The sequence below is a fragment of the Sphingobacterium kyonggiense genome (genome assembly GCF_039536825.1).
In the GTDB taxonomy this organism is placed as follows: Bacteria; Bacteroidota; Bacteroidia; order Sphingobacteriales; family Sphingobacteriaceae; genus Sphingobacterium; species Sphingobacterium kyonggiense.
The window spans coordinates 403701-461371 of the sequence record NZ_BAAAZI010000006.1; the positions used below are offsets into that span (position 1 = coordinate 403701).

Annotated in this window: 51 protein-coding genes, 1 other RNA gene and 1 riboswitch (2 of these 53 cut by a window edge); of the genes, 27 read left to right on the forward strand and 25 right to left on the reverse strand. The window is 37.2% G+C overall.

What is annotated here, in order from left to right; translation table 11 throughout:
- On the forward strand, positions 1 to 1107 hold the 3' portion of the coding sequence (locus ABD676_RS06630; protein ID WP_344673811.1) for an NAD(P)H-hydrate dehydratase. The gene continues 396 nt to the left of window position 1, outside the view; the window shows 1107 of its 1503 coding nt (coding positions 397-1503); the start codon falls outside the window, past its left edge; it ends in the stop codon at positions 1105 to 1107.
- Here ABD676_RS06630 and ABD676_RS06635 read toward each other — a convergent pair.
- From ABD676_RS06635 to lon, 3 genes are all read right to left on the reverse strand, one after another.
- Complete coding sequence (locus ABD676_RS06635) at positions 1104 to 1610, reverse strand: ribonuclease H family protein (RefSeq protein WP_344673812.1); 507 nt, start codon at positions 1608 to 1610, stop codon at positions 1104 to 1106. The genes ABD676_RS06630 and ABD676_RS06635 overlap by 4 nt on opposite strands.
- A 99-nt stretch (positions 1611 to 1709) precedes the next feature.
- On the reverse strand, positions 1710 to 2237 hold the full coding sequence (locus ABD676_RS06640; RefSeq protein ID WP_344673813.1) for an FUSC family protein: 528 nt from the start codon (positions 2235 to 2237) through the stop codon (positions 1710 to 1712).
- A 377-nt stretch (positions 2238 to 2614) separates the two neighbouring features.
- On the reverse strand, positions 2615 to 5089 hold the full coding sequence (gene lon, locus ABD676_RS06645) for an endopeptidase La (protein ID WP_344673814.1): 2475 nt from the start codon (positions 5087 to 5089) through the stop codon (positions 2615 to 2617).
- A gap of 333 nt (positions 5090 to 5422) precedes the next feature.
- Between lon and ABD676_RS06650 the strand changes: the two genes are divergently transcribed.
- Positions 5423 to 6064: a tetratricopeptide repeat protein gene (locus ABD676_RS06650; protein WP_344673815.1), complete on the forward strand. Its 642-nt coding sequence runs from the start codon at positions 5423 to 5425 to the stop codon at positions 6062 to 6064.
- Between the two features lie 76 nt (positions 6065 to 6140).
- Here the strand turns inward: ABD676_RS06650 and ABD676_RS06655 are convergent, their stop codons facing one another.
- Both ABD676_RS06655 and ABD676_RS06660 read right to left on the reverse strand, forming a co-directional pair.
- Entirely contained in the window at positions 6141 to 6671 is a 531-nt protein-coding gene (locus ABD676_RS06655; RefSeq protein WP_344673816.1) for a helix-turn-helix domain-containing protein, read from the reverse strand.
- 33 nt (positions 6672 to 6704) lie between these two features.
- The gene (locus ABD676_RS06660; RefSeq protein ID WP_344673817.1) at positions 6705 to 8735 is read right to left on the reverse strand and encodes a M3 family metallopeptidase; all 2031 of its coding nucleotides are present in this window, start codon (positions 8733 to 8735) and stop codon (positions 6705 to 6707) included.
- Between the two features lie 120 nt (positions 8736 to 8855).
- Here ABD676_RS06660 and ABD676_RS06665 point away from each other — a divergent pair, with 120 nt between their 5' ends.
- From ABD676_RS06665 to ABD676_RS06700, 8 genes are all read left to right on the forward strand, one after another.
- Positions 8856 to 9320 (forward strand): hypothetical protein, encoded by a 465-nt coding sequence (locus ABD676_RS06665; protein ID WP_344673818.1) that lies wholly within the window; start codon positions 8856 to 8858, stop codon positions 9318 to 9320.
- Positions 9321 to 9587: 267 nt separating this feature from the next.
- Positions 9588 to 10226, forward strand: a complete 639-nt coding sequence (locus ABD676_RS06670; protein WP_344673819.1) for a TetR/AcrR family transcriptional regulator — start codon at positions 9588 to 9590, stop codon at positions 10224 to 10226.
- Positions 10227 to 10249: 23 nt separating this feature from the next.
- Positions 10250 to 11551 carry a TolC family protein gene (locus ABD676_RS06675; protein ID WP_344673820.1) on the forward strand — a complete coding sequence of 434 codons (1302 nt, stop codon included), beginning with the start codon at positions 10250 to 10252 and terminating at the stop codon, positions 11549 to 11551.
- Between the two features lie 18 nt (positions 11552 to 11569).
- Positions 11570 to 12463 (forward strand): HlyD family secretion protein, encoded by an 894-nt coding sequence (locus ABD676_RS06680; protein WP_344673821.1) that lies wholly within the window; start codon positions 11570 to 11572, stop codon positions 12461 to 12463.
- A gap of 9 nt (positions 12464 to 12472) precedes the next feature.
- On the forward strand, positions 12473 to 13390 hold the full coding sequence (locus ABD676_RS06685; RefSeq protein WP_344673822.1) for an ABC transporter ATP-binding protein: 918 nt from the start codon (positions 12473 to 12475) through the stop codon (positions 13388 to 13390).
- Positions 13383 to 14129: an ABC transporter ATP-binding protein gene (locus ABD676_RS06690; protein ID WP_344673823.1), complete on the forward strand. Its 747-nt coding sequence runs from the start codon at positions 13383 to 13385 to the stop codon at positions 14127 to 14129. Before ABD676_RS06685 ends, ABD676_RS06690 begins: the two co-directional genes overlap by 8 nt.
- Before the next feature lies 1 nt (position 14130).
- Positions 14131 to 15225 carry an ABC transporter permease gene (locus ABD676_RS06695; protein ID WP_344673824.1) on the forward strand — a complete coding sequence of 365 codons (1095 nt, stop codon included), beginning with the start codon at positions 14131 to 14133 and terminating at the stop codon, positions 15223 to 15225.
- A complete protein-coding gene (locus tag ABD676_RS06700; protein WP_344673825.1) occupies positions 15222 to 16343 on the forward strand; it encodes an ABC transporter permease in 1122 nt (373 codons plus the stop codon). Before ABD676_RS06695 ends, ABD676_RS06700 begins: the two co-directional genes overlap by 4 nt.
- A gap of 36 nt (positions 16344 to 16379) precedes the next feature.
- On the opposite strand, the gene ABD676_RS06705 is transcribed toward ABD676_RS06700, so the two are convergent.
- Positions 16380 to 17489 (reverse strand): MBL fold metallo-hydrolase, encoded by a 1110-nt coding sequence (locus tag ABD676_RS06705; RefSeq protein WP_344673826.1) that lies wholly within the window; start codon positions 17487 to 17489, stop codon positions 16380 to 16382.
- 328 nt (positions 17490 to 17817) lie between these two features.
- Here ABD676_RS06705 and ABD676_RS06710 point away from each other — a divergent pair, with 328 nt between their 5' ends.
- Together ABD676_RS06710 and ABD676_RS06715 are read left to right on the forward strand one after the other, a co-directional pair.
- Entirely contained in the window at positions 17818 to 18063 is a 246-nt protein-coding gene (locus tag ABD676_RS06710; RefSeq protein WP_344673827.1) for a hypothetical protein, read from the forward strand.
- Positions 18064 to 18933: 870 nt separating this feature from the next.
- A complete protein-coding gene (locus ABD676_RS06715; RefSeq protein WP_344673828.1) occupies positions 18934 to 19179 on the forward strand; it encodes a hypothetical protein in 246 nt (81 codons plus the stop codon).
- 244 nt (positions 19180 to 19423) lie between these two features.
- Here ABD676_RS06715 and ABD676_RS06720 read toward each other — a convergent pair whose 3' ends face one another.
- Positions 19424 to 20815, reverse strand: coding sequence for an arginine decarboxylase (locus ABD676_RS06720; protein ID WP_344673829.1), 1392 nt, complete (start codon positions 20813 to 20815; stop codon positions 19424 to 19426).
- Positions 20816 to 20924: 109 nt separating this feature from the next.
- On the opposite strand from ABD676_RS06720, the gene argS reads away from it, so the two are divergent.
- Genes argS through ABD676_RS06735 form a run of 3 tightly spaced genes read left to right on the forward strand, consistent with a single transcriptional unit; the run spans position 20925 to position 24978 of the window.
- Positions 20925 to 22706 carry an arginine--tRNA ligase gene (gene argS, locus ABD676_RS06725; protein WP_344673830.1) on the forward strand — a complete coding sequence of 594 codons (1782 nt, stop codon included), beginning with the start codon at positions 20925 to 20927 and terminating at the stop codon, positions 22704 to 22706.
- A 2-nt stretch (positions 22707 to 22708) separates the two neighbouring features.
- Positions 22709 to 23782, forward strand: a complete 1074-nt coding sequence (locus ABD676_RS06730) for a Gfo/Idh/MocA family protein (protein WP_344673831.1) — start codon at positions 22709 to 22711, stop codon at positions 23780 to 23782.
- Entirely contained in the window at positions 23782 to 24978 is a 1197-nt protein-coding gene (locus ABD676_RS06735; protein WP_344673832.1) for a BaiN/RdsA family NAD(P)/FAD-dependent oxidoreductase, read from the forward strand. The genes ABD676_RS06730 and ABD676_RS06735 overlap by 1 nt, the downstream gene beginning before the upstream one ends.
- A 10-nt stretch (positions 24979 to 24988) precedes the next feature.
- Here the strand turns inward: ABD676_RS06735 and ABD676_RS06740 are convergent, their stop codons facing one another.
- The 3 genes from ABD676_RS06740 to ABD676_RS06750 are packed head-to-tail and all read right to left on the reverse strand — an operon-like array spanning position 24989 to position 27614.
- The gene (locus tag ABD676_RS06740; RefSeq protein ID WP_344673833.1) at positions 24989 to 26566 is read right to left on the reverse strand and encodes an ArnT family glycosyltransferase; all 1578 of its coding nucleotides are present in this window, start codon (positions 26564 to 26566) and stop codon (positions 24989 to 24991) included.
- Positions 26567 to 26570: 4 nt separating this feature from the next.
- A complete protein-coding gene (locus tag ABD676_RS06745; RefSeq protein WP_344673834.1) occupies positions 26571 to 26951 on the reverse strand; it encodes a GtrA family protein in 381 nt (126 codons plus the stop codon).
- A 3-nt stretch (positions 26952 to 26954) separates the two neighbouring features.
- Complete coding sequence (locus tag ABD676_RS06750; RefSeq protein ID WP_344673835.1) at positions 26955 to 27614, reverse strand: phosphatase PAP2 family protein; 660 nt, start codon at positions 27612 to 27614, stop codon at positions 26955 to 26957.
- 278 nt (positions 27615 to 27892) lie between these two features.
- Between ABD676_RS06750 and ABD676_RS06755 the strand changes: the two genes are divergently transcribed.
- The 3 genes from ABD676_RS06755 to ABD676_RS06765 are packed head-to-tail and all read left to right on the forward strand — an operon-like array spanning position 27893 to position 29813.
- Positions 27893 to 28828: a ring-cleaving dioxygenase gene (locus tag ABD676_RS06755; protein ID WP_344673836.1), complete on the forward strand. Its 936-nt coding sequence runs from the start codon at positions 27893 to 27895 to the stop codon at positions 28826 to 28828.
- A 21-nt stretch (positions 28829 to 28849) separates the two neighbouring features.
- Positions 28850 to 29464: an alpha/beta hydrolase gene (locus ABD676_RS06760; RefSeq protein ID WP_344673837.1), complete on the forward strand. Its 615-nt coding sequence runs from the start codon at positions 28850 to 28852 to the stop codon at positions 29462 to 29464.
- Between the two features lies 1 nt (position 29465).
- Positions 29466 to 29813, forward strand: a complete 348-nt coding sequence (locus ABD676_RS06765; protein ID WP_344673838.1) for a cupin domain-containing protein — start codon at positions 29466 to 29468, stop codon at positions 29811 to 29813.
- Between the two features lie 87 nt (positions 29814 to 29900).
- Here ABD676_RS06765 and ABD676_RS06770 read toward each other — a convergent pair whose 3' ends face one another.
- The 6 genes from ABD676_RS06770 to ABD676_RS06795 all read right to left on the reverse strand — a co-directional run bounded on the left by ABD676_RS06770 (position 29901) and on the right by ABD676_RS06795 (position 35748).
- Positions 29901 to 30578, reverse strand: coding sequence for a YoaK family protein (locus tag ABD676_RS06770; RefSeq protein ID WP_344673839.1), 678 nt, complete (start codon positions 30576 to 30578; stop codon positions 29901 to 29903).
- A gap of 2 nt (positions 30579 to 30580) precedes the next feature.
- A complete protein-coding gene (locus ABD676_RS06775) occupies positions 30581 to 31003 on the reverse strand; it encodes a DoxX family protein (protein ID WP_344673840.1) in 423 nt (140 codons plus the stop codon).
- Positions 31004 to 31014: 11 nt separating this feature from the next.
- Positions 31015 to 32931: an amidohydrolase gene (locus ABD676_RS06780; RefSeq protein WP_344673841.1), complete on the reverse strand. Its 1917-nt coding sequence runs from the start codon at positions 32929 to 32931 to the stop codon at positions 31015 to 31017.
- An 18-nt stretch (positions 32932 to 32949) separates the two neighbouring features.
- On the reverse strand, positions 32950 to 34251 hold the full coding sequence (locus ABD676_RS06785; protein WP_344673842.1) for an alginate export family protein: 1302 nt from the start codon (positions 34249 to 34251) through the stop codon (positions 32950 to 32952).
- Between the two features lie 48 nt (positions 34252 to 34299).
- Positions 34300 to 34953 (reverse strand): hydrolase, encoded by a 654-nt coding sequence (locus ABD676_RS06790; protein WP_344673843.1) that lies wholly within the window; start codon positions 34951 to 34953, stop codon positions 34300 to 34302.
- 393 nt (positions 34954 to 35346) lie between these two features.
- The gene (locus tag ABD676_RS06795; RefSeq protein WP_344673844.1) at positions 35347 to 35748 is read right to left on the reverse strand and encodes a hypothetical protein; all 402 of its coding nucleotides are present in this window, start codon (positions 35746 to 35748) and stop codon (positions 35347 to 35349) included.
- Between the two features lie 200 nt (positions 35749 to 35948).
- On the opposite strand from ABD676_RS06795, the gene rnpB reads away from it, so the two are divergent.
- Together rnpB and ABD676_RS06805 are read left to right on the forward strand one after the other, a co-directional pair.
- An RNA gene (gene rnpB, locus ABD676_RS06800) (RNase P RNA component class A) lies at positions 35949 to 36328 on the forward strand.
- 48 nt (positions 36329 to 36376) lie between these two features.
- The gene (locus tag ABD676_RS06805; protein WP_344673845.1) at positions 36377 to 37768 is read left to right on the forward strand and encodes a sigma-54-dependent transcriptional regulator; all 1392 of its coding nucleotides are present in this window, start codon (positions 36377 to 36379) and stop codon (positions 37766 to 37768) included.
- A gap of 56 nt (positions 37769 to 37824) precedes the next feature.
- Here the strand turns inward: ABD676_RS06805 and ABD676_RS06810 are convergent, their stop codons facing one another.
- From ABD676_RS06810 to ABD676_RS06850, 9 genes are all read right to left on the reverse strand, one after another.
- A complete protein-coding gene (locus ABD676_RS06810; protein WP_344673846.1) occupies positions 37825 to 38007 on the reverse strand; it encodes a hypothetical protein in 183 nt (60 codons plus the stop codon).
- A gap of 272 nt (positions 38008 to 38279) precedes the next feature.
- The gene (locus ABD676_RS06815) at positions 38280 to 39461 is read right to left on the reverse strand and encodes a homoserine dehydrogenase (protein WP_344673847.1); all 1182 of its coding nucleotides are present in this window, start codon (positions 39459 to 39461) and stop codon (positions 38280 to 38282) included.
- Positions 39454 to 40518, reverse strand: a complete 1065-nt coding sequence (locus ABD676_RS06820; RefSeq protein ID WP_344673848.1) for a homoserine O-acetyltransferase family protein — start codon at positions 40516 to 40518, stop codon at positions 39454 to 39456. Before ABD676_RS06820 ends, ABD676_RS06815 begins: the two co-directional genes overlap by 8 nt.
- Positions 40519 to 40563: 45 nt before the next feature.
- Positions 40564 to 41871, reverse strand: coding sequence for an O-acetylhomoserine aminocarboxypropyltransferase/cysteine synthase family protein (locus ABD676_RS06825; protein WP_344673849.1), 1308 nt, complete (start codon positions 41869 to 41871; stop codon positions 40564 to 40566).
- Between the two features lie 256 nt (positions 41872 to 42127).
- Positions 42128 to 42240: riboswitch (SAM riboswitch) on the reverse strand.
- 180 nt (positions 42241 to 42420) lie between these two features.
- A complete protein-coding gene (locus ABD676_RS06830) occupies positions 42421 to 42852 on the reverse strand; it encodes a hypothetical protein (RefSeq protein ID WP_344673850.1) in 432 nt (143 codons plus the stop codon).
- A 164-nt stretch (positions 42853 to 43016) separates the two neighbouring features.
- A complete protein-coding gene (gene dapA / locus ABD676_RS06835) occupies positions 43017 to 43895 on the reverse strand; it encodes a 4-hydroxy-tetrahydrodipicolinate synthase (RefSeq protein ID WP_344674311.1) in 879 nt (292 codons plus the stop codon).
- 26 nt (positions 43896 to 43921) lie between these two features.
- On the reverse strand, positions 43922 to 45940 hold the full coding sequence (gene ligA, locus ABD676_RS06840; protein ID WP_344673851.1) for an NAD-dependent DNA ligase LigA: 2019 nt from the start codon (positions 45938 to 45940) through the stop codon (positions 43922 to 43924).
- A gap of 123 nt (positions 45941 to 46063) precedes the next feature.
- The gene (locus ABD676_RS06845; protein WP_344673852.1) at positions 46064 to 47095 is read right to left on the reverse strand and encodes a glycosyltransferase family 2 protein; all 1032 of its coding nucleotides are present in this window, start codon (positions 47093 to 47095) and stop codon (positions 46064 to 46066) included.
- Entirely contained in the window at positions 47096 to 47962 is an 867-nt protein-coding gene (locus tag ABD676_RS06850) for a lysophospholipid acyltransferase family protein (protein ID WP_344673853.1), read from the reverse strand. It abuts the gene before it with no gap.
- A gap of 75 nt (positions 47963 to 48037) precedes the next feature.
- On the opposite strand from ABD676_RS06850, the gene ABD676_RS06855 reads away from it, so the two are divergent.
- The 7 genes from ABD676_RS06855 to ABD676_RS06885 form a co-directional block, all read left to right on the forward strand.
- The gene (locus ABD676_RS06855) at positions 48038 to 48649 is read left to right on the forward strand and encodes a WbqC family protein (protein WP_344673854.1); all 612 of its coding nucleotides are present in this window, start codon (positions 48038 to 48040) and stop codon (positions 48647 to 48649) included.
- A gap of 57 nt (positions 48650 to 48706) precedes the next feature.
- Complete coding sequence (locus ABD676_RS06860; RefSeq protein WP_344673855.1) at positions 48707 to 49363, forward strand: hypothetical protein; 657 nt, start codon at positions 48707 to 48709, stop codon at positions 49361 to 49363.
- A gap of 906 nt (positions 49364 to 50269) precedes the next feature.
- Positions 50270 to 50827, forward strand: coding sequence for an RNA polymerase sigma factor (locus ABD676_RS06865; RefSeq protein ID WP_344673856.1), 558 nt, complete (start codon positions 50270 to 50272; stop codon positions 50825 to 50827).
- A gap of 66 nt (positions 50828 to 50893) precedes the next feature.
- Positions 50894 to 52018, forward strand: coding sequence for a FecR family protein (locus ABD676_RS06870; RefSeq protein WP_344673857.1), 1125 nt, complete (start codon positions 50894 to 50896; stop codon positions 52016 to 52018).
- Positions 52019 to 52296: 278 nt separating this feature from the next.
- On the forward strand, positions 52297 to 55692 hold the full coding sequence (locus ABD676_RS06875; protein ID WP_344673858.1) for a SusC/RagA family TonB-linked outer membrane protein: 3396 nt from the start codon (positions 52297 to 52299) through the stop codon (positions 55690 to 55692).
- Between the two features lie 3 nt (positions 55693 to 55695).
- Positions 55696 to 57189, forward strand: coding sequence for a RagB/SusD family nutrient uptake outer membrane protein (locus ABD676_RS06880; RefSeq protein WP_344673859.1), 1494 nt, complete (start codon positions 55696 to 55698; stop codon positions 57187 to 57189).
- A 7-nt stretch (positions 57190 to 57196) separates the two neighbouring features.
- Positions 57197 to 57671 carry the 5' portion of a DUF4843 domain-containing protein gene (locus tag ABD676_RS06885; RefSeq protein ID WP_344673860.1) on the forward strand. Its footprint extends 293 nt past the window's final position, so 475 of the gene's 768 nt are visible here — the first part of the coding sequence; its start codon is at positions 57197 to 57199; the stop codon falls past the right edge of the window.

The window sequence follows — 57671 nt, forward strand, 5'->3', positions numbered from 1 at the left end:
TTGGGTAGCTCATGGAAGCCATTGATTGATCGCATAAATTCTTTTCAAGGAACGGTATTGTCAATCGATATGCCTTCTGGATTACCTAGCGACACATCCCTTTCTGTGAATAGTCCGTGTGTACATGCAGATAAGGTATACACCTTTGAGCTTCCTAAATGGAGTCTTCTGATGCCCGAAAATGCGAAATATGTACCTGCCTTTCGAATAGTTTCTATTGACTTAGAACAAGAAGCTATACAGTCCTTGGAGACACAGAATTATTATTTAGGAAAGGAGGATGGGCAAGAACGTATAATACCAAGATCCAAATTCAGTCATAAAGGAACTTATGGGCATGCATTAATCATTGGTGGGAGCTTAGGTAAGATTGGAGCGCCATTGTTGTGCAGTAAAGCAGCTATGCGCTCGGGTTGTGGATTGCTAGATGTTTTGGTTCCCCAATGCGGGCAATCGATTATTCATACTGCTCACCCTGAGGCAATGTTATTGTCGGATTCTGGTGAGGAAGTATTACGTGATTTTAATCTACCTAAAACCTATCAAGCTATTGCTGTAGGTATAGGCATGGGGCAAGATGAAGAAACAATACGCGGCTTTGATTTATTCCTACAATCTTTAGAACAAAACCAAGCATTAGTTTTGGATGCAGATGCTTTAAATATTTTAGCTAAAAATCCAACTTGGATTTCCAATTTACCAAAGGAGACGATCCTATCACCACATCCGAAAGAGTTAAGTCGTCTAATCGGGGAATGGCACAGCGATGAGGAAAAGCTGCTAAAAGCAAAAGAGTTTGCCCAAAGGCATCAACACATTGTTTTGATAAAAGGAGCCCATACAGCCATTGTCTGTCCTGATGGTTCAGTTTATTTTAATAGCACAGGGAATCCGGGAATGGCTACTGCAGGTTCTGGAGATACTTTGACCGGTATATTAGTTGGATTACTTGCGCAAGGGATGTCCAGTACGGATGCTGCAATTCTAGGAGTCTACATACATGGTTATGCAGCCGATTTAGCCGCAAATGAACTATCTGAAATTGCTTTGATTGCAAGTGATATTATACGCTATCTACCTAAGGCTTGGCTGGAATTACAACGCTAGATATCTAGCCCTTTTTGTTCTTCTACTTCGAATACGGAGTCTATTTTCCAGTTGGCTTTGTCTTTTGAGGCTTTTACAGCTAGCTGATCGCAACGTTCATTCAGCGGATGACCTGCATGACCTTTGACCCAGACTAATTTGATTGTATGCAATTTGTATAGGTTCATCAATCTTAACCACAAATCCTTGTTTTTCTTACCTTGAAATCCTTTCTGCATCCATCCAAAGACCCATCGTTTATCTATGGCATCAATGACATATTTGGAGTCAGAAAATATAGTTACTTGCTGATTGAGATTCTTTAAAGCTTCCAATCCTATAATTACAGCCAACAATTCCATGCGGTTATTCGTGGTTTTACGAAATCCACCAGAGAATTCTTTCTCTAAAAGTTTTCCTTGAAATTCTGGATTTGATCCTTGATAAATTGCTCGTAATATAGTGCCATAACCACCAGGTCCGGGGTTACCGCTTGATGCTCCGTCTGTATAAAGTTCGATCATTATTACAAAAATAAGGATTTAGGATGAGGTTTTATGCTTAATCTATTATGGAGGTGAACTTAACAAGTCCGTGTTAAGATTAAAATTGAGCAGTTCAAGCTATTCCGCTTTCATGCCGTAGCGCTCCTTCATAAAATGAATAATTCCTGAAGTGACAATAACTATTGCTAAGCCAATAAAACAACCTAGGCCCACTGCCAATGCTCTATAGATTGGAGTGAAAGTTAAAGCAGTATGATGCGGTTCGATCATGATGATCAACAGCGCAACGATAGCCACCCTCGCCATATTGAGAATATTCAATGCCCGACATAGAATAATCGTAATAACAATCCCTATTACAATGGAATACACTTCCTGGGGTAATAGCCAAACACAACCCATGGCAACCATTGAACCGACAAAATTAGATTTAAACCGCTCAATGGATAATCGCTTAGAATCCTTTTCTTCTGGGGAAATCACTAAGATAATAGAAAGTAAAGCCCAGAAAACTTCAAATTGGCGGTATTGTAGATACAGTAAATAACCTACCATAAAACCGATTAAACATCGGATAATATAAATCAACAGGGGAGAGGTAATTGCCCGTTTAATAAATCGGATTTGCTTTTCCGTGGCTGCCATGGCGGCAAAAATAAGCCTTATTGTTTGAATTAGTAAATGAACTGCTCTAAAAAATCAAAACTGGACTTTCTGTGGGAGAAACGTCCAGTTTTAGTGGAATGATTATTTATTTACTAAACGTAGTAGGTAGGCAAAGTTTGTTTACAATGGTGTTTTAGTTATTATTCAATAGGTATTCTAATTGGGTACATAATTAATGTTAAGAACATTTAATATGTAAGTTTGTTTTAATACACACTAATTTAACAGTGTTTTATGAGATTTGCAATACCTAACCTAGGGTATTTTTAAAATAGTAAAGAAAAGGGGGTTTTTATTGATTATTTCGTAAAATAAATATGCGCAGTAATTTTACTGCGCATATTTATTTTACAATATTATTGGGATTCTTTCGACTTATTCAGAACCAAATCTTTTGGATTGGCTACTTTATGATCTAATAGCGCTAATTGAATTACTTCCTTCATTTCTGTAACATAATGGAAGGTAAGATCCTTAATGTAATCTTCTTTGATCTCTAAAATGTCCTTTTGATTGGCTTTACACAAAATGATTTCCTTAATGTTAGCACGTTTTGCTGCTAATATCTTCTCCTTAATACCACCGACTGGCAATACTTTACCTCTTAAGGTTATCTCACCTGTCATAGCCAACTTCGGTTTTACTTTTCTTTGAGTAAATAAAGAGGCTAGGGCTGTCAGCATAGTGATACCTGCAGAAGGACCATCTTTTGGAGTAGCGCCTGCCGGAACGTGAATATTGACATCCCACAGATCAAAAGCACTATAATCTATTCCAAATTCCTCAGCATGCGATTTTAAATAAGCCATGGCTATCAAAGCTGATTCCTTCATGACATCACCTAAATTACCGGTTAAAGATAATTTACCTTTACCCGGACTTAAACTGGATTCAATAAATAAGATATCACCACCAACTGATGTCCAAGCTAAACCTGTAACCACACCAGCTGTTTCATTATTCTCGTAGAGATCTTTGTCGAATATTGGCGCGCCTAAGATGTTTTCAATATCTTCAGCAGAAAGATTGGTGTCATATTCTTTTTCCATAACAATTCGGGTAGCAATACCTCGAACAATAGAACCGATCTTTTTCTCCAATCCACGTACTCCAGACTCTCGTGTATATTCTTCGATAATCTTTTCAATCATCTTAGGCTTTAGTGAGATATCTTTTGCTTGGATACCGTGCATCTCACGCTGCTTTGGCAATAAGTGTTTTTTTGCAATCTCGATCTTTTCCTCAATGGTATAACCATTTACTTCAATGATTTCCATACGGTCAAGCAGAGCAGGTTGTATACCGCTTAGGGAGTTCGCTGTCGCAATAAACATCACCTTAGATAGGTCATATTCCATTTCTACATAATGATCGTAGAAGTGAGTGTTTTGTTCCGGATCTAAAACTTCTAATAATGCCGATGATGGATCACCTTTAAAATCAGAACCAATTTTATCGATCTCGTCCAATACAAATACAGGGTTGGATGTTCCAGCTTTCTTTAAGGATTGAATAATACGGCCAGGCATAGCACCAATATAAGTCTTACGGTGACCGCGAATCTCTGCCTCATCTCGGATACCACCTAATGCCATACGAGTATATTTACGACCTAAAGCCTTCGAAATAGACTTTCCTAAGGATGTTTTACCAACTCCTGGAGGACCCACTAAACATAAGATTGGGGCCTTCATGTCGTTCTTCAGTTTTAATACTGCCAAATACTCAACAATACGCTGCTTAACCTTTTCCAAGCCATAGTGATCTTTATTCAATACTTTTTCAGCACGATGAAGATCAAAATTATCCTTACTGTATTCTCCCCATGGAAGGTCTAGCAATAACTCTAAATAATTTAATTGAACAGAATAATCAGCAGCCGCAGGGTTAATGCGTGCTAGTTTTTCAATTTCTTTTTGGAAATGCTTACTAACATCTTCTGGCCATTTCTTAGATCGAGCACGTTTTTTAAGTTCTTCCAATTCCAAGTCAGGGGTACTACCACCTAATTCTTCTTGAATAGTCTTTAATTGCTGACTTAAAAAGTAATCGCGTTGTTGTTTGTCTAAATCAACCCTTACTTTATTCTGGATTTGATTTTTCAGTTCCAACATTTGGATTTCAGTTGTTAGGTGCTCTAACAATTGCTTCGTGCGTTTTACAAAATCACGTGTTTCCAATAAATCTTGTTTCTGTTCTAATTCAAGCGATAAATTGGATGATATGAAATTCACCAAGAAGGTGGGGCTTTCAATGTTTTTAATTGCAATTGCCGCCTCACTAGGTAAATTTGGAGAAAGTTGTATGATCTGCAAAGCCAATTCCTTAACAGAAGAAATCAAAGCTTTAAACTCCCGACTCTTTGTTTTAGGTTTTTCTTCAGGGAATTTCTCTACACTAGCAATTAAATAGGGTTCTGATTGAAGTAATTCCTTCAATCTTACACGTTGTTTCCCCTGTATAATAACCGTGGTGTTTCCATCAGGCATTTGAAGGATCTTGATGATATGTGCTACAGTCCCTACTTTGTTCAATTGATCAAAAGTAGGATCCTCCACATTCATGTCTTTTTGGGATACTACTGCAATAGTACGATCGCCTTTGTAGGCATCTTTCACCAATTTGATGGACTTGTCCCTTCCTACGGTAATTGGAATAACTACACCTGGAAATAGGACGGTATTACGTAAGGGTAATATTGGTAGGGATTCTGGAATCTCTGCATTCCGTAATTCATCTTCATCTTGTTGGGTCAATAACGGAAAGAATTCTGTTTCTTCGTTAATGATCGGTAAAGTTTGATTGAAGTTGAATGGGTCGTTTTTGCTCATAAGCCTTATATCAGTATCCGACAAACTGTCAGTATGCCGGATGTAAATTCGTATTTATTTGTTGTACACCCTATAATGCAAGTGGAATGCCAAGCTTTATTTTTGGTACTATTTATGCTGTTACAGAGTCGATGCTGTTAAATAGTCAGTTTTAAGCAGGATCTGTCATCTAAATTGATCTTTTAAAAGGAAACAGCAGGAATGTGGAAATGTTTATAAATAATGATTGACTCCTTAAACTATTTCACGGAAATTTACTCTATAACAGGGTATTACTATTGATTGAAAAACTTTAATATATTGGATATGAATTTTAACTTTAAAAATAGAAGGATGAAAACGATGAGAATTGGTTTGGCGGCTGTTGCCTTAGCATTAGCAACCATGGGTGCTCAGGCACAAACAAAACAACATACGGATGCGAATGTAGCTGCAGGTGAGAAAGCCTTATTAGCAAATGATTTTAAATCTGCTGTAACTCACTTCCAAAAGGCTACTTCAACTTCAGCTAACGACCCTAATGTATTTCATTTGTTAGGTCTTTCTCAATATCAATTGGGTGATTACAAAAAAGCTGCAGCTAATTTTTCCAAAGCTATTGCTTTAGATGCGAATCACTTCTCCGCATACTATTACCGTGCAAAAGCAAATAACGTTCTAGCTGTAAACCGTGAAGCTAAAACTGCAGATGCTGAACGCGAAAGCTTATTGAAATCAGCAGTAGCTGATTATTCTAAAGCGATCGCTTTAAAACCGAATGAAAAGAATTTATATCAAAACCGTGCTATCGCAAATCGCGACTTAGGTGTATTGACTGGTACTTCTGGTACAGCTAACTACAATAAGAAAACTGCGACTGATGCTTATAATGCTGCAATCGAAGATTACAAGAAAGTATTAAGCTATGATGCTTCACGTAAGGACATCCAAACAGAAGTTAAAAAAGCGACTGTTTACCGCGATAACTTGAAATAAGAATCTCTCCTTAAATGGATGTAAATAAAAAGGCTCAGCTAATCGATAGCTGAGCCTTTTATTATTGTCAATATGCTTAATTCCGAATTTGCTTTTTATATGCTGAAGGAGTAAGCCCAGTCATTTTTTTAAACTGACTACTTAAATGGGCAGTACTACTGTAATGCAATTTCTCCGCAATTTCTGACAATGCTAAATCATATTGCAAATATTCCTTTACCTTCTCTACTTTGAGCTTAATAAGATATTGTTCCAAAGGCTCTCCTTGTAATTCAGAAAATAAACTACTGATGTAATTGTATTCCAAGTTTAAACGCTCTGCAAGAAAAGCAGAGGTTTTTAAACTTTGTTCACTTTCCTTATTTACCAATTCCTGTAATGCCAATTTGATGTCTTCCAAAATACGTTGCTTACGATCTTGTAAAACTTCAAACCCTATTGCCGATAGTTCTTTTTCGAATTCCTGGGTTTGCTGTTCACTCAATTCGTTTTTAAGCTCCACAAAGCCCATTTGAACAGTATGGAATGGAATATCCAAACGATTCAATATTTGCTCCACCGCCATAACACAACGCGGGCATACCATATTTTTTATTGGAAGCTGCATCCTTATATCCTTTTATCTTCTTTAACGATAAACCTAATCGAGTAAGCCAGCTCTTTTTAATAAAGGCTCAACGGAAGGTTCTTGTCCACGGAATGCCAAATATAGTTTCATAGGATGTACCGTACCTCCTTTACTTAGGATATGGTCCTTAAACTTCTTGGCAACTTCCTTATTAAAGATCCCATTTTGTTTAAAGTAATCAAATGCGTCGGCATCTAATACTTCAGCCCATTTGTAACTATAATAACCGGAGGAATAACCACCATTGAAAATATGGGAGAAAGAAGGGCTCATCGCATTGTCTTCAACATCTGGAAACAATACTGTAGATTTAAATTGTTCGACCTCAAATGGTTTAACAGCAGTTATACCATTTGGATCTTGACCATGCCAACCCATATCCAGCAAGCCAAAGCTTAATTGGCGAACTGTTGCCATACCTTCCATAAAGGCAGCACTTTCTTTTATCTTTTCTACATATTCCATCGGAATAGCATCGCCAGTTTCATAATGCTTAGCAAATAGATTTAATGCTTCTTCCTCATAACACCAATTCTCCATGATTTGACTAGGCAATTCAACGAAATCCCAAAATACTGATGTACCTGAAAGTGTAGGATATTGGGTATTTGCAAGCATGCCATGTAGGGCATGTCCAAATTCATGGAACAAGGTTAAAACCTCATTAAATGTCAATAAGGAAGGCTTGCTAGCCGTAGGTTTCGTGAAATTGCATACTATGGAGACATGAGGGCGCTCATTATGACCGTCCTTTTTATATTGCGATTTAAAGGAGGTCATCCATGCACCATTTCGCTTTCCTTTTCTAGGGAAGAAATCCGCATAAAATATAGCAATCAATTCACCATTTTCATCGCTTACCTCAAAAGTCTGTACATCCGGGTGATATTTATCAATGTTCTGAACTTCTTTAAAATTAAGATCATATAATCTGTTTGCAATTTCAAAGGCGCCTTGAAGAACATTTTCCAATTTGAAATAGGGCTTTAGCTTTTCATCATCTAAATTAAAACGTTGCTGTTTTAATTTTTCGGAATAATAACTGCCATCCCATTTTTCTAAGTGTTGAATACCATCAAGTTCTTTTGCAAATTGGGTTAATTCATTAAACTCGCGTTCTGCAGCAGGCTTGCCTTTAGCAAGTAGATCTTCAAGAAATGCATTCACTTGGTCTGGAGTTTGTGCCATACGCTCTTCCAAAACAAAATGAGCATGTGAAGCATATCCTAATAATTGTGCGCGCTTAAATCGAAGGCGAACAATCTTCAATACAATTTCCTCATTATTATTGGCATTGTCTTGAAAGGCTTTTTTACCAGCAGCCAGGCTGATTTCCTTTCTTCGCTCTCTGTTTTCAGCATAGGTGACAAAAGGAATATAACTTGGGTAATCTAATGTAAATAACCAACCTTCCTTGTCTTCTGCTTTCGCCATTTCCTTTGCGGCCTCCAAGATGCCCTCTGGTAGTCCTGCAAGTTCTGCTTCATCAGTAATCAATAATTGATAAGCATTACTATCTGCTAATACATGTTCACCAAATTGTAGTTTTAAAACGGATAGTTCGGCATCGATTTCCCGAAGTGTTTTTTTATCCTCCTCGGAAAGCAATGCGCCATTTCGAACAAAATCCTTATAATTTTTGGTCAACAAGTTTTCTTCTTCCTCGGAAAGATTCAAACTGTCTTTCTGCTGATAAATTTCTTTTATCCTTTCAAAGAGCTCAAGGTTTAAAGTGATATCATTGCCGAGCTCTGCTAATTTAGGAGCTACTTCTCGCGCAATGGCATCCATTTCATCATTAGTCTCTGCGGATTGCAGATTGAAAAATATATTGGAAATACGGTCCAATTGCATGCCTGAAAAGGCAAGAGCTGCAATGGTATTTTCAAATGTTGGGGCTTCGTTATTATGAACGATAGCATCGATTTCTGCTCGTGTAGCAGCAATAGCATCTTCAAATGCCGGTAAATAATCCGAATTCTGAATCTGAGAAAATGGTGCTGTATCGTAAGGGGTTTTAAAAGAATGATTTAAAATGTTCATGAAGGTAAAGTTACAATAAAAAAATATCCTAAATTGCGCTCAAATAACCACATCGGGATATTTTACCAAAACATTACGCAGCAATAAGGGTTTTTATTATAAAGGAAGGAATTCGAGAAAATGAAAAGAATATACAATGCTTTAGCTATAGCATTGGTAATAGCTGGATTAAGTGCATGTAACTCCCAAACATCCACTCAAAAAACGGAAGAGAAAGACACATTCACCAACAACAACAATTTAGAAGATCTGCAAGGTACTTATGAGTACAGTCAAAATGGAGATACTATCAGCTTAAAATTAGCTGTACAAAACGATTCTCTAATAGGCGATCTTACTTATGCTTTGAAAGAAAAAGATAAAAACGTAGGCGTATTTCGTGGTGTCGTACAGGACTCACTCATTGTTGGAGAATATTATTTCCAGTCCGAAGGCATGGAATCTAAAAGAGAGACAGTTTTAGGCATGGTACCAGAAGGTTTAATTGAAGGATTTGGTGAAGTTGTAGACAGTGAAGATGGTATGCGCTTTGTCGATAAAAACAACCTTCGTTTTGATCACGGAATGGTATTAAAGAAAAAATAGTATTTGCATAACGATTAAATAAATTAAAAATAATGGTTTAATTATCTCCAATCCACTTGAAGATAAAAAGTCTGTTGCCTATTGGTGAACAGACTTTTTTTGTGCTCTAATAAGTCTGTTTGTGAAATTTATTTTCATTAGTTGTTTAGTATAATTTGCTGTTCATCAGTGTTATGTAAAATTGGTCATTTGATTAAATCATTTGTTTAATTTAAAATAATGTATTTATATTTGTGCTATTCAATTTTAGAAGTAGGGAACAAGGAAATGAAAAATAAGGAAGAAGAACAAGAAAAGGTCAGTACGGAAGATAAAATTAAAGATGCTGCAAAAAGGGTCTTTCAGAAAAAGGGATTTGCGGCAACTCGAACTCGTGACATAGCTGAAGAAGCAGGACTTAACCTTAGTTTATTGAACTATTATTTTCGAAGCAAGGAAAAGCTTTTCGAGCTAATTGTGTTGGAGACCATTTTTGAGTTTGCCAAAAGTTTAATTATAGTATTGAATGACGAGGATAGCAGTATCATTCAGAAAGTTGAAATCGTTGCTGATCGATACATTGATTTTATAAAGACGCAGCCAGATCTTCCAATCTTTATTTTAAGCGAATCCAGATTTAACATTGGGAAAGTAATGGAAAATCTACCTATAAAGGAATTTCTAAGTAATTCAGTTCTGGTGCGACAGTTAAAAGAAAAAGCACAAAGAGGAGAAATGCGAGAAGTGAATTATGTGCATTTTATTATGAATGTCATGGGGCTTATCATTTTTCCCTTTATTGCTCAACCTATTATTATGGGCGGTACATCGATGAGTTCAGAAGAGTTCATAAAAATGATGGAAGAAAGAAAGGTCCTAATCCCTATCTGGGTAGAAGCCATGTTTAAGGCTAATAAATTACAATAAGTAGGATATCCTAATACTTATCTATGAAAAATATTTCTATAAAATTGGCACTTGGCTTTATGGTCATCAACCTGTGCTTAAGTCCAATGGTTTCCTTAGCGCAAAAGCAAGATGGCGTTCTTTCCATTGAAACTTGTTATCAGCTGGCAAGAGTAAATTATCCTTTGATCAAACAACAAGAACTTTTGGCTAAAGCCAAAGATTTATCCTTGGATAATGCGCAAAAGACGGTATTGCCACAAGTACAGCTAGCAGGACAAGCGACTTATCAGTCGGATGTAACGGGCTTACCAATCAGTATTCCAAATGTGGAAGTACCAAGCTTGAATAAAGGTCAGTATAAAGTCTTTGCTGAATTAACCCAGTCCCTGACAGCCTTACTTGTTTTAAAGGATCATAAGGAACAGTTGGCAGCACAAACCGCAGTAGATAATCAAAAGTTAGAGGTTGAGCTTTATAAAATCCATGACCGTATTAATAATCTCTATTTTGGAATTCTATTATTGGATAAACAATTAAGTCAAATTCAATTATCTAAACAAGATATCCAACAAGGAATTGATAAAATTGAAACCGCTATTAAAAACGGAGTGGCTCTAAAAAGTTCTGTAAATAACCTAAAGGCAGAATTATTACAGGTAAATCAACGCACAATTGGTTTACAGTATGATCGAAGGACCTATGTACAAATGCTGAGCTCTTTCATCAAGAAAGAATTAGCAGAAGATGTACAGCTTTCTTTGCCTGCTTCTATGAATTATGTGCCTCATATTGCACGTCCTGAGCAGACATTGTTCCAATTACAGCGTGATGCTTTAAGTGCTCAAACGAAGTTAATTGACGCTAAAACCCTTCCTCAGTTAAGTGTATTTGTTCAAAGCGGTGTAGGTAATCCCGGATTAAATATGTTGAAGGCAGAAACTCAAGGTTTTTATATCGCTGGCCTTAAATTGGGATGGAATCTGAATAATTTCTATACCCAAAAAAATGATAAAAGTCTAGTTGAAACCAACCAACGTTTACTAGCCGTACAGGAGGAAGCTTTTGTTTTTAATACTGAGATGGAAATAGCACAGCAAGAAAAGGAGCTTGAAAAACTAAAATTACTTCATGAAGCCGATAAGGAGCTAATCCAACTAAGAGAACAAGTTAAAAATTCTACGCTTAATCAGTTGAATTATGGTACAGCCAATACTAGCGACTATATTCTTGATTTACATGCTGTAGAACAAGCAAAGCAAAACCAAGCCATCCATGAAATACAAATACTAATGGCTAACTATAAATTACAAATCATATCTGGAATTCCTTCATCTAACAACTAACCTCGAAAAATAAATATCATGAATTATAAAATTGGGCTTTTCGCCATATCGCTTCTCAGCCTTCTTTCTTGCAAAAGCAAAGAGGAAGCATTTGATGCATCAGGGAGTTTTGAAGCCATCGAAACAATTATTTCGGCGGAGGCAAATGGAACCATAAAATCGTTGCATGTGGAAGAAGGAGAGGATTTACAAGCAGGTCAATTGGTCGGCTATATTGATACGGTACAGACCTATCTTAAAATAAAACAATTAGAGGCACAAATAGGGGCTGGTTTAAGTCGTAAGCCCAATATACCTGTGCAATTGTCCTCATTGAAACAACAAATCGCACATTTGGAAAGTGAAAGAGAAAGAACGCGAAAGCTGGTAGCAGGTGATGCTGCTACTCCCAAACAATTGGATGATATCGAATCGCAAATTCTAGTTCTTCGGAAACAACTTGATGCGCAGCAATCTGCATTAGCAATTACTGATCAAAGTATTGGAAAAGAAGTGGCGCCTGTTGAAGTTCAAATTGCACAACTACAAGATCAATTAGCAAAATCCAAAATCATAAACCCTATTCAAGGGACAGTCCTTACAAAGTATGTGGAAGAAAATGAAGCTGCTATGATGGGTAAACCACTTTATAAAATTGCTGACCTTTCCGAAATTATTCTTCGAGTTTACATTTCCGGATCTCAATTACCACAGGTGAAAATAGGGCAGAAGTTAACTGTTCTCACAGATGATGGGAAAGAGGGATATACTAAAACAGAAGGCGTTGTTACCTGGATTGCAGATAAGGCTGAATTTACCCCCAAAACAATTCAAACAAAGAACGAAAGAGCCAATTTGGTTTATGCAGTGAAAGTCAAGGTTAAAAATGATGGTCGCTATAAAATAGGCATGTATGCCGAGGTAAAATTTTAATCCAAGGCCATGTTGCATATCGATGGTTTAGAGAAAACCTATAATGCTGGTAAAATGCTGGCAGTTGATCAGGTCTCTTTTGATGTTAAAAAGGGTGAATTATTTGGTCTTATCGGTCCTGATGGGGCAGGAAAGACCAGTATATTCCGCATATTGACCACCTTGTTGCTTCCTACGAAAGGGTCTGCAACAGTAGCGGGATTGGATGTCATTGTTGATTATAAGCAAATCCGTAAAATGGTAGGCTATATGCCGGGCAAATTCTCACTTTACCAGGATCTGACTGTTGAAGAAAACTTGGAGTTCTTTGCTTCCGTTTTCAATACTACTATTGCGGATAATTATGACCTCATTAAGGATATATACATTCAGATAGAGCCATTTAAAGATAGAAGAGCAGGAAAGCTTTCCGGAGGTATGAAGCAGAAGCTTGCCCTATGCTGTGCGTTAATCCATAAACCCGAAATTCTCTTTTTAGATGAACCTACTACAGGTGTAGATGTGGTTTCCAGAAAGGAATTTTGGGATATGCTTAAGCGGTTAAAGGAGCAAGGAATGACGATTTTAGTCTCGACACCCTATATGGATGAAGCAACTCTCTGCGAAAGGATAGCATTAATTCAAAATGGTAAAATATTAAAGATTAATACGCCAGATCATATTATTGAAGATTATCCTCAAGACCTTTATGCTATAAAAAGCTCACAAATGGGCAAATTACTACAAGATCTTCGAGCAAATGAGTTCATCAAATCATGTCACGCGTTTGGTGAATATCATCATATCAGTTTTCAGCAGGATGATTTACAGCAGGACGCTTTACTAATCACTCAATTGGAGAAGTTGGGACATCAAGGTTTGGAGATTCTAAAAATACGCCCCACGATTGAAGACTGTTTTATTGACTTAATGGAAAGCCATGGATAGAGAAGTTGTCATCAAAACGGATAAACTAACAAAACAGTTCGGCGATTTTATCGCGACGAATGCTATCAGCTTTGAAGTCTTCAAAGGTGAGATATTCGGCTTTTTAGGAGCTAATGGTGCTGGTAAAACAACAGCTATGAAAATGCTTTGTGGACTATCTAAACCAAGCTCTGGAACGGCTAGAATTGCAGGATTTGATGTCTATAAGGATACAGAATCCATTAAAAAGAATATTGGCTATATGAGCCAAAAATTTTCACTCTATGAGGATTTGACGGTAAAGGAAAATATTGAATTTTTTGGAGGGATTTATGGTTTAAGGGGAAAGTTGCTGAAGCAGAAGCGAGACGAGCTCTTAAATACTTTAGGCTTACATTCGGAGCAGAATGAACTGGTATCTGCTCTGCCCTTAGGCTGGAAGCAGAAATTAGCCTTTTCCGTTGCTATTCTACACAATCCTAAGATTGTATTCTTAGACGAACCTACTGGAGGTGTTGATCCAGTAACCAGAAGGCAGTTTTGGGATCTAATCTATGCCGCCTCTGACCAGGGGATTACCGTGTTTGTAACCACCCATTACATGGATGAAGCGGAATACTGTAATCGAATATCCATGATGGTAGATGGCGAAATTCGAGCGTTGGATACACCTCAGAACCTTAAAAAACAATTTATTGCCCAAAATATGGATGAAGTGTTTTATACCCTGGCAAGGACTGCACAACGTAAAGGAGATTAAGATGAAACAGTTCAAGTCGTTCATAAAAAAAGAATTCCATCACGTATTCCGCGATAGGAAGACTTTGCTGATGTTATTTGGTTTGCCCATCATTCAGATTATTCTTTTTGGCTTTGCCATGAATAATGAGATAAAAAATGCCAAACTATTGGTCTGTGATTATGCACAAGACGAAGCCAGTATAGCCATTACTAGAAAATTTGAAGCAAATAATAATTTTAAGCTCAGCAAAAGCATTTTAGACTACAAGCAGATTGAGGAGAACTTTAAACAAGAAAATCTGAAACTAGCCATTATATTTCCAGTAAATTTTCAAAATGACCTACTTCATAAAAATCAAGCAGCAATTCAGATTATTGCCGATGGGTCAGACCCAAATACGGCAAGTACTTTACAGAACTACGCGGCTTCTATCATTCGAGATTATCAAATGAGTCTAACGGTTGGTCAAACCGTTCCTTATTCCATAAACACTCAAGTGCGTATGCTTTATAACCCTGAACTAAAGAGTGCACCCACCTTTGTTCCGGGGATTATGGCGCTGGTACTTATGTTGATTTGTGTTTTAATGACCGCAGTATCCATCGTTCGTGAAAAGGAGATGGGAACCATGGAAATTTTATTGGTATCTCCAATTAATCCTTTCTTGGTAATTGTAGCGAAGGCAATGCCTTATTTTTTTAACCTTGCGGTCATTCTTATTCTTAGTGTCACACTGTTAGGAATGCCAATTCACGGAAGTCTAATTCTTTTGGTTCTTGAAAGTGCCTTGTTGATTATCTGTTCGCTATCTGTTGGATTGCTAATCTCGAACATCACAAATTCACAACAAGCAGCTATGCTCATTGCCATGATGGGAATGATGCTTCCTATTTTATTATTTACCGGTTTTATGTTTCCCTTGGAAAATATGCCAATCCCGCTGCAGATGATATCTAATTTGGTGCCCTCAAAATGGTATTTCATTATCATTAAATCCATCATGTTGAAAGGCTTGGGCTTTGCAGCAGTATGGAAGGAATCCCTCATATTGTTGGCTATGACAGTTTTCTTGTTGTTGCTTAGTCTGAAGAAGTTTAAAACCCGTTTAGAATGAGTGTGCTTATATTTTTATTGCGAAAGGAATTCAAGCAGATTTTCCGCGATCGGGCAATACTACCATTGATCTTTATTGCCCCAATTATGCAGCTGCTTTTACTACCACTAGCAGCCAATTTCGAGATCAAGAATATTGCTATCTCGGTAGTTGATCAAGATCATTCCAGCTATTCCAGGCAATTGATTCAAAAATTAAGTGCCTCAGGATATTTTAAACTGGAGGATTATGGCAATTCCTTTAAACATGGTTTGTCTCAAATAGAATCCGATAAGGTTGATCTCGTTCTAGAAATTCCAAGGGATTTTGAGAAGAATTTAATCCGAGAATCCCATTCCGATTTGTTGGTTACAGTAAATGCCATCAACGGTGTCAAAGCAGGCCTTGGTGCTGGTTATATCAATCAGATTATACAAGACTTCAATGCCGATGTAAGAATGCGCTGGGTTAATCCTGATGGGCAACAAAATCAAAGTACTATCGATATCCGCCCTAGTAATTGGTTCAATCCAAATTTAATCTACAGTACCTATATGGTTCCCGGAATTTTGGTAGCCTTGGTAACCATGCTTTGCTCCTATATGTGTGCCCTCAATATTGTCAAAGAAAAGGAAGTGGGAACCATTGAACAAATCAATGTTACACCTATTAAAAAGTATCAATTTATACTAGGTAAATTAATTCCCTTTTGGATCATAGGTCTGTTTGTATTTACCCTTGGACTATTTGTCGTTGCACGCTTTGTTTATGGGATAGTTCCAGTTGGTAACATGTTTTTGTTATATGGATACCTGAGCATTTATCTAATTGCCATATTGGGATTAGGCTTGTTGATTTCTACGTTCTCCGATACCCAGCAACAGGCTATGTCTATTGCCTTCTTGATCATTATGGTATTTATGCTTATGACAGGTTTATTTACTTCGATAGATAGCATGCCTGATTGGGCGTATTTTATAGCGAAGTTGCTGCCTGTTACATATTTTATCGAAGTTGTTCGAATGTTGGTTCTAAAGGGAAGTGGCTTTGGGGATATTCAATACCATTTCCTGATCATCATTGCATTTGCCTTCATTTTAAATGGACTTGCAATTTATAATTATAAAAAAACAGCTTAGAAATTTCTTAAGCTGTTTTTTTTTACCAATATTTTCTTAATCGATCCACCATTCTTTAAATTGATTTTCTCTTTTCAGATGGACAACCTGGCCAATCTGTGGGGTCCAAATAGGTCGATTCTTGCGCTTTGCTTCTTTAGTAACACGAATTAAAGGCTCATCCCATGCATGGTTTGCTAAGGGGAATTTTGCGGAGTGAACCGGTAGAATGTCTTTTGCTCCCAGATCTTCTCCAGCTAAAACCACTTCCTCGGGCATCATATGAATGTATTTCCAATATTCGTTGTATTGCCCATTTTCTAAGATAGCTAAATCAAAGGGGCCATGTTCTTCGCCAATGGCTTTAAAGTGCTTGCCATAGCCACTGTCTCCACCAATGAACATTTTGTAATCGTCTTTCTGAAGGACAAAGGCAGACCATAGACTAGTATTTCTTTTGGTCCAACGACCAGCAAAATGTCTAGCTGGTGCAGCGGTGAATTTAAAACCTTTGCTCTCATAGGATTCACCCCAATATAATTCATGGATTTTTTCAGCTGGATATCCCCATTTTTCTAAATGTGCTCCAACTCCCAAGCTCGTTATGATTTGTTTCGTACGGTCTTTGATGTTTAAAAAAGTCTTATAATCCAAATGATCCCAATGGTCATGTGTAATGACCAATATATCAATCTCCGGCATATCCTCCGCTGTGTAAGGATTTGTCATGTCAAAAGCTTTGATACTGATAGGGACAGGCGATGCATATTTACTGAAAACAGGGTCCACTAAAATCCGCTTTCCACCTAATTGTAAGTAATAGGAGGAGTGTCCAAACCAGACCAATAAATCTTCGTTTAAATTTAGATTCTTCAAATCTGTACGAATAGTTTCTAGTGGTTTGTCAGGCACATTGCGCTTATCCTTTCCAAAGAAAAAGGAGCGAAGCATTTCCACAAAAGAAACTCCTTCCTTAATGGCAGGTGTATTTTCTAGATTAGCATACACTCCATCATGAAAGGTGCTGGTATGCTCCATACGAGACAATCGTTTTCCTGAAGCTAAAGATCCAACTTGATCACTTTTGCCCAAGAAATAATAGCCTAAAAAGCCAATTATAACAAGAGCCAAAAGAATGTATAACATACGTAGAAGTATTTTTTTCATAAATGCAGCGCGCAAGTTACTGCTTTATTTTTCATCTCATTGTAATAATTCTAGATGACAGTTTTTTAAATATTTTGCTTGCTTATTACCTAAAAATTTTAATGAATTATTAAGGTATTTCTTACATAATATCAATTAAAAATTATTTTAATGGTTAACCAATATTAGCTCAAATAATATTGTATACTTGTAAAATTTCCGATACCAATCTAGACTTGATACCTCAATTTTGGTACTTAATTTTCAAATTAAACAGTGAAATAATTAGAATTAATCTGAATGATTAATTGGAAATTAGAACGATTACTTTTGTTCACACCATACCAATATGTTGACTATTAACACTAAAACCTCTGAGGCTTTAGCTAAAGCTTTGGAGAAACTTGATGAAAAGCATCAGAATTATTTGCAGAATGAAGGAAAATGGCTTGTCGGAGGATTTAAAGCCATATTTTCTATAAAATCCAATACGGAGAACGATGGAGAAATAATGGTCTCGGTTAGACGGGAAGTATTCAATATGCTTCCTGCTAATGTAAAAGCTGATATCAATCAATACATTGATCAAAAATAAATATCAATAAAATTCATGCTCGAATAACCTAGTAAAAACATCTCAGTTTTCTGATGTATGTTGGCTTCCGTATCATTTGGATATTTGATTTTTTGAAACGTAAATCTTCTGGGTTCCTAAAAAAAAGTGAATAGCATAGTTGGAAGTTTTTTCAGAAAGCCGAGGATGACAGGTTTTTGGGGACGGGGATTTATTCCTAAAGTAAGCGAACGGAGTGTCCGTCTGTTTTACATAAAAATACCTCATTCAAAAATTAAAATTGGATTTGTGTATTTGAGCTATTTACGGGCGATGCATGCATCGCTCCTACAGATAATGTGAAAAATATAACCTAAATACCCTTAACCGTACGTTCGAGGCATGCTTCGACCGTTTCCCCATTTCTATCATAAATCTCGGTTCTCATATCTATTAGTGATTCATTCTAACGACTACTTTAACAAGGGTTTCCTAGGTGTTTCATAGGGGTTGGATTCGCTACTCCTTCGGATCTCCTTCGGAACTTGTTCGGATCTCCTTCGGATCTCGTTCGGTTCCGACCGAACGAGATCCGAAGGAAATCCTTATCAAATCCAAAGAAATTCCCTTAGAGTATAGAACATAACCTAACCTAAAACAGAACCATAATGGGCTAAAAATAGAAGAAAATTAATATTAGGTATTTTCCAGATTGATCGTTAATTCAAAGAATGGATTCTGAGGGGGGTTATTTTATTTAAGATTTTCCAATCTTTTGTTTTTTAGATGAGTACCAGGAAAAATTCGATTGCAATGGCGTACCCGTGCACATTAGAATAACAATAATTTAACAGCAAGATTATAACAAATGACCGAACTTTGTCGTTAGATAAACAGTGAAAAAATAAGATCATGATTCAAAGCAACACCTCTAATCCTATAGATATTCGTCATGCCTTAAATGCCCTTAACCAAAAATATAATTCCTATTTGTCTTCAGAAGGGAAATGGTTAAATGGCGGATTCGAGACGATTGTTACATTTGAGGAGAATCCAGGTGATTCTCGGAATGAAATTGTCCATGTCAAAAAAGAAATTTACATGATGCTTCCTGCATATATACGAGAGGAAATAGCGGCGTTTTTACCAATGGATTAAGATCAATGGCTAAAACAGGATATTGGGATTTTTTAGGATAAAATAAATAACAGTTGAAACGTATATTATTTGTAAATCCGATTTATTAGATTTTTAAAGCGATACAGGATGCCACTAAGGCGTATTATTTTGCAGATCAGAACCTAGAAAATCCCATTCTATATTAACCTTAAAAAAATGTTTAATATAAAAAAGCGATGCTTCCAATTGGAAGCATCGCTTTTTTTTGCATTATTATGTTTTTCTATTGATAGCCCAATAGTTTCATTACTTGTTTGGAATTTTGTTCTTCACCAAACACTTCATAGTTAAAAGTCTCGTCTCTGTTTCTACGAATCAACACATGTTTAGGCGACGGCAACAGACAGTGGTGAATTCCACCATATCCACTTAATACCTCTTGGTAAGCTCCTGTGTGGAAGAAACCTAGGTATTGAACTTTACGTGTTTTCGGCATGAATACAGAGTTCATATGCGCCTCTTGGTTGTAGTAATCTTGACCATCGCAAGTAATACCACCTAAGTTAACACGTTCGTATTCCGAATCCCAGTTATTGATTGGCAATAAAATGTATTTTTGGTTTAACGCCCAAACATCCGGTAGGTTAGTGATGAACGATCCATCCAACATTAACCATTTCTCACGATCATTTTGTTGCTTACGACCCAATACTTTATATAGTATACCAGAAGCTTCTGCAACTGTATATTTACCGAATTCGGTAATAATATCTGGTTCTACAACCTCGTGGTGCGCACAGATTTGCTTGATGCGGTTCACGATTTCATTCACCATATATTCGTAATCAAAATCATGTACTAAGGAATCTTTAAATGGCATTCCACCACCAATATCCAAGGTATCTAAATCTGGATTGATTTTTTTGAATTTACAGTATAATGTAACATATTTTTCCAACTCATTCCAGTAATATGGGGTATCTGAGATACCAGAGTTAATGAAGAAGTGCAACAACTTCACTTTGAAATATGGGTTTTCAGCGATCTTACTGTTGTAGAAATCAATGACGTCTTCCATACGTATTCCCAAACGAGAAGTATAGAATTGTGAGTCTGGTTGTTCCTCAGCAGCGATACGAATACCTAAGTTACATGGCTCGGTTAATTCGATTTCATCGTCATACATATTGAACTCCTCTTTGTTATCCAAAACGGGGATAATATTATGGAATCCATCATGAAGCATATCCACGATATACTGTTTGTATTGGTAAGTTTTGAAACCATTACAAATGACGGTAATATCCTTTGTGACCTTGCCCTGGCGCTCTAAAGCATCGATCATAGGCATATCAAATGCCGATGAAGTTTCTAAGTGGATGTCGTTCTTTAAGGCTTCCTCTACGATATGCTTGAAATGCGATGATTTCGTACAATAGCAGTACTTATAGGTCCCGCGGTAATTGTATTTCAACATGGCTGTTTGAAATAAAATCTTCGCTTGCTGGATCTTTTTACTAATAATAGGTAGATAAGTAAAACGTAATGGCGTACCATACGTTTCTATCATTTCCATCAAATTCAAATCGTGGAAGTACAATTCGTCTTCGATAATTTCGAATCCGTCTTGCGGAAATCCAACACTTAAGTCAAGAAATTCCTGATAGCTCTGCATTTTTTGTTATTTTTGGCAAAGATATGCTTTCATACTGAATACATGAATAATCTAAGCGTTATTTTTTAAATTCATTATCAGAAGGTTAAGAATATTACGAAATATTTACATGGCAAAATCAATCCAAGAACTGCTTATTGAAAAGACTGTTGAAGCAGTAAATGTGCTTTACAATTCCACAATTGAGGCATCGCAATTAGCCCTTCAAGAAACTCGTAAGGAGTTTGAAGGACAACTGACCCTTGTTGTATTTCCAGTTACGCGATATTCGAAGAAATCGCCTGAAGTAACAGGATCAGAAATCGGTGCTTATCTACAAGAGCAGATTGCAGAAATTTCAGCATTTAATGTGATTAAGGGATTCCTGAACTTGAGTTTCTCCGATGCCTATTGGATTAACTTGTTGAATTCGGAAATCGCGAATGATAGTTTCGGTGTTTTTCCTGCAAATGGAAAACGATTGATGGTGGAATATTCTTCTCCAAATACCAACAAACCTTTACACTTAGGCCACGTTAGAAATAACCTATTGGGTTATTCCGTAGCGGAGATCTTAAAGGCCTATGGTTATGATGTGGTTAAAGCCAATTTGGTGAATGACCGTGGAATCCATATTTGTAAGTCCATGTTGGCATGGCAGCGTTTCGGTAATGGTGAAACGCCTGAGTCAACAGGCTTAAAAGGGGATCACCTGGTTGGTAAATATTACGTGGTTTTCGATAAGGCATATAAACAAGAAATTGACGCTTTAAGAGCAGAAGGGCAAGCTGAAGAAGAGGCAAAGAAAAATGCGCCTTTAATTAAAGAAGCTCAGGCCATGTTGCAGAAATGGGAAGCCGGAGATGAAGAAGTTATTCAACTTTGGAAAACCATGAATGCATGGGTGTATGCTGGATTTGACCAAACCTATCAAAAGATGGGGGTAGACTTCGATAAATTCTATTATGAGTCCGACACCTATTTGTTGGGTAAAGATATTATTCAAGAAGGATTAGAAAGTGGTGTTTTCTTCAAGAAGGAAGATAATTCAGTTTGGATTGACCTTACGGATGAAGGATTAGACCAAAAATTGGTTTTACGTGGAGACGGAACTTCGGTTTATATTACGCAAGACCTTGGTACAGCTCAATTGAAATACGATGAGTTTAAAATGGATGAGTCTATTTATGTCGTAGGAAATGAGCAGGACTACCACTTTAAAGTGTTGTTCTTAATATTAAAGAAATTAGGTAAATCATGGGCTAATGGTTTATACCATTTATCCTACGGTATGGTTGATTTACCGACAGGTAAGATGAAATCGAGAGAGGGTACAGTTGTCGATGCGGATGATTTGATGAAGGAGATGTTTGATACAGCTAAGACACGTACGGAGGAGCTTGGAAAAACGGAAGGATTAGGCGAAGAGGAGAAAAACGAGCTTTACGAAACAATTGGAATGGGTGCTTTGAAATATTTCCTATTGAAAGTTGACCCTAAAAAACGTTTATTATTTGATCCGAATGAGACTGTAGACTTCCAAGGTCATACCGGGCCATTCATACAATATACCCATGCACGTATTAAATCAGTATTACGTAAAGGAAATTTTCAGGAAGGGCAAACTGTGACACCTGAGAGCATTTCCAGTTATGAACGCGATTTAATTCAGGCATTGGCAAGCTTCCCTCAAATTATTGAGGCTTCAGCAAAAGAATTCAGTCCGGCGCAGTTGGCGAATTTTGCGTATGAAGTAGCGAAGTTGTATAACAAATTCTATCATGAAGAAAGCATCCTGAAAGCTGAGGATGAAACGGCAAAGGCATTTCGTTTGCAATTGTCAGCATCAGCAGTAAGGATTATTGCGAAGAGCATGAATCTATTAGGAATTCAGGTTCCTGAACGTATGTAATTATGGATAAAATTAAAGTTGGCCTAATTGGGTTTTCCATTGGTGGGCATGTATTCCATGCGCCATTCATTGCGGAGAACCCTGATATGGAATTGTATAAAGTTACGGCACGCAAGGCTGAACAACAAGAAATGTTGAAGGAGCGATATCCTTCAGCAATTGCTGTCTTGTCTGCTGAGGAGATTTTTGAAGATCCCGAGGTAGATTTAGTCGTTGTTGCAACCTCTAATGATGTGCACTACAGTTTTGCGAAAGCTGCTTTGTTAGCAGAAAAACATGTCGTGGTGGAGAAGCCTTTTACAAATTATTCTTCGGAAGCTGATGAGTTGATTGCTTTGGCAAAAAAGAAGGGATTATTGCTGTCGGTTCATCATAATGCGCGTTATCATTCCGATTATAAGACGGTCAAGAAGTTAATCTCTTCAGGCCGTTTAGGAAGGTTGACCAATTATGAAGCTCGATTTGATCGCTTCCGTAATTTCCTGAGGCCAGGAGCTTGGCGAGAGGAAAATCTTCCGGGTTCAGGTATTCACTATGATTTGGGAGCACATTTAATCGATCAGGCTTTACAGATCTTTGGTCACCCAACAGCGGTGTATGCCGATTTGCGTGTTCAACGTGATGGTGCAATGGCGGTTGATGACTTTGAATTTATTTTATCTTATCCACAAGTAAAAGTTTCTTTGAAGGGACAGATGTTGGCTAAAATACCTACAGCTCGATTCGCCCTATATGGTACAAATGGTACTTTTGTGAAGTGGGGAGTGGATCCGCAAGAAACTTTGCTTCGTGCTGGTAAAAAACCTGCTGATATTGCGAATTGGGGTGGAGAAGATCCTTCCATCTATGGCACTTTGTCCATTACGGAATCTGGGAATGATGTCGAAGAACGCATTCCTTCTGAACTTGGTTCAGGCGAAGATTTCTATAAAAATATCGTTGCTGCTATTCGTGGGGAAAAGGAATTGTTTATTAAACCTGAACAAGCTAGAGATGTCATTCGAATTTTGGAATTGGCAGAACAATCTTGGGCAGAACAACAAGTTGTTTCCTTAGCCGGAGAATTGATTTCCTAATGAAAAACTACGATGCGATCATTATAGGTGGAGGTGCCTGCGGACTCATGTGTGCTGCGCAAGCTGGACTTTTAGGTAAGAAGACCTTAGTTTTGGAGCGCAATGATAAGCCTGGCGCTAAGATTTTGATTTCTGGTGGTGGTCGCTGTAATTATACGAATCTCTATACCGATACGGAAAACTTCGTTTCGGAGAATCCCAAATTCTTGAATGCTGTTTTCAATCAATGGACCGTAGAGGATACGGTTCAGTTCTTTGAGAATTTTGGGCAGATAAAAGGGCAGGAGAAGACCTTAGGTCAACTGTTTCCCATCAGCAATAAGGCTAAGGATATTGTTGCTACATTTACCAATTTACTGTATGATACACATCAAGATATTTGGTTGAATACGGAAGTCTTGGATGTAACAAAACTGGAAGCTGGTTTTGAGCTTGTGGTCAATAAGCAAGGTAAAAGAGAAACCTTACATGCTCCAAAAGTCGTTTTTGCTTCAGGTGGATTACCAGTGGCTAAATTAGGAGCTTCTGATTTTGCCTTACGAATCGCGAAGAAATATGATTTGCCTATTATCCCCACGGCACCTGCTTTAGTTCCTTTGACAATTACAGGGAAGGATGCTGATTGGTATGCTTCTTTAGCTGGAAATTCTATTTTCTCTCGTGTCTACAACGATAAGATTTCCTTTGAGGAGAACATTCTATTTACCCACTGGGGATTGAGTGGTCCTGCGATATTGCAGATTTCATCTTATTGGCGTCCTGGTGAAACTTTTCATATTGATTTGCTTCCTAAGTTTAAATTGGAAGAAATCATCAAGCAGGAGCGTAATACAGGTGGTAGAAGAATGGTTAGTCAAGTATTGAATGACTATTTTACAAAGAAAACGGTCGAGGCTTTTGGAAAGTTCTTGCCGCTAGACTTAAAAATAGCGTCCCTCAGCAAAGTAGATGCTAAATTGATTGTTGATACCATTCATAAGTTCAAAGTTAAACCTGCAGGAGATAAGGGTTATGATAAGGCAGAGGTGATGCGAGGAGGACTATCTACTGAGGCACTGAACCCAAAGACCCTAGAAGTAAAAGGTATTCCAGGCCTTTATTTTGGCGGTGAAGCCGTAGACATTACAGGTTGGCTCGGTGGCTATAACTTCCAATGGGCATGGGCAGCAGGCTATGCCATTGCTCAAGATTTATAAATCGAATTTCCTACTCTGTATAATCCTTAATTGCTTTCCTTCCGATGGGATGTGTCGCCTTTAAAAGGTGATAGATATACCATTTGCGAATAACCTTTCCTGATCTTTTTTGCTCTAATGTCTTTACCAATTTGATTTCTTTAAAATCTTCTTGATATATGCTTTTTGGATCGACATAACTATTGGATGGTGCAATAAAATAGGCATTTTCATTGACCTTTATTTCTGGTTGCATATGGTTTAACCAAGCAAATTTATGGAGATCGGTTATACGACCTGAGCCAATGACAGGAATATCTAGTGGTCTGGCAACATAAAATAATATATGCCCTGCTGGAAACCATTTATGTACAAGAATAGCAGAATTATTAGCCATGATTTTCTGTTGAATATCCTGCTGACGAAGATTCGCAAACTCCTCTCCAAACTCTCGCCAACCTATCATATCTAAAGTGACATCGGCTTTCCCTAATTCCTTATCATGATCAATAGCGAAAAAGTTCCCTGGATAAAACCAAATAACTAGAACGGCTAAAATCATAATGATAAAAGTAAAATTGAGAACCGAATTAAAGAGTTTACGGATTTTGGGAACAGTTGCTTGGGTTAATCCTTGGTCGATAGTAATAGCACTGATCAACATAAAGGAGAAGAATCCTGAACCTGACCAATGTGGTAGGACTTGCTTAAATAAGGAAAGAAAAGTAGCAATCAAAATGATAGGTAATCCGCAGAATAGCAGCAAACAGATTTCGCGTCTATAATTGTTGAAAATAGCTCTGCCGGATTTAAATAGATAGATCCCAATGCTGACGTAGAGAAATACTAAGAGTGGATTATTATAAAAGATCTGACCTAGAAAAGCCTGAAGGAAGAAATGAGGTTGTAGTCCTGCATGGAATAGGCTTACACGTTGACTATGGAATTTCCAAGTGATAAAATCGTATTCTTGATTCCAAATCCATATTGGAGATAACATGATTAAGGTGATTAGGACGCTTAAGTATAAGCTTGCTTTTTTCAATAATTGAGGTTGTAGAAATAAGCAATAGGCTAAGAATCCAGGCCATAATACAATAGCGTGAATTTTACTCATACCAGCAATACCGATGCAGAGACCTATAGCTAATAGCTGCCAATTTTGATGTGCATTTCTACTTTCTTTAATGCTGCACAACATAAAATATAAACTGCCTAACCAAAAGGTATTTGCCAGTACATCGGGTAAGATGAAAATTCCGGATATGACCGATGAGTATATGGATGCGGTGTAAATAATGGCGGCTATAAATGCGGCTCTTTCATTTAAAATTTGTCGGAGTATGACTGCTATTAACCAAGTGTTGGAGGCTGCTAATACGATAGGTCCCAACCGCATGGAAAAGGTGTTGAGCCAATGTAAGTTTAAGGTGAAGAATCGAATTAATTGGCCAGTTAAAGGAGGATGGTCGAAATGATTCCAATCGGGTTGTAAGGCGTAGGTGTAGTAATAAACTTCATCGTTGCCTAATTCTATTAATATTGCGAAAATACAGCGTATGATGGTGCTTATCAGAATAAGCCACCTCAATTTGATTCTAAATTCCATATCCTTATTGGAAGGTAAAGTATAGGTTTGCAAAATAATTCCAGATAAAAACGATGCCTATGGCAATGAGTTTACTGAAATAAAATTTTACATTTAATTTTTTGTGGACCAGGTATAATACCAAAGTGTTAAGGCTGAGTCCTATCAGACTCACCAACAGAAACTGCATAAATTGATTCAAGATCTGTGGATTCTTATTAGAAAAGGTCCATATCCGATTTAGGAAATAATTATTTACTACGGCAAAGGAAAATCCAACACCATTAGCAACATATTTATTAATTTTTAATTTTTCCTTACAGATCCAAGTTAGTCCAAAATCAATGGCCATTCCTACAAGTCCTACCATGCCGAACTTGAACATACTCCAGAACAGTTTCCACATAGTTTAGAGTTTAAAGGAAGGTGGAATAAAAGAAGCAGAGGATAGTTTTTTCTCTGCAGTAAATTGCAGGGTTAAAGCATATAGGCAAGTAAAGCTAGTGCCAAGCATAGATCCAAACCATACATCATCAATAAAATGTTGACCAAGGTATACCCTGGAATAAGCTGTTAATGCAGCTAGAGGAAAGGCTATTAAACCCCACGTTTTATTCTTTGCAAAAATGGCTATCGCACAAGCTAAAGCAAAAGCGGAGGTGGTATGTCCAGAAGGAAAGGCATTGTGGTGTGCTAGTTTTAACCAAGAAACACTATGGAAGTCTGGGTCATCTTTTAAGTAATAGGCAGGTCTGAATGCCATAAAGGTACGTTTGAGTAATGAACTGATAAGACCAGAACCAATATAAGTCACCGCAATAGCTACACCTAATCTGCGAGAGCTAACAAAGAAAAGCAAAAAGGCTAGGGCAATCACAAAAATACCATCGCCAAATTGGGTGATAATGGTGAAGAAATAATCTGCTGCCAGGCTATGCTGTGAATTGATGAGTTGAAATGCTTGTATTCGTGGTAAGCAACAAACCAATATACTTATAACAAGCAACCAACATATAATACAGTTGAAAAATGTACTGTTTAATTGATACAGTTTTTTTAATCGTTCCATTAGGCTAAATATTGAAGAACCTGATTTGGGATAAAATTATCATTTCAGTATTAGGTAAATGTTAGCTTAATGGCTGTAAATGTTATGTTTATGTTATGTTCTTGATGATTTAGGGTTTGTTGTCTTATGATGTTGTATAAACCTGGTTTTAATGATTAAAAAATTTAATAATCACTTCTTATCATACATCAATGTATAGGCTTAAATGTATGTGCACCTTTGTATAAGTTAATTAAACAAATAGATTTTTTAATTGTATAAAAAGAGAGGAATATATTATGGAAAATAAAGTATTAGGTTTACACCACATCACAGCGATTGCAAATTTAGCACAACGCAACTACGATTTTTACACCAAGACTTTAGGTCTTCGTATGGTTAAAAAAACAGTAAATTTTGATGATCCTGGAACATACCATTTTTATTATGGTGATGAAAAAGGAAATGCAGGTACCATCTTGACGTTCTTTCCTTGGGAAGGAATAGGAAAAGGTAGAAATGGTGCTGGTATGGCAACTGAAATTGCTTATGCTGTTCCTGAAGGAAGCTTAGATTTCTGGAAAGAGAGATTTGCAAATGACAATGTTTTAGTTGGTGAAGCTGTAGAGCGCTTTGGTGAAATATACCATCCATTCTTAGATCCTGATGGATTGAGTTTATCTTTAGTAGTTCCAAAAACTGTTGATAACCGTATCGGTTGGTCTACAGAGGAAGTTGGAAAAGATGTTGCTACAAAAGGTTTTCATAACACAACATTGACTTTAAATGAATTGGAGCCTACTGCTCGTGTATTGACAGATCTTTTAGGCTATTCTCAAGTAGCACAAGAAGGCGATCGCTATCGTTTTGCTACTTCAACCATCGATACAGCAAATATCATCGATATCTTGGTAGATCCAACAGCAAAACGTGGTCATAACACAGCTGGTACTAATCACCACATTGCTTTCCGTGTGAAAAATGATGCGGATCAAATGGAATTGCGTGAAGCGATCATGAGTGCTGGATTACAAATTACGCCACAAATTGATAGGGATTACTTCCACTCGTTGTATTTCCGTGAACCAGGAGGCGTATTGTTTGAAATCGCTACTGAAAACCCAGGTTTTGATGTGGATGAACCACTAGCAGAATTGGGTCAATCCTTGAAATTACCAAAACAATATGAAGGACATCGTAGCGAGATCGAAAAAGTATTACCAGAATTAAAATAAAAACTGATTAGGAGGAAGAATATGCATACAGAAAATATTATCCAAGCTGGTAATACCAGCAATCCAAAAAAGGCATTAATTATGATCCACGGTAGAGGTGGAAGTGCAAGAGACATCATGTCTCTTGCACAATATTTACCCGTTTCAGATTATTTGTTATTGGGTCCTGAGGCTACTAATAATACTTGGTATCCGAACTCATTTATTGCGCCTGTTGCAAGTAATCAGCCTTACTTAGACTCAGCTATTGATCTTGTTGGTAAAGCTGTTGAGCAAGCTGAATCTTTAGGTATTACAAAAGAGAATATTTATTTCTTGGGATTCTCACAAGGAGCTTGTTTGACTTTGGAGTACCTTGCCCGCAATGCAAATAAATATGGTGGTGCTGCTGCTTTCACCGGTGGATTGATAGGTGATCAGGTATATACTGAAAATTATAATGGTCAATTTGATGGTACTCCTATTTTCATTGGTACCTCTGATCCAGATTTTCATGTTCCTGTAGAACGTGTGCAAGAAAGTACAACAGTTTTGAAAGAAATGGGAGCCGAGGTGGTGGAAAAAATTTACCCTAATATGGGGCATACTATTTCACAAGATGAAATTAATGAAGTAAATCATTTGATATTTAAATAATATGGAGATCGTACGAGTTTATGCAGATGAACATGGCGATACCTTTTTTGAAGATGTACATATCCCCTTGGTTGACCAAGGGGATATTGGTTTTCTGTCGGAAGGTGTGCCTGTGAAACAAGTTATTTTTAGAAAGGTAAAGCCAAGTTATGATTATGACTTTCATACTGCCCCGCAAAAACAGTATGTTGTTCTGTTGGATGGCGAGATTGAAATAGAAACATCCTTAGGTGATAAACGGGTGTTTTTTCCTGGACAGATCTTGCTATTAGAGGATACTGAAGGAAAAGGTCATAAAACTAGAAACCTTAAGGAAGAATGGCGATTTAGTTTGTTTATTACGGTGTAATTAGAAGCTTTCATAAAAAAGACGAGTCATAATAAATTATCATGACTCGTCTTTTTTATGTAGTCTGAGTAGTAGGACTTACAATTATTAAGCTTCCTGATGTTTTGGGAAAACAAAGCTATAATATAAGAACACCAATACAGCAGGAACAATCAATACGGATAGGCCGTATTTTCCAGCTAGTAATGCGCCAAGTGTACAGCCTATAAGGAAACCAGAGATTAAGACTAGTACCCTTTTAAAACTTACTTTCTTTTCTTCTGCTTTGTCACCGCTTAAATAGGCATTACAGAAATCAAGTGTTGCTTTAGTGACATTTCCAGTCATTACCGTAGTAGGACCAAAGGTCGATTTGTCATAGAGTTTATTCACTGCATTTTGAATACCCATAGCAAACACAATTATCAGTACAACCGAAAAATTGAATATGCTCTTTTGGTTGTCATCAGCATAGTTGAAATAAGCCAAAGCCGAGGCAATCAGTAGAATTAAGCTCATTAGTAAATAAAGCTTACGTTCGTCTTTTAATTTGTTGTTCAATACTCCAGTAAGGTATACGGCTAACACAAAAACAGGAAATGTAAGCAATATTTTAAAATCTGCTAATTGAGGATTGTTCATTAATTTATAGCCAAAGACTACAAAGTTACCCGTTACGTGTGCGGAGAAGACCTCATTCCCTGCCGTAAATGTTGCTGTATCCGCAAATCCAGCAACAAAAACCAGTAGGAAATTGGAAAGTGTTTTCAGGCTGTTGTTTTCCATTTTTATTTGATTAATTGATTGAACATCCAATGGTCCATGGATATGGTACCTGGTCCTAATAATAGTAAAAGTAGTAGACTGATGCTGTACATATAAGGGATATCTCGAGTGGCCAAATCATCTTTTCTATGGATAACAAAATAGCCAATTGTTGTGACCATTAATGCTGGTATTACCAATATGCGCGTAAATAAACCTGCTAACAAAAAGAATGGTAAATAGGCCATCGCTAATGCAGAGATAAAGTTATTGAGCTTTTGTGGTAATCCAAGTGGATTCGGCGTATCGTGATCTCCTTCGAGCTTTTTAAATCCGTGTACTCGGATGAGTTCTACCAATAATAATATGCGGAAGCCAAACATGACCCAATTATTAAAGTTAGAACCCAAGTCAGAATACAAGACAAAAATTAATAAATCGTTCACTGTATTTTAAATTAAAAGGAGAAACAAGAACAACCTAAAGTTCCCCAGAAAGATGTGTAATTCGTTACTGGAATATTACTTAAACGTGCTACGTTATGGTTATGGCCATGCACATTACAGCTACCAATACATGCGTGGATGAATTGGTTTTGTGCTTGAGCCATTGCTCTTGCTTTTGCCATATCTTTTCCATTTTTACCCTGAACAGATTCACCTAAGCTTAAATTGTTTGATCCTGGGTAATAACCATTGTATGATTTGGTTGGTGACCAATCTGGAAGAATAGGAAGTGGGGCAGGGGATTCGTTGGAGAAATCACCTTTAGCATATACGATTTTTCCATTGACAACAGTTAAATCAGCTTCGATTTGTTTGATTTCCTCTTGATCAACCTTAAAATAATCACGATCTAATACGGTAAGATCCGCTAATTGACCTACCTTTATTTCACCTTTTTTACCTTGTTCATTAGAGAACCATGAACTTCCTTTGGTATATAATCCTAATACGGTTTGGCGATCTAATATGGTTTCGTCTGAATAAATACGCTCGCCACCAACTGTTTTTCCTGTTGATAACCAATAGATTCCTATCCATGGATTGTAACTCGCTACACGTGTAGCATCAGTACCACCACCTACAGGAACATCCATTTGCAAGATTTTCTTCACCGGTGGTGTGTGTTCTGCAGCCTTAGCTCCGTAACGATCTACAAAATATTCTCCTTGATATGCCATTCTATGTTGAATTGCAATACCACCACCTAATGCTTTAACTCGCTCAATATTTCGCTCATCAATAGTTTCAGCATGGTCAAAAATCCAATGTAAACCATCAAATGGGATCTCTTTATTTACTTTTTCAAATACATTTAAAAAGCGGGTGATACTTTCATTGTATGTAGCGTGTAAACGGAATGGCCAACGGTTTTTTACTAATAATTGGACAACTTTCTCTAGTTCCTGTTCCATGGTCTCTGGAAGATCAGGTCTTGGTTGAAGGAAATCTTCAAAGTCAGCAGCTGAATAAACCAACATTTCTCCTGCACCATTGTGTCTGTACATGTCATCACCTTGGAACAATTCAACTTCTTTGATCCATTCATTGAAATCTTCATATTCTTCTTTCGGTTTTTGAGTGAATAAGTTGTAGGCAACACGTACGGTTAATTCATCGTTTTTATGTAATTCATCGATTACCTTATAATCATCAGGGTAGTTTTGAGAACCTCCTCCAGCATCAATTACACTGGTAATTCCGAAGCGATTCAATTCACGCATAAAATGCTTGGTGGAGTTCAATGCTTCCTCATAACTAAGTTTAGGACCTTTACCTAAAGTAGCATACAATATGGTTGCATTTGGTGTAGCAAGGATTAATCCTGTAGGATTTCCTTGTTCATCCTTTTGAATTTCACCACCTGGAGGATTCGGTGTGTTTTTGTCGTATCCAACTGCACGTAAAGCTGCTCCATTCATTAAAGCACGGTCATATAAGTGTAGGATAAAGACAGGAGTATCAGGAGCGATGGCATTAATCTCTTCTAAAGTTGGCATTCTACGTTCAGCAAATTGTTGTTCAGTCCATCCTCCAACTACTCGTACCCATTGTGGATGAGGAGTACGATCAACTTGTTCCTTAAGCATGCGAAGCGCATCGGCTAATGATGGTACACCATCCCAACGTAATTCCAGGTTATAATTCAATCCACCGCGGATTAAGTGCGTATGTGAGTCATTAATTCCAGGGATTGTAGTTTTTCCATGCAAATCAACGACTTTAGTTTTATCTTCAACATGTTGCATGACGGTCTTATCGTCAGCTACGGCAATAAATTTTCCATCCTTTATCGCTACAGCAGTAGCTTGAGGGTTTTCGGGATCTAGGGTGTTGATCTTTCCGTTGTAAAAAATAATGTCTGCTTTCATGATTGTGTCTTTTTGATATTAAAACTTATATTGAATGGTGCCTGATGCGGAAAAGTAATTCCTTCTTCCTGCTTCCTTTAGAAATGCTCCGGCAGTAAAATATGTCAGATCCGACCGGATGTATAACTTCTCATTTATCTGGTATTCAGGAATAAATTGCCATTGGCTTCCAATGCTTGAAGCCTCGATTTGACTTGCTGGAACAATAACTTGATTACTTACTGCATAGATACCATCTTGTAAACTGCTTCTCCAGAATTGCATATATTCTAAGGATAAACTCAATTTTTTACTTGCTTGAATACCTGTGTAGAGGTGATAATTTGTTAAGTTTCTTGGACCAAGCTCTGAGTTTAATCCAAAATAGGCACCCTTAGGATATACTGGATCAAAGGTGTTTAGTTTATTATCGGTAGAATCGTGGTCACCACTTATGTATTGGGCTTTGATACCAACAGTGGGTTTCAATGGGGCATCTTGCCATTGATAGCTTAAGTTTGCTGATACGGTAGAGCCTTGAATGTCCTTTTCTTCATCTGTTTTACCCATCTGACCTACGGCTTCAAAGTCATATTGAAAAGCGCCATCGTCTTTCCATATTCTTAATCCAAGCATGTGTTTGTTGGTCTTGTGAAAGTTTCGATCAAAATCCTCCTTGTCACGATGAATCCCAATGTAATATAGATCAGCATTGTGAATAATGGGAATTGCTTTTTGAACAGCATAAAGAGACCAAATGGTCTGGCTGTCATCTAGGAACGGGTCATTAAAGAAGCCTTTTTTTGCTTGTACATAAGTTCCTGCAAATGCATCTATACTGAAATGCTCTTTACTGAATTTGATTTTTGCTGCATCAAATGAATGCCTGTTATTAGGACCTTCTCTAACGGAGATTAACCGTTGTGATCCATAACTTAATTCTTGACGTCCCAATTTCAATTCCAATTGTGATTTATGAGTCTTTAATAAAGTACTGCTTATATAGGCTTGATGAAGATCCAGGATGTTTTCTTCAACAGGTGAAGTTGGTTCATTTAAACCATTTGCTAGTCCGCTTTGTAATTCTACAAATAAGCTGTGTTTGTTGGTGTAGTTAAGTTTTCCATTTAATAGAAAACGGGTTAATAGAAAATCCTGAGAATCTCCTTTAACCCATTCTCTATGGTCATAATGAAAGTACTGCACACGTACTTCTCCAGCAGTTTTTACTTTCCAAGGATTTGTTGATTGTCCATTTGCAAGGCTATCTTGTGCCAAGGCACTGTAAGAAACCAATAGGAAAGGTAAGCTCAGTAAAAGAAGGATAGTGTGATTTTTCATGTAATGTGATAAAAGAATATGACCAATTATAAATGATGTCTTTATTTATTAATGCTCTTTATGCAACATATGTTTTGCATAGTGAACACCTAATCCATAAGAACCACCACTTCTTTTGATAAGTTCGTTTACTGGATCATAAGTTTCTGATCTAGCCCAGTCACGTTGTAATTCTAATACGTATTGTACTGAAGTAATAGGAATTGCTCCTGCTTGAACCATACGTTGGACAGCCATGTTGTGTGCTTCTGCAGTAATGTCTCCACAGGCATCAGTTACAACATAAACCTCAAATCCTTCACCAATTGCTGATAAGGCTGGCATGGCAATACATACACTAGTCCATAGACCTGCTAAAACAATACGTTTTTTACCTGTAGCTTGTATAGCGTCATAAGCATTTTGATCTTCCCAAGTATTCATGGTTGTACGATCAATATAGTTATGGCTCGCTTGTGGGTAAACCTCTTCGATTTCTGGGAATACTGGACCTGAAAAAGTTTCTTCTGCTACGGTCGTTACGATAGTTGGAACATTGAAAATTTTTGATCCACCTGCTAAAATAGCTACGTGAGCACGTAGTTGCATCATAGGAATAGAATTCGTAGCGAAGGCCATTTGACCTTCATGATCGATTAGCACTAAAGCATGGTTGTCTGGAGTTAAAAGACTTGCTGCTGGGGTTGGAGTTTTCGCTGTCATGAGTTTTAATTTTTTTTAGTAAATAGAATTTGTTGTTAAGTAAGCATGCTATGTAAGTAAATGTCTAAACATTTATCTACACAACAAATCTATGTACTTAAAGTTTAGTGAAAATTGATTTATGTTAATAAATCAAGAGTTTTTGTTAAAACTTTAGTCTTTTTTAATCTTTTTTACTTGAATAGTGTTATTTATGACAGGTTTTGGTTAAAAAAGTAAATCTCTTTAGTCAGGAAGAAATCAAATATTAAAATTATTTATTGCTTAAATAACAGAATGAAATGTTTTGGAAAATTAAAAAAGGACCATAGCACTAGGGAAGGCCATGATCCTTTACTGGATAAGATCGGTTGTTCTAAAATATTATCTTGTCATTCTAATGGTGTATAGTTATTAAAGTTTGTGATTTGTTTTAGCTTCGTTTTTGATGTCTTTGATTTCAATTGCTTTAGAATCTTTAACGACTTTACCATTGATTAAGATTTCTAAACGAACGGACGCTGGTTTATCAACTTTGGTTTTGATGCTCAAAGTTTCACCTTTTTTAGGCGCTTTACGGATAATGGTCACAGATTTAGGTAATTTGTTTAAGTCTTTGGTAATGGTTGAATCTTTACCTTTAGAATCTGTAACGATTAGGGAAGTTAAAGCGATATTTGCCGTAGGTGAACTGATTCTGTATGTAACACTGCTTGCTTTTGGTTTAACTTCGTTTTTATTTTTGTCTTTACAAGACGCGGAAACAACTAATAATGCAATAGCTAAAGCTGTTTTTAAGTAAATTTTAGTTTTCATGTAATTATATTTAAAAATTAGTTTTAAAAAATTAAATCAAACAAGTTGCGCATAAATGTTTATCCTAATACGAAAATATTACACCCGCCGCTACAGCTATTTAATAGAAATATTAAAAAATATTCAAGTGCTTGATTGCAAACGATATAATCTTTCGTAATCGCGAAAACAATAGGTTTTTTTTGTACTTTTGCGCCTTGAAGCAAACTGATTCTATCGCTGTTTCTCCGTTTCTGGGGAAAAAGAGGAAAGTCCGGGCAACATAGAGCAACACGCTTCCTAACGGGAAGGATGCCCTTTAGGGTAGACAGCAAGTGCCACAGAGAATATACCGCCATCTTGATGGTAAGGGTGAAAACGTGAGGTAAGAGCTCACGGATTTGTATGGTGACATGCATTTCGGTAAACCTCGTGTGTTGAAAGACCAAATAGGTTGTAAGAGTCGAGAGCTGCTCGTTCTCTGCCTTCGGGCGCTTACAATGGGTAGGTTGATGGAGATTATGTGTGAATGTAATCCTAGATAAATGATAGAACACCTCGCAAGAGGGGACAGAACCCGGCTTATAAGGTTTGCTTCTTTTTACTTTATTTGTTAACTTATTGCCGCCTAATAATAGGAAAAGCTTATATGACAACTGTATTAATCATCGACGATGAAAGACCTATCCGAAGCTCTCTTCGCGATATATTAGAATATGAAGACTACAAAGTATTTGATGTTGATAACGGAGAAGATGGATTAAAAATCCTTAAAAAGGAGAAAATTGATCTTGTTCTTTGTGATATCAAGATGAACAAGATGGATGGAATGGAGGTTCTAACTACCGCTAAGGAGTTTTCCGATATCCCATTTATCATGATTTCTGGTCACGGAACTATTGAAACTGCTGTAGAAGCTGCCCGCAAGGGTGCTTTCGACTTCTTGGAAAAACCTTTGGACCTTAACCGTCTTCTTATTACGGTAAGAAACGCCCTGGAAAAAGGATCGCTTGTAAAAGAAACAAAAGTTTTAAAACGCAAATTCTCGAAAACTAAAGAGATCTTAGGTAGTTCTTCTGGTATTAGCCTGATAAAGGATACTATAGATAAAGTTGCTCCAACGGAAGCACGTGTTTTGATTACTGGAGCCAATGGTGCCGGTAAGGAACTTGTTGCTCGTTGGTTGCATGAGAAATCTACTAGGTCTTCTTCTCAATTGGTAGAAGTGAACTGTGCGGCGATTCCATCGGAATTGATCGAGTCTGAATTGTTTGGACATGAGAAAGGGTCATTTACTTCCGCTGTAAAACAACGGATCGGAAAATTTGAGCAAGCAAATAATGGAACATTATTCTTAGATGAGATCGGGGATATGAGCCTTTCTGCTCAAGCAAAAGTATTGCGTGCATTGCAAGAAAATAAAATTACCCGTGTTGGTGGAGAAAAGGAAATCGATGTTAATGTTCGTGTAATTGCAGCGACAAATAAAGATCTATTAAAAGAAATTGAAGATGGTAATTTCCGTATGGACTTATACCACCGTTTAAGTGTGATCTTGATTCATGTTCCTTCGCTTGCTGAACGTAAGGATGATATCCCAACCTTGGCAACTTCTTTCTGTGAGGAAATCTGTGCGGATTACAGCATGCCTGTTAAAGCTTTTACCCCAGATGCCATGAAGGCATTACAAGCTTTGCCATGGACTGGTAATATCCGCGAGCTAAGAAACATGATCGAGCGTTTGATTATCTTATGTGATAAGAAAATCACCGAAGATGATGTCAATACCTTTGCCAACCCAGGTGGACCAGTAACTCAAGCTACTAGCCTTGCAGGAAACTCATCCAATGCAAAGGACTTTGATATGGAACAATTTACTTCTTTCCAAGACTTCAAAGATTATTCAGAATGTGAATTCATCAAATATAAATTAGAGAAGAATAACTGGAATGTCTCTAAAACCGCTGATGATTTGGATATTCAAAGAAGCCATCTTTATAGCAAAATAGAAAAATACGGTCTTAAACGTGACCAAGAATAAAATACGCGAAAAGGCCTCCATTGGGAGGCCTTTTGTTTTAATAATCTTTAAGGATATTAATCGTTATATCTTCTCTTTTGACGACTATAAAGTATATAGATCACCACAATCAACAATATTACGCCTATCACCACAAAAACTGTAGGTGATGTTTCATCCATCTCTCCTGTGTGGTTCTCCTGAGCTAATACGGCTAAGGAAAATACTTGGAGCAATACGAGTATACTCCACTTTCTCATGATATTTAGTTTTTATAAGTTTATACTAACAATATACTAAAATTATACCACAAGCTTGTTTTTTGGGTAATTATTTTTGTTTATTGACTTAAACATTACGAAGACGGCAGATTTGGTCAGTATTTTCTCTAAAATTATTAATCATTAACCCAATTTTGTGTAGAATAGGTGTTTGGCCATATAAATTGATGAACAAAAAAAAGAGCATTGACCCGAAGATCATGCTCTTTTCATAAATTATACGAGTTTATTGTAAAAATTTTTACGCTAGGTTATAAAATCTCTGCTAAGAAATTACCTTTTTGATGAATCAAGTCTCGTTTATCAATAATTTCCTGAAGATTAATTGTTCCAATTACATATTTATGGTCATCGCTATAAAAACGTTCAGAGATATTGATGAATTCAACATTTTCTAATACATCTTCATCTTCATAACGCAAATAAACTTTCAATTCGTAATCTGTAGAGTAGCTTAATTCCTGCGCATCAAGATGCTTTTTGTATTCGTATTTATAGTCATAACGTAATGCTGCAATGTCAGACAATACCGCTGATCCAGTAGGGTGACCACCTGCTCCTTTACCATAAAAGAATTGCTCATCTGCAAAGGCTGCCTTGACAAGAACACCATTGTTCTCATTCTCTACATTATAAAGAATACTGTTATTGCTGATGAATTTTGGCAATACATACAATACGACCTGATTATTTGAGATCTCCTTTGCTAATGGAATTAATTTAATTTTATAATTCTTCTCACGAGCATAACGGATATCGGCATTGCCTAAGGTGTCAATTCCTAAGTTCAATATCTGATTTGGATCAATATATAGTCCATAAGCATGAGATGCTACAATGGCTAATTTGAATTTAGGGTCATAACCACCAACATCTAAAGTAGGGTCAGTTTCTGCGAATCCTAATTCTTGTGCTTTTTTCAATGCTGAATCATAACTTTGATTCTCATTGAAAATCTTGGATAAAATATAATTAGATGAACCATTGAAAATTCCGCTTACAGAATGTAATAGCTCATTGTCGTAATACTCTTCTAAATTTCGGATGATAGGAATACTACCGCATACAGCACCCTCATACAATAAGGAAGTACCATGTTGTTGTTGAATTTCTGTCAATTCTTCCAAATGTGTAGCAATCATTTTTTTGTTTGCTGATACGACATTTTTGCCAGAAGATAAAGCACGTTTTGTGATCTCAAATGCTGCGTCTGCATCATCAATTAATTCTACAACAGTATTGATCTCTGGGTCATCTAAAATTGCATTAGCATCTGTCGTGAACAATTCTGCAGCTAATGTTCTTTTTTTATCGGCATTCTTGATGACGAATTTCTTGATTTCTAAGTTAAGATTCTTTGTCTTGATGATATCGTATAACCCTTGTCCCACCACGCCAAATCCAAACATTCCGATGGTCAGTTTTTTACTCATTTTCTTGTATTAAATTTAATTGATCTGCTTTGCTATTATTTTTTTCTAAGAAGTTGCTAATTACTTGTGTTAAGGTTTTGGTCTCTATGAGGAAACCATCATGACCAAAAAAGGAATGCAATTCATAATATTCTGCATTCGGAATATTCTTGGCAATAAACTCTTGCTCTTGCGGCGGAAATAGGACATCTGAAGGGATTCCTACCACCAAAGTGTTAATACCCTCAATGCTGTGCAGAACCTCTTCTACAGCGCCTCTATTTCGTCCCAAATGGTGACTGTCCATAGCCTTTGTTAAGTAGTAATAACTTAAGGCATTGAAGCGTTTCACCAATTTATCCCCTTGATAGGCTTGATAAGAAGAAGCTTTATAGGAATCTGTTTTATCGTGATCTGATTCCACTTGAGTTACACCATAAGCATTATAGGTCCGGTAGGATAGGAGAGCCATGCTACGTGCAGCCTTCAAACCATTTTGACCAGCATCTAACTTCCGCTCAAAGAAGGTAGGATCTGCTGCCAATGCCAAACGTTGGCTTTCATTAAAGGCTATTCCCCATGGGGAAAAGAAGGCATTCGTGCCGATGGCTATGAGGTTGTTGATTTTAATCAATTTTGAAGCTGCCCATTCTAAAACCTGTTGACCACCTAACGATCCACCGATAAGCGTATTGATTTCTTGAATACCTAAATGATTTGCTAATAACTGATGCGCTTGAACCATATCGCGAATGGTTACTTGCGGAAAATCTAAATAATAAGGTTCACCTGTTTCTGGATTCGTTGTTAATGGATTTGTTGTTCCGTAATGTGAACCCAATACATTGGCGCATACAATGAAATAATCTTTATCATTAAAGAATTCATCCTCACCAAATAGACCTGGCCACCAATCGAAAACATCCGAATTGGCAGTTAGGGCATGACATACCCAAATGACATTCGATTTGTCTTCATTCAAGCGACCATAACTATGGTAAGCAATCTGCAGACTTGGTAATTTCTTCCCACTCTCCAATGGGAATTCCTGACCATATTCATAAACTTGTAAACTCATCCGTTCTATATTATGCTGACCTAAAAAGATCAAATAGGGAAAACCCTATTTAATCTTTTCAAATGCTTGTTCCAAATCAGCTTTAATATCATCGATATGTTCAATACCTACAGACAAACGCAACTGACCTGGGTAAACTCCTGCTTTCTTTTGATCCGCATCACTTAATTGTTGATGCGTCGTAGCTGCTGGGTGAATAATTAATGTCTTTGCATCACCAACATTGGCTAAATGGCTGATCAATTCTAAAGAATCAATGAACTCATTTGCTTTTTCCACGCCACCTTTCACGGTGAATGATAATACTGCACCATAACCGTTTTTCAGGTATTTCTGTGCATTCTGGTGGTATGGGTGATTTTTCAATCCTGGATAGCTTACTTTTTCCACTTGCGGATGAGCATCTAACCATTGAGCTATTTCTAAAGCATTATCCACATGACGTTGAACGCGTAGGGACAGAGTTTCTAAACCTTGAACCAATAACCATGAATTGAATGGTGAAATGGCAGGACCAAAGTCACGTAAGCCTTCTACACGAGCACGAATAATAAATTGTATATTTCCAAAAGGACCATTCTCACCAAATACATCCGAGAATACTAGTCCATGATAACCCTCAGAAGGCTCTGAGAATTGCTTGAACTTACCATTGCCCCAGTTGTAATTTCCACCATCAACGATTACTCCACCAATGCTTGTTCCATGACCACCGATCCATTTAGTAGCAGATTCAACCACGATGTTCGCTCCGTGCTCTAAAGGTTTGAATAAGTAACCGCCTGCACCAAATGTATTGTCAACGATCAATGGAAGATCATGTTTTTTGGCAACTGCAGCAATCTTTTCAAAATCAGGAATGTTATAACTTGGGTTACCAATAGTTTCAACATAGATTGCTTTGGTTTTATCGTCGATTAATGCTTCAATTTTATCGGCATCAGAATCTTCTGCGAAACGAGCTTCAATACCCAATCGCTTGAAAGAAACCTTGAATTGATTATAGGTACCACCATAAAGATTAGATCCAGCCACAAAGTTCTCTCCAGATTCCAAAATGTTTGTCAATGCAATGAATTGAGCTGCTTGACCTGAAGATACCGCCAATGCTGCAACACCACCTTCTAGAGCTGCAATGCGTTTTTCAAATGCATCTGTTGTCGGGTTCATGATACGTGTATAGATGTTTCCAAATTGCTTTAAGGCAAAAAGGTTGGCACCATGTTCCGCATTGTCGAAAACATAAGAAGTAGTCTGATATAATGGTAATGCTCTTGAACCAGTAGTAGGGTCTACTTCTTGTCCAGCATGAACTTGTAGTGTTTCGAATTTTAGGTTTTTATTTTCTGACATGATATGTGTAATTTTTAATGTGATAAAATGAATTGTTTTGCTAGCCTTTTCTGTCTTTGAGGGAGGTCGTCTTGATTGCTGATGTATACTGTTTTCCCAGGCCTATGTTTAGGGAAGGTCTGATACATGAGGACGACTAACGCATTCGCGCTTGACAGACTGCTAAGCAAATAAGGGAATTTGTGTTTCTTACCGTCGGCTTTGCGACAGCACACAATAAATTAGATCTTGAAATTGTAATTGTCATAGTCTATTTCATTTATATGCTCCTAAGCATTATTGCTTCGGACAGGAATTGGCACCTTTTCAATTTTCTTGAAGGTTGCCAGTGGGTCATAGAGCCAGTCTCTCGCCACTTCTTTATAAATCAAGACCATTCATTTGGAAGGTGTTGATTAGTGTACTACGATTGAAGTACGCCGCAAATATAATGTCCACAATCAATATTTGCAATCTTTTTTTCAAAAAAAGAAGAGCTCTCTATCGATTCTTGTTTGAAAAGATGTCGATAAAAAGCTCTTTTATAAGTAGTTATTTGTCTTTTGAGTTCTAAAAACCCGAACGCGTAGGCTCGCGCATTTCGACTATTTGATCAACGATATATCTTGAATTTCCACGCCAAGGGATAACACCCTTATATTCTTTGTAATGCAAATCGAAAATTTTACCACTGTTACGTGTTAGGATTTGATAGATGGAATCTGACTCAATGGAGAATTCAAATTCATTGTTCGATAATCCAGTACTGGCACTCTGCGTACGCAATCCCGTTTGTATCAACTTTCCCTCGTAGGTTTTAAACAAATTCCCTTTCTTTACCGCAAAATTCAACTCCCCGGTTTTTACACCATCTCCAAAAACAAAATAATACTTCCAATAGAATGCCCCTGCAAGTACGATTAGAACAATTAGAATTAACCAGCTAAAGAATTTCTTGATTTTTGAAGGTCCTTTCTCAGGCAGTTGGTTTGACTTTTCCATAGTGTTTTTTTGATTTCGTTTGCAAAAAGAATACCTAAAAATAAGAACTCCATTACATTATCTAACTATAAAGCGTATAATTTTTTGAATTGTAGATATTCATGTAGACGAATGTGTGAATTTATAGAAAAAGAAAAGGCCCCAGTATAGGGGCCTCTTATATATTAAGCAAGAATGCTCATTTCATCTTCGATGGCTTGTTTGGTCTTTTCCGACACAGGCACTAAAGGTAATCGAACTTGATCCGTTCCGTAGCCTTTCTTTTCTAAGATGTATTTTACGCCTGCTGGGTTTCCTTCAACAAAACAAAGATCAATTATTTTTAAAGTCTCCAAATGTATTTTTCTTGCTTCATCAAAATTTCCTTCACGGCAAAGATGGGCTAGGGCAGAAACTTTCTTCGGATAGGCATTTCCTAAAACAGAAATTATCCCTGCAGCACCCATGGCCATCATTGGCAAGGTGATGGGGTCATCTCCTGAAATCAAAAGAAAATCTTTTGGTTTATCACGTAGGATTTCACTGAACTGCGCAAAAGAACCAGAAGCCTCTTTTGTCGCAACAATGTTTTTAAAGTCCTTTGCTAAGCGGATAGTTGTTGCAGGGCTCATGTTGCTCCCTGTTCTACCAGGAACATTGTATAATATGATTGGTAAGGGCGATGCCTCTGCAATTGCTTTATAGTGTTGGTATATACCTTCTTGTGTCGGTTTGTTGTAATATGGAGAAACCGACAAGATCGCAACATAATCCAAAACGTCAAAGTTTTTGATCTGCTCTACGATTTCTTGCGTATGGTTGCCACCGATACCAGCAACTAATGGGATACGTTTATTAACATGCTTCGAAGTAAATGCCCAAACCTGCTTTCGCTCAGCTTGACTCAGGGTTGCAGTCTCTCCGGTTGTTCCTAGAGATACTAAATAATCCATTCCGCTCTCGATCTGAAAGTCGATTAAGCGCCCTAAGGTTCCGTAATCTACAGTACCATCTGCATTAAATGGCGTAACTAAAGCTACACCTGCTCCTTGAAGCTCATTCATCATTATATATTTTTGTATGCTATTTTCTATTTGTTAATCATCGCCAATAATTCGGATTCCGAAATTATTGGTACTTGTAATTTCTCTGCCTTCGCGAGTTTAGATGGTCCCATCTTATCACCTGCAACCAGGTAATTTAGTTTCGCGGATATTCCACTCAACATTTTTCCTCCGTGAGATTCTATCAATGCTGTTAACTCCTCACGCGAATAATCTGCAAATACCCCAGATATCAAGAAGGTCTTGCCTGCTAATCCGGTACCCGCTAAAACAACTTCTTTTTCTTCAATTTCAAACTGTAAACCTGCCGATTTAAGCTTTTCAATTTCCTCCCAATGTTCAGGAAGATTTAAATATTCATGTATACTTTCAGCGATTCGTTGCCCTATGTCTGGAACTGTTAAGATGTCTAAAGCTGTTGCAGATTTTATGGCGTCGATATTTTTAAAATGCTGTGCTAATTTTTTTGCCACCGTTTCACCTATATGACGAATGCCTAAACCAAATAGAACTTTCTCAAAAGGCTTTTCCTTAGACAGTTCAATGCCTTTTAGCATATTGTCGATGGACTTCTGTCCAAATCGTTCAATGCCCACCAATTCATCAGAACGATCTTTTAGGCTATATAAATCGGATATTTTACGGATCAATCCTAAACGAAAAAATGTTTCTATCGTTTCATCGCCCAGACCTTGAACATCCATCATTTTACGTCCAATAAAGTGCTGTAATTTTCCAACAATCTGTGGCCTACAGCCAGCGTCATTTGGACAGTAATGAACAGCTTCGCCTTCCTCACGTATGAGGGCAGTGCCACATTCCGGACAATTGCTCGGATATACGATAGCTACTGCATCAGCCGGTCTCTTTTCGATATTGGCAGCAATAATCTTCGGTATGATTTCTCCACCTTTCTCTACAAAGACCGTATCGCCTTCATGCAAATCCAGTCTAGCTATTTCATTCGCATTATGCAATGAAGCACGTTTAACGGTCGTCCCTGCCAAAAGAACCGGTTTCAAGTTGGCAACAGGAGTTACTGCACCTGTACGACCGACTTGATAACTAATACGCTCTAATATTGTCTCGACACGTTCAGCCTTAAATTTATAAGATATTGCCCAACGAGGTGACTTGGCCGTGAAGCCTAATTCCTCTTGTTGTGCAAAGTCATTTACTTTAATCACTATACCATCAATCTCATACGATAAGTTATGTCTTGCCTCATCCCAATAGTGGATAAAATTCAATACCTCATCAATGGAGTTACAAAGCTTCGTATGTTCACAAACTGGGAAGCCCCAGGATTTAACAGATTCTATACTATGCCAGTGATCATGGAATTGTTTATTCCTATTATCACAATACAGGAAATATAAAAAGCAATCTAAAGGACGCTTAGCTACTTCACCAGAATCTTGTAGTTTAATGGTTCCAGAGGCAAAGTTTCTTGGGTTTGCATAGGTCTGCTCACCATTTTCCTCTCGCTCTTTATTTAAACGTAGGAAAGCTGATTTATGCATGAAAATCTCACCACGAATCTCGAAATTCTCCGGATAGTCACCATTTTTCAGTTGATGCGGTATGCTGCGGATGGTCTTTACATTATTTGTTACTTCATCACCTTGGGTTCCATCCCCACGGGTGACTGCTTGAGCAAGTTTCCCATCTTGATAGGTAATGGAAATAGAGAGTCCGTCGAATTTTAATTCTACGACATACTGAACTTGATCGCCAATGACCTTGCGAACGCGAGAATCGAAATCTTTCAGTTCCTGCTCATTATAGGTGTTGCCCAAAGACATCATTGGCCAACGATGTTTTACCGTATTGAAACGTTGGGTAATATCTCCACCAACTTTTAAAGTAGGGGAGTTAGGGTCACGAAATTCAGGGTATTTGGCCTCAAGAGCCTCCAAATCTTTTAATTTATGGTCAAAATCATAGTCCGATATGGAAGGTTGAGCGAGAACATAATACTGGTAGTTGTAATCGTTCAGTTCTTGAGTGAGCGCTTCTATTTTCGCTTGAATATCTATTGCCATAGACCACGAAATTACAAAATATTCTAGGGCAAAAATAATTTTAAGGAAGGTTTTGTGCAATCATGCAAAGTATTGCAAGTCCTTCGGAAAACAGAATAAACAGAATGTTCAGGAAGAATAGACTTAATGAAAATTATTTTCATCAAGTTCACTGTATTTATGGATTTTATTCACATAATAATCCCAAATAATGGAGTTCTTATATTGTCCTTTGTTATTGTATTTTTTAGGATACTTGGTTCTCTTTCTTGCGTTCCTAAAAAAGTTTCGGAAGAAATACTGATGTGCCCGACTAACTGCCCAAGCGTCTTTTCGCTTACCATCCACTAAAAACTTAATGAGTGCAAATAAATCCCACCACAATCGCATGGCTAAACGCCAGATCGCTTGTCCCAAGGGCAAGTTCTTTTGCATCATGACCATATTGTTTCTAAAGTTCAAATAAGTTTTTTGCGGATTAGAGGTGTTTAAAGTACCGCCGCCTACATGGTATATGAGGGAATTTGGACAATAGCCAATTTTATAACCCATTCTTTTGAGGCGCCAACACAGATCAATCTCTTCGAAATGCGCAAAGAAATCCGCATCAAAACCATTTGCTTCGCGCCATGCGTGCGCTTTAATGAATAATGCAGCACCTGTTGCCCAGAAGACTTCGATCGGATCATTGTACTGCCCCTCATCTTTTTCCACCTTATCTAAGATTCTTCCGCGACAAAAAGGAAATCCAAAATAGTCGATGAAACCACCTGCGGCTCCGGCATGTTCAAAATGCCCCTTTTGATGATAGGATTGTATTTTTGGCTGGCAGGCAACTAAAAGCGGATCACTTTCCAATTGTTTAATAACTGGCTCAATCCAATTTTCCGTTACTTCAACATCCGAGTTTAAGAGTACGAAATAATCTGCATCTACTTTTTCAAGAATTGCATTATAACCACCTGCAAAACCCAAGTTCTCTGTGTTTTCCAAGATCGTGAACTTCGGGAAATTTTGACGTACATAGGCCAAAGAGTCATCCGTAGAGGCGTTGTCCCCTATAATAAATTCAATATTCGGATAGGTGCTGTTGAATACAGAAGGTAAAAATTTTTCTAGGAAAAATTTACCATTCCAATTTAGTATTACAACGGCGACTTTTGGGTATGCTGTCATTTAATTCCTTCTTTTACGTTTCCATCTGCGGTGTGACCAAAGCCAATATGCCGGCTCTTCTCTTATTATTTGTTCCGTAAATTGGTTCTGAATATGTGTGATCTCATGTTCAGGGTATGCATCTGGATTTTCTACTAAGGTGGTGAATTTACAAAAATAATATCCTCTTTTTGCTTTTCGTCTTATTTCACAATAAATCACTGGATTTTTTGTCAATCGAGCTATTCGTTCGGTGCCTGTAAACACAAGGGTCTCCTGGTTCAAAAACTCCATGAAATAGTCTGAATCCTGATAGGTCGGTGTCTGATCGGAAACAAACATGCTGATATGCGGCTGATTCTTCAGCTTCACAATATGACGGAGAATTTGTTTCATAGGAACCATAGTCGCTCCAAATCGCGTTCTGATCTTATTGTGGACCGTATTGAAGACTTTGTTGTTCAGTGGTTTATAGATAATCAACTCTGGAGTATCCATCATTAAGGATAGGCTATGTATGGCCAATTCCCAATTGCAATAATGGGCTGTTACGCCAATAACAGATTTACCAGCGTTTATATGTCGATATACTTCCTCCGGATTGAGCAATTCTATTCTTTCACGAACTTCTTTGGCAGTAATACTAGCCATCTTAATGGATTCTACCAGAAGATCAGGAAAATAACGATAGAATTTCTTTGCAATGGCATGAATTTCATCTTCGTTCTTTTCTGGGAAAGAATTTCGCAAGTTCTCATACACAACTCGCTTGCGATAACCGAAAATCTTGAATATCAGTAGGTATAAAAAATCAGAGATCAGGTAAAGACACCAAAATGGAAGGAGAGAGAGTATATAAATTAAACCATAAACGAGCTTTTCCTTCATTCTTATTGTATTCTTCTTTACAAATATCCCTAAATAAAGTTATTTTTGCGAACATTTTAAAGTGATAATTGATATATGTCGCAAGATCTGTTACTTCCGGTTTTATATTTACCTAATATTTCCTATTTCAAAACCATAAAGGATTGGGAGGGAGATATTTTATTGGAACGATTTGAGAATTTTCCGAAGCAGACCTTTCGCACACGTACGCAGATCGCTACAGCAAATGGGATTTTAGAATTGATCATCCCGATTGTTCATGGCAAAAAGGAACGTGTAGCAATTAAAGATATCCGTATCAATTACGACCATCCTTGGCAACGTCTTCATTGGTTGAGTTTGCAAACCGCATATCGCAGTTCTGCTTATTTTGAATTTTATGAAGATGATCTAGCACCCTTCTATGAAAAGAAATATGAGTTTCTTATGGATTTCCATGTAGAGCAACTGCAGACTCTTCTTAAATTGCTAAAAATCAAAAAGGAAATTCATTTTACAGATGCCTATAAGCGTGAAACGCCACAAGAAATCGATTACCGTTCTGCTATTCACCCGAAGTTAAAAAGCTTACTGGAGGAACCACAGGCTTATTATCAATTATTCTCCGATAAAAATGGTTTTCAACCTGATTTAAGTGTGATTGATCTTTTGTTTAGCCAGGGTCCACAAGCCAAGAAATTTTTATAGATTAGGCTTTTCAAACATTATACTCGACTTTATTGTTTATAGGTAAAATTACACTGCATGAAGCGACTCTTTTTATGCCTAATCTGTCTATGCTTGGGTTTTGCTGCTATGGCCCAAAGGGGGGCGGATACTATTCATTACCGTAAGGTTTACTACTTTGGTGGTACAGGTCTTTCTATTCCATTAGGTAAGACTAAAAATGCTTTGACTACCAAGTTTTTCACTGGAAGCATGGGCTTGGATATTTCGCTGAAAAATCCAAAGTATTACCTTTTACCAACCTTGTATATGATGAGTTTTGGTTATGATGAAATTGAAAAGGACCCAGCCTATAACCGCCAATTAACAAACGGTCGTGCTACGATGTACACCTTAAGTTTAGCTGGTGGTATTCGTAGACAGATGAATCGACTGAATACCTATGCTTATGCAGGGCCAGGGGCGGCATTGAATTCAGAGCCAAGAGCAAATGATAATGCACAAACGCAGGCTGTGGATATTGAATATAAGTATAGCATCTCTCCAGCATTCAAATTAGGGATAGGATCAGATTATAAATTCAAAGGCTTCTTCCTAGGATTTGAAATAGGCTATATGCGGAACTTCAAGAAAATCCAAGGAAATCCAGTGCACGTGATGACCATGATGGTTGGTCTAAAATCAGATATTACGAAGATTAGTGATAAAGTTGTTGATGTAATTTCAGGAAATTAATAAAATTATCTTGCTGATTATTAATTGATTATGTTTTTAAATCTAAACTTTTTATATTTTTTTAATAATTCAGATAATATTCATGAAATATTGTCGTTTTCAATACAACTAGATAAATAGAAATATTTAGGTTAATAATTGGTTTGGTAAATACCTGGAGTTCTCCGCTTCAGGTATTTTTTTTGTCTTATCTCAAGAATCACCGGTTAAATTGTTTTGTTTTTTTCCTTTTTCCTTTCCACTTTTTCTTTTTTCCTTTCCACTTTCTGTTGTCTTTTGTCTGTAGTCTCATCGTCTCTCCTAGGGGTTTTCTTCGAGACTCCTTCGGATCTCCTTCGGAACTCCTTCGGATCTTGTTCGGATCTCGTTCGGTTAGAAGCGAACGAGATCCGAAGATTATCCCTACCAGATCCAAGGAAATTCCCTAAGCGTATCAAAGCAAATACAAGTAATACCCTAAGTTGATATTTAGGATGATCAGCCCAAAATCAGTGATTAGAAAATAAATTTCAGAAAAAGGATACTAAAAGGAAATAGCAGGCGTTTTAGATAGTAAATTCATAATTTCATAATTTAGGTTAATAATTGGTTTGGAAAAACACCTGAGGTTCCCCACTTCAGGTATTTTTATTTTTATATTCTGCCTTTCATGTGCCGTATGGGCATGCACTGAGTTGCTGATAAGCAGAAAATTCGCCAAGCATATTTAACCAATTCTTACTGGATAGTTTCATTCTTGCAGCAAGAATTTAAAAATTCTTCTTCTTGTAGCAGACATGCTGCTTTATACGTTTTAAATTGACTAATTGTAAATATATTTTCTAAAACAAAAATTATTACGGTATATTTTCCGCTTCTTTGTTATAATAATTAATAATCTTTGTTTGTTTATCAATTTTAAGCTTGATGTCTGCTGAAAACAATACCGATTCAAATTTAATAGACCTTATCCGAGAAGATCATATTGAGGCTTTTCATGCACTCTACAATCGCTATAAGGCAGCATTATTAGTATTCGCTGCACAAAGAGTAGATAAACTAATTGCTGAAGATTTGGTCCATGATGTCTTCATGGGGATGTGGAGAAACAGGAACCAGTTGGTTATTGCGGATGAAATTTCAGGTTATTTGTTTAAGGCTATGCGGAACCGCATAATTGATCATATGGCACGAGATACGCATGCCAAAAAGTACCTGGATTCCTTAGAAGAATATTCTTACAGTTTTTCTTTAACAGACGCTAAGATCCGTGAAGATAACTTTATGGAGCGCTTAGAGGATTTATTGAAACGCTATGGTCCGCAATATCAAAAAATTGTTCATATGCGCATGCAAGGATATTCCAATAAGGAAATAGCGGAGGCATTGGGATTGTCGGAGAAAACCATTCGAAATCAAACCTGGATGTTGATGAAGTATTTACGTTCAAAAATCTGTCAAGCCTTGTTATTCTTATTTTTTTAAGGACATGGCAGTAAATGAGCCGTTTATAAAAGAAGTGTGACGATCTCAAAAACGAATTAGACCAATATGAACTTTGATAAAACGATCCTTTACAGGTATACACGTGGTCAATGTACCACATACGAAAAATTACTCGTGGAATCGTGGATAGACCAATATAAGCTTCATGACGAATTACATCCGCAAGAAATGTTAGATATGCTGGATTCCTTGGATATAAAGGTTATTCAAGGACCTAAGGTTCGACAATTCAACTGGAAACTTATCTCTATAGCGGCAAGTATTTTGTTAATAGTTGGTTTCACCTTTTATTTTATTAATAATAATCGAAAGTCAAATCATGTACTTGCGCAATTAGCTAAATATAAGACGCCAGATACGGGCAATGCCGTATTGGTCTTAGAAAATGATCAAGAATATAATTTGGATAGTCTTTTACAAGGGGATACCTTGTTCAGTAAGGATTATTTAGTGACTAGGTTAGCAGGGGGCGAGTTGCAATACATTTTGCATGATCCTCAAGCGGAGTCAGTGATGAATACTGTCCGAACAAGACAAGGGGGAATGGTCGGTTTGGTCCTTTCTGATGGAACCAAACTCTGGTTGAATGCCAATTCGGAAATTACCTATCCAATTCGATTTAAGGAGAACCTGCGAGAGGTTAAATTAAAAGGAGAAGGGTATTTCGAAGTGGCCCAAAGTTCTTATAAAAATCATCGAGTTCCTTTTTATGTCCGTGGAGATCGAGAGACGATCTCTGTATTAGGAACAAAATTTAATGTGAATTATAATAAAAAAGCAGAAACTTTCCTGTTGGAAGGGAGAGTTGCCATTGCAAAAGGAGGCCCTGATAGTGAAGTGGAGGACCTTGATTTTAACATTGAACTTGATGCCAATCAGGTTTATGCAAATAATAAAATTCAACGTACTATGGATGTATCGCGATATATCGACTGGAAGGATGGTTTCTTTTACTTAAATGAACAACCTCTAGGCCGAATAGTAGATAAACTATCCTCTTGGTATGGTTTAACTATTGAAGTGGATCCTTCCATTCGTGAAAATGTCTTATTTGGACGGATTAGTCGAAAGAAAAATTTGAAGGAAGTATTGGAGGTTTTATCGGCTGCAATACCGATGGGTTTTCAATACAATCAACACAAACTTTACCTCAAGAAAGCTGAGTTTTAAATTAATAAAATTGTTTTAGCAGTATTTTATTAAGTTTTTTTACTAATCGAAAAAATATTTCACATTTTTCAAGGACATACCAAACTTAAGTCCGTTTTCCTTTAAAAGCTATCCGTTCAAGATTACATTCTTACGCTAAATAGATTGCACTATCGATTGATAACCCTGATCAAGTTTTTCTATCGATTTAGTGAAGTCCAATTTTCTTAGAATCTAAACCTTGAAATGATGTGCTAACCTAAATAAATAACCATTTATTCTAATAAATAATTGAAATTATGATACGTATAAGATGCCTGAATTTAAGATTCAAGTTTAGAGAGCTTTATGCTTCAAAGCATCTGCGTTATTCCATGTTGCTCTTTAATTTTATTGTTTTATTCTTTATATCCATTTCTGCTTTTGGGCAAACAGTGAGTTTATCTGAAAAGGATGCAAAGATGAGCGATGTCTTAGAGAAATTGCGGAAGCAGACGCAGTGCGATTTGGTTGGGGAACTTTCCTTATTGCAGCAAACAACGCCAGTGACCATTGAGGTTAGTAACAAAGCTATACAGGAGGTATTGCTTGAACTTGCAAAAGGCCAGCCATTGCAATTTGTATTCAAAAACAACACTATTATAGTTCAGCCAAAAAAGCAGGGAAACGGAGATACTCCAGAGGCTGTTCCTCCGCCCGGTACATTACAAAAATTTTATTCGGTAAGGGGAAAGGTTACGGATGAAAAGGGGAGACCGATATCTGGAGTGAATATTCAAATATTGGAATCGGGGCATGCATTAGGCTATACACTTCCTAATGGGACATTTAGGATAGAAGTTGCCAAGGACGATTACCTACGTTTTTCGATGATGGGTTATGCTTCGCAGCATATACAGGTTGAGGGGCGTCGTGAAATCAATGTAATCATGAAATCGAGTCAGACGGAAATTGAGGAAACTGTCGTTACAGGTTACACCAAAACGCGTAGAGAGGCATTTACTGGGGCTGCTACAACTGTCACCCGCAAAGAGCTTGAGAAATTCAATTCAGGGAATATATTTTCCTTATTGCAAGCATTAGATCCCGCATTTAAGGTTGATGAACGAGTAGAAGCAGGTTCAAATCCGAACGCTATTCCAGAAATTAATATCCGTGGAGTATCCAGTGTGGGTACTTATGCGGTAAATGCACCGTTGGTCATATTGGATGGTTTTGAAGTAGCTTTGGCCGCCCTATATGATTTGGATGTCAACCGCGTAGAATCAATTTCCATATTAAAGGACGCGAGTTCGACCAGTTTATACGGTTCAAGAGGGGGTAATGGTGTTATCGTAATTGAAACTAGATTACCAAAAGATGGTAAGTTTACCATTACCTACGATTTAAGGCCTGCTAGCTCTATAGTGGATTTATCAGACTATAACCTGATGAATGCAGCTCAGAAACTAGAATATGAAAAATTAGCTGGGATTTACACATCGCGTACAATTGAAGATCCGAATTGGCAACATATGGAGCAGGAGATTTTCGATAATTTATACAACAGAAGGTTACAAGATGTCAAATCCGGAGTAGATACCTATTGGTTAAAACAACCTGTTCGAAATACCTACTCTTTGGGACATAGTTTACGATTGGAAGGAGGAGGTGAAGAGGTACGGTATAGTTTGGAGGGAAATTTCTCTGATTTTAAGGGTGTTATGAAGGAGTCTGGACGAAAACGTGGCGGGGCAGCTTTTAATTTAATCTATCGTATTCCCAATTTAATTACATTTCGAAACATTGCCTCATATCAATATACGAAAGCTTATAATAGTCCTTTTGGTGAATTTTCCTACTATACTCAATTAAATCCCTATGAGCGTATTTTCGATAAAAATGGCAAATATATTGTCCGTTTTGGGGAATTGGGTCAATTTTATACGTTTGGGAATTTAATGTTTAATCCCTTGTACAATGCGCAATTGGGACATAGGGACGATAATAGGTCACACTTTATCAGCAATAACCTTTCGTTAGAATGGTTTGTAAACCCCAATTTTATGGTTCGTTCCAGAATGATGATTTCCAGGACGATGCAAGATTTTGATCGGTATACCTCACCATTTAATACAAGATACATTGATGAAAAGGACCCATTGAGAAAGGGAGCATATTCTCTTGGTAATGCAAATAGCTCATCATATGAAGGCCGTTTGGAGGTACAATACAGTAAGATGTTTAATAAGCATCAAATCAATACCAGTGTCATTGGAGAAATTCGGGCATCAAATATTACAGGGAACTCCCATCAATTAACCGGATTCATAGACGATCGTTTTATGACTCCAGAAATGGCGCTCAGTTATGCATTAAATACGCTTCCATCAACAAGATCTGCCCCTGTTCGAGAGATGGGGGTGATAGGGAACTTTTATTATACCTATGACAACCGATATAATTTTAGTTTAACAGGTCGATCGGATGGAGCATCCATATATGGACCAGAAAATCGTTTTTCTTCCTTTTGGAGTTCTGGTTTATCCTACAATGTTCATAATGAGAAATGGTTTAGGAGAGGTTATGTAAATCGATTAAGATTTTTTGCGAATGTTGGTACCAATAGTTCGGTTAGCAATTTCAACGCTGGTATGGTGAGTTCAGCATTTGAATTTTTCAGTGGATTATTTTACAACAATCAATATGCGGCATTAATCGTGAGTCAGGGTAACTCCAAATTGCGTTGGCCAGATCAAAAGCAATACAGTTATGGTGCAGATATCTCCATTTTTCATGATTTAGTGAACTTGAACGCAAATTATTACAATCGTATCACTAACCGGATGATATCTAATATTACCGTTGCACCTTCATTCGGGTTTCCAAAAAACACTTATTTCGCCAATCTTGGGAAAGTAAGCAACAAGGGTTTCGAGCTCAGTGCCAATATTCGACTAATGGAACGCGAAAGCAACCAATTGTCGTGGTTCTTGACCCTTGGAGCTGTTCAAAATAGAAGTAAGCTATTGGAAATTTCCGATGAGTTACGTGAGTTAAATGAATCCTTAATTTCCTATGATCCATACGGTAATGTCATTAAGCCATCCACTTATTATGAGGAAGGGAAATCACTATCGATCATACGTGCTGTTCCATCGCTTGGGATTGATCCGGCAACTGGAAGGGAGATGTTCAGAACCTTGAATGGTGATGTTACTTATACCTGGAATGCCAATGATCAGGTCGTTGTGGGCGATGAGGAACCTTTGCTCTATGGAAATATAGGTACCTCCTTTAACTATAAAGGCTTTTCCTTACAGGTATTTGGAAATTATGATTTTGGAGGGGAGAAATTCAATGAGACATTGATGAATAAAATCGAAAATAACGATATCTATGTCAATGCTGATAAACGGATTTTGGAGGAACGCTGGCGCAAACCAGGAGATATATCAAATTACAAGTCCATTGCTGATGGTACTGTAACACAAATTTCTAGTCGCTTTATACAACGTGAAAATTACCTAAGGCTATCGGCTATTAACCTTAACTATAATTTTGGATTGAAAACTTTGCGACACTTCAAGCTGCAACGATTGAAGCTCAATTTTTCGATGAATGATGTAATGCGATTGAGCAATGTGGCTATGGAAAGAGGGATATCTTATCCCTATGCGAGAGAGTATAATTTAGGTATAATGATTCAATTCTAAGCCATGAAAAAACTACTAATATTATGTGTATTATCCTTGCTTATATGCACAGGATGTGAGAAATTTCTTAATGTTAACCCCGTAAACAAGGCTTATGAAAGCGACCTGTATAAAGATAGGTTTGGTTTTGAAACGTCTTTGGCTGGAGTTTATGCCATTCTAAATAGGGACAACCTATATGGCAAAGAAATGAAATATGGATTTATGGAAAGTATGGTAGGCACCTACAACAGTGTGAACTCCTCCCATACGTACTATCGCCCCTCCAATTATCAGTATGATTTTGGAGTTACGATATCGATGGTCAATGACATTTGGACAGGACATTATTTAGCCATAAACCAAGCCAACGTGATGCTGAAATATGTTGATAACCTGCCAAAGGATCTAGATTATCGCCTGATAAAAGGGGAGTTGTTGGGTTTAAGAGCTTTCCGTCATTTTGGGATGTTGAAGCTATTTGGGCCAGTAATTTCCCAAGAGGGCTTATCTGCAAATGCTATCCCTTATCGTGTGTCTACAGAAGTGAAATTGGCAAAGTTCTCTACGGCCGCTGAGGTCATTAAATTCATTGAAAAGGATTTGCAAGATGCAAAAACATATTTGGAAGAAGATCCTATACGAAAGGTGGCAAGAACAGCGAATCAAAATCAATATGCCTATGAGAAATACAACAGTTTAATCGACAATCGAGGATGTCGGATGAATTATTATACTATTGTAGGCTTGCAGGCATTAACGGCTCAATGGGCTGGTGATTTGCCCAAAGGAAGGGAATATGCAGAGGAGTTGATTAAAGAATTAGAACCTCGTAGCTATTCCATCCACCTAGCAACTCCAGGTGAACTAAGTTCCGGCATTAATAAAAGAATGCCAATGGAATCATTGTTCTCTTTGATGAATCAAAATTTATTAACACAAAATCATTCGGTTAACCCATCCATTGAGGATTCTCGACCAAGTAACGCATCTCCATTACTATTTGCAAATTATAGTTATTTATTAAACAACCTATACAATTTGTCAGGACAAGGTTCCTTAAATGATTATCGATTAATTAACTGGTTTACTCGAGCTTCTAACTCGACTACGACTTGGAAACTTACCAAATACCATTTTAATGTAAACACGCCTTTTTCTGATCTATATTATAGGACCTATTTTGAGAATAAAATCATTGGCCTTCATCAGATTTATATGTTGGCGGCTGAAGAGTATGCCGATAGCAACCCTCAAAAGGCCATCGAATATTTAAATAAGGTTAGAAATGCCAGGAACGTTACGAACAATCTTACCTATGATGCCAATAAAACGAGTAGGGTCATTAAAGATTTGATTTTTGATGAGCTTAGGAAAGAAAATGTAGGGGAAGGCATGTTGATATCGGAATATAAAAGACTTTTTAAACCAATCCACAGAAATACCAATGTAGAACCCAAAGTGGAGATGTTCAAATTGCCGATCCCTGTAGATGAACAGACGTATAACCCTCAATAATAAGGATATGAAAAGAATATTATTATTATCAATAGGATTCCTTCTCCTCTTGGGCTGTAAAGAACTCGAATTAAAGGAATTTGATCTAAAGAATGCATATATCAGCTTTGCCGTGCCAGATCGCTCATATATGCCTAAGGAGCCCTTTTTAGATAGCATGACTTATAGTTTTGCTACGGATACAGTTATTGGAATTAAAACGAAAACTTTGGCTATACCCATTAAAATTGGTGGCTTAGTCCATGATAAGGACAGAAAATTCAGTTTCGAAATTGACCCTACATCAGACTATGATTCTGACTTAGTAAGCATTTCAGAGCCAATCATTCGAGCTAATAGATATGAAGACACCCTATTTGTTAGCATAAAGAGAGAAAATACGCTTTTGACCAAAGAGATGAATATAAAATTGAGGTTGAATTCCAATGAGAACTTTAATATTGGTCATCTCCATAACAGCACTTTAAAAATCAAATTTAATG

What these genes read in the sequence shown, in the direction of transcription:
- ABD676_RS06635 (WP_344673812.1), bottom strand. Translation starts at nt 1,610, where the DNA reads ATGATCGAACTTTATACAGACGGAGCATCAAGCGGTAACCCCGGACCT.
- ABD676_RS06640 (WP_344673813.1), bottom strand. Translation starts at nt 2,237, where the DNA reads ATGGCAGCCACGGAAAAGCAAATCCGATTTATTAAACGGGCAATTACC.
- lon (WP_344673814.1), bottom strand. Translation starts at nt 5,089, where the DNA reads ATGAGCAAAAACGACCCATTCAACTTCAATCAAACTTTACCGATCATT.
- ABD676_RS06650 (WP_344673815.1), top strand. Translation starts at nt 5,423, where the DNA reads ATGAAAACGATGAGAATTGGTTTGGCGGCTGTTGCCTTAGCATTAGCA.
- ABD676_RS06655 (WP_344673816.1), bottom strand. Translation starts at nt 6,671, where the DNA reads ATGCAGCTTCCAATAAAAAATATGGTATGCCCGCGTTGTGTTATGGCG.
- ABD676_RS06660 (WP_344673817.1), bottom strand. Translation starts at nt 8,735, where the DNA reads ATGAACATTTTAAATCATTCTTTTAAAACCCCTTACGATACAGCACCA.
- ABD676_RS06665 (WP_344673818.1), top strand. Translation starts at nt 8,856, where the DNA reads ATGAAAAGAATATACAATGCTTTAGCTATAGCATTGGTAATAGCTGGA.
- ABD676_RS06670 (WP_344673819.1), top strand. Translation starts at nt 9,588, where the DNA reads ATGAAAAATAAGGAAGAAGAACAAGAAAAGGTCAGTACGGAAGATAAA.
- ABD676_RS06675 (WP_344673820.1), top strand. Translation starts at nt 10,250, where the DNA reads ATGAAAAATATTTCTATAAAATTGGCACTTGGCTTTATGGTCATCAAC.
- ABD676_RS06680 (WP_344673821.1), top strand. Translation starts at nt 11,570, where the DNA reads ATGAATTATAAAATTGGGCTTTTCGCCATATCGCTTCTCAGCCTTCTT.
- ABD676_RS06685 (WP_344673822.1), top strand. Translation starts at nt 12,473, where the DNA reads ATGTTGCATATCGATGGTTTAGAGAAAACCTATAATGCTGGTAAAATG.
- ABD676_RS06690 (WP_344673823.1), top strand. Translation starts at nt 13,383, where the DNA reads ATGGATAGAGAAGTTGTCATCAAAACGGATAAACTAACAAAACAGTTC.
- ABD676_RS06695 (WP_344673824.1), top strand. Translation starts at nt 14,131, where the DNA reads ATGAAACAGTTCAAGTCGTTCATAAAAAAAGAATTCCATCACGTATTC.
- ABD676_RS06700 (WP_344673825.1), top strand. Translation starts at nt 15,222, where the DNA reads ATGAGTGTGCTTATATTTTTATTGCGAAAGGAATTCAAGCAGATTTTC.
- ABD676_RS06705 (WP_344673826.1), bottom strand. Translation starts at nt 17,489, where the DNA reads ATGAAAAAAATACTTCTACGTATGTTATACATTCTTTTGGCTCTTGTT.
- ABD676_RS06710 (WP_344673827.1), top strand. Translation starts at nt 17,818, where the DNA reads ATGTTGACTATTAACACTAAAACCTCTGAGGCTTTAGCTAAAGCTTTG.
- ABD676_RS06715 (WP_344673828.1), top strand. Translation starts at nt 18,934, where the DNA reads ATGATTCAAAGCAACACCTCTAATCCTATAGATATTCGTCATGCCTTA.
- ABD676_RS06720 (WP_344673829.1), bottom strand. Translation starts at nt 20,815, where the DNA reads ATGCAGAGCTATCAGGAATTTCTTGACTTAAGTGTTGGATTTCCGCAA.
- argS (WP_344673830.1), top strand. Translation starts at nt 20,925, where the DNA reads ATGGCAAAATCAATCCAAGAACTGCTTATTGAAAAGACTGTTGAAGCA.
- ABD676_RS06730 (WP_344673831.1), top strand. Translation starts at nt 22,709, where the DNA reads ATGGATAAAATTAAAGTTGGCCTAATTGGGTTTTCCATTGGTGGGCAT.
- ABD676_RS06735 (WP_344673832.1), top strand. Translation starts at nt 23,782, where the DNA reads ATGAAAAACTACGATGCGATCATTATAGGTGGAGGTGCCTGCGGACTC.
- ABD676_RS06740 (WP_344673833.1), bottom strand. Translation starts at nt 26,566, where the DNA reads ATGGAATTTAGAATCAAATTGAGGTGGCTTATTCTGATAAGCACCATC.
- ABD676_RS06745 (WP_344673834.1), bottom strand. Translation starts at nt 26,951, where the DNA reads ATGTGGAAACTGTTCTGGAGTATGTTCAAGTTCGGCATGGTAGGACTT.
- ABD676_RS06750 (WP_344673835.1), bottom strand. Translation starts at nt 27,614, where the DNA reads ATGGAACGATTAAAAAAACTGTATCAATTAAACAGTACATTTTTCAAC.
- ABD676_RS06755 (WP_344673836.1), top strand. Translation starts at nt 27,893, where the DNA reads ATGGAAAATAAAGTATTAGGTTTACACCACATCACAGCGATTGCAAAT.
- ABD676_RS06760 (WP_344673837.1), top strand. Translation starts at nt 28,850, where the DNA reads ATGCATACAGAAAATATTATCCAAGCTGGTAATACCAGCAATCCAAAA.
- ABD676_RS06765 (WP_344673838.1), top strand. Translation starts at nt 29,466, where the DNA reads ATGGAGATCGTACGAGTTTATGCAGATGAACATGGCGATACCTTTTTT.
- ABD676_RS06770 (WP_344673839.1), bottom strand. Translation starts at nt 30,578, where the DNA reads ATGGAAAACAACAGCCTGAAAACACTTTCCAATTTCCTACTGGTTTTT.
- ABD676_RS06780 (WP_344673841.1), bottom strand. Translation starts at nt 32,931, where the DNA reads ATGAAAGCAGACATTATTTTTTACAACGGAAAGATCAACACCCTAGAT.
- ABD676_RS06785 (WP_344673842.1), bottom strand. Translation starts at nt 34,251, where the DNA reads ATGAAAAATCACACTATCCTTCTTTTACTGAGCTTACCTTTCCTATTG.
- ABD676_RS06790 (WP_344673843.1), bottom strand. Translation starts at nt 34,953, where the DNA reads ATGACAGCGAAAACTCCAACCCCAGCAGCAAGTCTTTTAACTCCAGAC.
- ABD676_RS06795 (WP_344673844.1), bottom strand. Translation starts at nt 35,748, where the DNA reads ATGAAAACTAAAATTTACTTAAAAACAGCTTTAGCTATTGCATTATTA.
- ABD676_RS06805 (WP_344673845.1), top strand. Translation starts at nt 36,377, where the DNA reads ATGACAACTGTATTAATCATCGACGATGAAAGACCTATCCGAAGCTCT.
- ABD676_RS06810 (WP_344673846.1), bottom strand. Translation starts at nt 38,007, where the DNA reads ATGAGAAAGTGGAGTATACTCGTATTGCTCCAAGTATTTTCCTTAGCC.
- ABD676_RS06815 (WP_344673847.1), bottom strand. Translation starts at nt 39,461, where the DNA reads ATGAGTAAAAAACTGACCATCGGAATGTTTGGATTTGGCGTGGTGGGA.
- ABD676_RS06820 (WP_344673848.1), bottom strand. Translation starts at nt 40,518, where the DNA reads ATGAGTTTACAAGTTTATGAATATGGTCAGGAATTCCCATTGGAGAGT.
- ABD676_RS06825 (WP_344673849.1), bottom strand. Translation starts at nt 41,871, where the DNA reads ATGTCAGAAAATAAAAACCTAAAATTCGAAACACTACAAGTTCATGCT.
- ABD676_RS06830 (WP_344673850.1), bottom strand. Translation starts at nt 42,852, where the DNA reads ATGGAAAAGTCAAACCAACTGCCTGAGAAAGGACCTTCAAAAATCAAG.
- dapA (WP_344674311.1), bottom strand. Translation starts at nt 43,895, where the DNA reads ATGAATGAGCTTCAAGGAGCAGGTGTAGCTTTAGTTACGCCATTTAAT.
- ligA (WP_344673851.1), bottom strand. Translation starts at nt 45,940, where the DNA reads ATGGCAATAGATATTCAAGCGAAAATAGAAGCGCTCACTCAAGAACTG.
- ABD676_RS06845 (WP_344673852.1), bottom strand. Translation starts at nt 47,095, where the DNA reads ATGACAGCATACCCAAAAGTCGCCGTTGTAATACTAAATTGGAATGGT.
- ABD676_RS06850 (WP_344673853.1), bottom strand. Translation starts at nt 47,962, where the DNA reads ATGAAGGAAAAGCTCGTTTATGGTTTAATTTATATACTCTCTCTCCTT.
- ABD676_RS06855 (WP_344673854.1), top strand. Translation starts at nt 48,038, where the DNA reads ATGTCGCAAGATCTGTTACTTCCGGTTTTATATTTACCTAATATTTCC.
- ABD676_RS06860 (WP_344673855.1), top strand. Translation starts at nt 48,707, where the DNA reads ATGAAGCGACTCTTTTTATGCCTAATCTGTCTATGCTTGGGTTTTGCT.
- ABD676_RS06865 (WP_344673856.1), top strand. Translation starts at nt 50,270, where the DNA reads ATGTCTGCTGAAAACAATACCGATTCAAATTTAATAGACCTTATCCGA.
- ABD676_RS06870 (WP_344673857.1), top strand. Translation starts at nt 50,894, where the DNA reads ATGAACTTTGATAAAACGATCCTTTACAGGTATACACGTGGTCAATGT.
- ABD676_RS06875 (WP_344673858.1), top strand. Translation starts at nt 52,297, where the DNA reads ATGATACGTATAAGATGCCTGAATTTAAGATTCAAGTTTAGAGAGCTT.
- ABD676_RS06880 (WP_344673859.1), top strand. Translation starts at nt 55,696, where the DNA reads ATGAAAAAACTACTAATATTATGTGTATTATCCTTGCTTATATGCACA.